The organism is Roseburia sp. AF02-12, from assembly GCF_003461765.1.
Classification (GTDB): domain Bacteria; phylum Bacillota; class Clostridia; order Lachnospirales; family Lachnospiraceae; genus Roseburia_C; species Roseburia_C amylophila.
Genome location: NZ_QTXS01000001.1, coordinates 522,758 through 580,428, shown reverse-complemented (window position 1 = coordinate 580,428; position 57,671 = coordinate 522,758). Strand labels below are relative to the sequence as shown.

Here is a 57,671-nt window from a genome sequence, read left to right as displayed (position 1 = left end):
AAAGTGCATTAAACCGTTTCAAATTCGAAGTTGCAAGTGAGTTAGGTGTACCACTGTCTGAGGGATATAATGGGGATTTAACTTCCCGTCAGAATGGTTCCGTAGGCGGTTATATGGTAAAGAAAATGATTGAGGCGCAGGAAAAGCAGATGGCTGAACGTTAACGCATCTTTTTCATTGCACGCTTAGATGTCAGAAGAGGCTGTCCACCGGAATCGGTGAACAGCCCCTTTCTCAGGTTCCCCCTTTTCTTTCTATATCATTTTTCTATCATGACACATGCAGTAACACTTATTACAATACGAATTTTCCGACAACCTCTTTTAATTCTCCGGCAATCTTTTCCTGCTGGGAAGACATTTCAGACACTTCTCCAACAACTGCAGATACTGAATTTACAGACTTCATAATCTGTCCACTATTATCCACTGTATTCTGGGAAGATTCCGCCACACTGGACACTGCCTGGCTGACCTCGTGAATGATTGTCTCAATATTTGTTGCCATCTGGGCAATATCATTGGAAAATTTTTCAATTGCCTGGGCATCATCTCCATACTGCTGTGCTACATTGACGAAAGTATCGTAGTCCGGTGCGACCGTATCTGTCACGAAGTTTAACATAGACTGTGACTGTTCCACAATTCCGCTAAAGGCATGTTCTACTTCGCCAATTGTTTCTTTAATCTTATTAACTGCAGCTGTAGTCTCACCTGCCAGATTGCCAATTTCTCCGGCAACAACTGCAAATCCCTTTCCCTGTTCTCCTGCCCGGGCGGCCTCAATGGAAGCATTTAAGGACAGTAAGTTAATCTGATCTGCGATTTCGGAAATCACTTCTGCCAATGCGCCAATGGATTTTACAACATCTGCATTCTTAATACTCTCCTCCAGACCAGCTCTGTTCTGCGCTGCAAGCTTATTGGCAAGTTCATAAGCATTGCGGCTGGTATCTTCAATTCCATTTGCACGCTTCTTAATTTCTCCTGCCAGCTCCAGACTCTTTTCTGTCTCAGAAGCCAGCATATTAACAGAGGAATTCACTTCCTCTACCGCAGCATTTACTTCTTCCGTCGCTGCACTGGAGGAAGTCATATCGGAATTAACCTGATTCATCAGTGACTCTATCATCTCATAATCCTTCTTTAATTCCTCTACCGAACGCTTCAGTTCAATGCTGGAATCACTCAGAAGTTTTGCATGACCACTGATTTTTGAAATCATGTCCTTATTATTTCCATACATTTCATTTAAAGACTGTCCCATTGCTCCCAGTTCATCACTGCGTCTGTTCTCAAGCGACTGTACTTTAAAGTTACCCTCTGCCAGCTGTACAGCAAAGTTCTTAACTCTATTAATCTGTCTGGAAACTGATTTTACCTGTGATAAAATCACAAGTATCATAATAATAAGAATCACTGCCGCAATGATTGCCAGCTTAATCCCAAGGCTGATAACCGGTGCATTCAGTTCTGAATTTTCAATCGCAATTCCAAGCTTCCAGTCCAGATCCGGAATTGTCTCATAATATACCGTATATCCGGTAATCCCTTCTGTAAAGCAGGCTTTTCCACTATCAGAATCTAACATTTTTGTTCCTACTTTAGCAAGAGAACTATTTTTAGAATCCGTTATTTTCTCATTCATGATTTTACCGGAATCCTGTGTATAAAGATAGGTTCCATCCGACGAAATCAGAAATGCTTTTCCTGTTTTTCCTACTGACATCTGGCTGACCAGATTCTGAATCTCATCCAGCGTAATATCAACAGTTACGCATCCCATATAAGTTCCATCTGCATTATACATCGGTGCAGAACAGTTTACCATATCACAGTCTAAAACCTCATCATGGTATGCCTTTGTAAACTTTGGTTCTGTTTCACCATTCGAAACAATCTTGTAGAAATCCCTGCTTACATAATCATAAGAGGACTGGCTCCTGTCATAAGTCAGAATCGGCGTATCTCCATCCTTATATACATAAGGTCCTACAAAACGCTGTTTGGAGTCATACTTATTCGGTGCAAAATAAATTCCGGCACCATAAATAAAATCCTCCTCATAAATCATGGTATTTAAGAAATTAACATATGCCAGCAGTTCCTCATTTTCATAAGTAATCCCAACAATTCCAGCCATATGTTTTGCAAGGCTTGCCGCAGACTGTATCTGTGACTCTACCTCTGTCTTCTCGTTTTCCAGACTCAGCGTCATTTCCTTCCCAATCTCATCGTCAATAATCTGCTTACTGGAAAATACACTGACTGCCCCTAATACAGCCATACCAAGAATCAGTACCGGGAGCATTGCACTTAACATTTTCGTGCTAATTTTCTTCCCTTTTTTCTTCTTAGCCATAAAAATATATCCCCCGCCTTCACTAAATTGTAATTTTGTACTTATTGTATCAACATTTAGGCAATTTAGCAATAAAAACGAGGGATTTTGCGTTAATTTTCGTAAACTTTTCACAAATTATTCCTTAATTTTTCGAAACTTTCTAAATATTTGTGCTGTATTCTGTCATTTTGTACGCATTTTTCAGTGTTGTTTCAAGTCTCATGTCTTTTTCGCAATCGTTTAAGTTACACTTTTCGACATATTCTTTTGCTTCTTCGGATGCAATAGAAAGCATATCGGCATCCGAAAAGACATCTGCAATTTTAAATTCCATTAAACCACTCTGACGTACCCCGAAGAAATCTCCTGGTCCACGCATTTTCAAATCTTCACTGGCAATATAGAATCCATCATTAGAGCCCGCCAGAATATTCAATCTCTCTTTGGCATTCTTTCCATTGGAAGAATTCATAAGAATACAATAGGATTGTGCATTTCCTCTTCCGACACGTCCCCGCAGCTGATGGAGCTGTGCCAGCCCGAAACGCTGTGCATCCTCAATCATCATAACAGTGGCATTCGGCACATTCACACCTACTTCCACTACCGTTGTAGAAACCAGAACCTGGATTTCACCAGTGACAAAGGCTTCCATTACTTTATTCTTTTCTGCCGGGCGCATTTTTCCATGAAGTAATCCTACGCTGATTCTGTCTCCATAATATTGTTCTAATTTCTTTACATATGAAGTAACATCCTGCAATTCCAATTCCTCATTGGCTTCTACCAGAGGACAGATGATATATGCCTGATGTCCTTTTTGAACTTCATCTAAAATAAAATTCCAGGATTTCTCCCGCATTTTCGGTCCAACGACACAATTTTTGACCGGAAGACGTTCTGCCGGAAGTTCATCTACTACCGAGATGTCCAGATCTCCGTAAAGAATTATTGCAAGGGTCCGCGGAATCGGAGTCGCACTCATAACCAGTACATGTGGCAGCCGGCTGCTCTTATCTGCCAGCGTCTCCCTCTGTCTTACCCCGAAACGATGCTGTTCATCCGTTACTACCAGCGCCAGCTTCTGATAAAGTGCCTTTTCCTGTATCAATGCATGGGTTCCAATTATCATGGCATTCTGTTCTGTTTCCATTCTCGCATATGCTTCACGTTTTTCCTTCGCGGTCAACGAACCGGTAAGAAGAATAACAGGAAAGTCCAGTTCAAACATGGCAATCCATTTCTGAAAAGTGTCATAATGTTGTCTTGCCAGAACTTCAGTTGGTGCCATAATAGCAGTCTGATAACCTTCATGAGCAAATTTTACCATAATAAGGAATGCAAGAATGGTCTTACCGGAGCCTACATCCCCCTGTATCAACCGCTGCATGGCATAAGGACTGTATATATCCTTTTCCAGATCTTCCAGTGTTTTCTTCTGGGCATTTGTCAGTGGAAACGGAAGCTGTTCTGCCACCACTTCAATAAATTCATCCCTTACTACCGGAAATCCATTCGGCGTCTGCTCATGATGTTCCTTAAACCGCTGTATCTGCAGCAGAAATAAGAAAAATTCGTCAAAAGCAAGACGTTTTCTTGCTCCGGTCAGTTCTTCTAAATCTGCTGGAAAATGCACTTTTTCCAATGCCTCTCTCAATCCCATAAACTGATGGCGGGCTAAGATTTCTTCCGGAATATATTCACCATCTTCTTTTACACTGTCAAGGGCTGTACGTACAAGCTTACCAAACTGCTTGCTGGATATGCCTTTAGTCAGCGGATATACCGGCTGAAGTGATATCTGCATTTTCCTGTATTCATCCGGCTTCCACACTGCCGGCTGTTCCATGACATATTTCTTATTTTTTAAGGTCAACTTTCCATATAATATTACTTCCGGTTCCCGGTTCAGCTGATTACAGATATAGGGCATCCGAAACCAGACCGCCTCTACTTTCCCTGTTCCATCGCTAAACTGTGCAGTAGATATCTGCATGGCTCTGGTACTTCTTGTTACCGGAGAAGAACACAGCCGTACATGAAAAGCATAGACTTTCTCCGGCTCTGCCACACTGATATGCTCCGGCTCCGGCATCTGCTTATAATCCCTTGGAAAAGCAAGGAGTATATCCCCAACGGTATATACTCCAAGTTTTTGCAATATTTTTTCAGTTTTTGGTCCAACTCCATTCAATTCCTGAATGGGTGCATTTCTGTCCATAAACACTCCTGTTACTCTACTGATATTACATAATAGTAAATTGGCTGTCCGCCAAAGTGAATCTCCACTTCTACCTCCGGATACTTCTCTTCTAAAGCAGCACCTAATGCATTGGCATCTTCTTCTGTTACTTCTTCACCATAATAGATACAGATAATCGCAGATTCTTCATCTATCATCTCAGCAACCATATCTTCTGTAGTGCTCTTGATATCCTTACCAACAGCAAGGATGCTCTTGTCGCCAATTCCCATATAATCGCCCTGTTTAATCTCTTTGTCATCGATTACGGTATCACGGACTGCATAAGTTACCTGACCGGTCTTTACATTTTCTAATTCCTCGGTCATACGCTCTGCATTTTCCTCTGCCGACTGATCCGGAATAAAGTTAATCAGTGCTGTAATTCCCTGTGGAATTGTCTTGGTTGGAATAACAATAATCTTCTTATCTTCTACTAAAGATGCTGCCTGATTTGCAGCCAGTACAATATTCTTATTATTCGGAAGAATAAAGATGTTATCTGCATTCACATGGTCGATGGCATTTAACATATCCTCGGTACTTGGGTTCATGGTCTGACCACCTTCGATGATATAATCCACGCCAAGTCCGTTGAAGATTTCATTGACACCGGCACCAATGGATACGGAAATGAAGCCCATTTCTTTTCTTGGTTCCTCTGCCTTTTCTTCTTTGGTTTCTTCCTCTTTCTGCTCTTTTGCGAGTTTCTCAGCATCCTTGATTAATTTTTCCTGATGCTCTTCACGCATATTATCAATCTTGATTTTGCTTAATGAACCATGTTTCAATGCTTCCTGGATGGCAAGACCAGGGTCATTGGTATGTACATGGGTTTTCACAATCTCATCATCTGCCACAACAACGATAGAATCACCAATGGACTCTAAGAAGTTTTTATATTCATGCTCCTGCTTCTCTGTTAATGGCTGATTTAATACAATGATAAATTCGGTACAATAACCAAACTTAATATCAGCTTCTGTCTCAGCAGTAATCTTCATAACACCTGCAGATGCTGCAGAACCTTCAATGCTGTAATCAATTTCTTTGCCAATCAGGGAATCATAACCGCCCTTTAATACCTGAACCAGTCCCTGTCCGCCGGAATCTACTACGCCAGCCTGTTTTAATACAGGAAGCATATCCGGTGTCTTGCTTAACACATGGTCTGCTTCTTTAATAACTTCATCTACAAAGAATACAATATCATCGGTATCATCGCAAAGTTCTAATGCTTTGTTGGCTGCCCCCTTAGCAACAGTAAGAATCGTTCCTTCCTTTGGTTTCATAACTGCCTTATATGCAGTCTCAACAGCCTTCTGCATAGCTTCTGTCAGAATCACTACATCAAGCTCATCATATTCTGCAATCACCTTGGTAAATCCACGGAATAACTGGGAAAGGATAACTCCTGAGTTTCCTCTTGCTCCTCTTAATGAACCCGAGGAAATTGCCTTTGCAAGTTCCTTCATGGTCGGATTTTCAAGCTCGCTTACTGCCTTTGCTGCTGACATAATTGTCATAGACATATTGGTTCCTGTATCTCCATCCGGTACAGGGAAAACATTCAGTTCGTTAATCCACTCTTTCTTTGCTTCGAGATTCTTTGCTCCGGCCAAAAACATTTTAGCAAATACCGCAGCGTTTATTGTACTTACTTCCACTTCAACAGTTCCTCCTTAATCAATCACTCTGACGCCTTCAACTAAAATGTTGACTTTCTTAATCTGCATTCCGGTAAACTCTTCCACTTTATATTTTACCGTATGAATCAGATTGTCTGCTACTGTCTCAATACTTACGCCATAGGCAACAATTACATGGAAATCAATTGTAATTTTATTATTTTCATCCACATCCACATTTATACCATGTGTCAGATAATCTCTCTTTAATAATTTAACCAGGCCATCTTTCATATTAACTGCAGCCATTCCCACAATGCCAAAGCACTCAACTGCAACAGAACCGGCATAGGTTGCAATTACTTCATTATCAATTACGACTTTACCTAATTCGTTTTCCATTTTACCTGTCATTCTATAACCTCCAATTAAAATTAATCTTCTCGCATTTCCGCCAGTATATACATAACATGAACTATATTATAACCTCTTTTTCTGAAAAAAGAAACAGTATTTTTCTTTATTTTCAAAAAATGCAATTTTTTTCTTGCATTCTGTCTGTATTTCTGTTAAGATAGCTTTGTTGTGAGCTTGTGTCATAACAGGCTTAGTGAAGAATTTAAAGGAGGTGCTATCATGGCAAAATGTGCAGTTTGTGGAAAAGGCGCTCATTTCGGTAACAATGTGAGCCATTCTCATAGAAGATCTAATAGAATGTGGAAATCAAACATCAAATCTGTAAAATGTAAAGTAAACGGAACTCCAAAAAGAATGTACGTATGTACTTCCTGTTTAAGATCCGGATCCGTTGAAAGAGCTTAATTAGCATTTTCTATCTGGACTGTCCTTTTGGACAGTCCTTTTTTTACTTTACAGGAAATTGCTTTCCTGTAAAGTAAAAACGCTCCGCGAGGATGCACACTGCGGCGTATAAGGTAGTTGTCGCAAGCGACCGCCGCAGGCGCGAGAATGTGCCAAGGCACATTCTTTGTTCCTTTACAAGAAATTGCTTTCCTATTACTTACAGCAGAAAAGATTATACCCTATCAACAGCAATATCAATATAATAATAATCCCAATCACATCACTTGGAATAATAAACATAAAAAACATGCCAAATCCCACCATGAAAAAGGAATACCCCATCAAGCGTTTCATGTTTTTTCTCCAATCAAAAAGACATATACCATTATAGTATATGCCCTTCTTTTTCACTTAGCACGCTGTACGTTCTTCTATTACTATTCTATACTGTTCTTATTCTTCATCCTTATTTACTGCATCAGATAAAATTTCATTCATCTCAGACTCTGCTGCTTTCTTGGATTCTTCATCTAACTTTGCAGTTGCTGCCTCATCCTTCTTTCCCCTGGATGCAAACTTATTTACGAAATCTGGTACCATATCAAGAATTTTGGTCACACCATCCTGATTCTTAATATTTACAAGCTTGGTGGTGCCATTCTGAATGACAAGAACCGCACTCGGTGTAATCTTTCCACCCATTCCTCCTGCTCCGTTGTTCTTCTTCTCCTGTGAAAATGCACCTGCGCCTACACCAAAGGATACATCCACTAATGGAAGAATGATGGTATCTCCGATATGAATGGCATCTCCTACAACCGTCTTGGTTGTAATGAAGCTGTCCATTCCTTTGAATAAAGATTCTACCGTATTGCGAAATGTGTTATTACTGTCTGACATAATAATTCCTCCTGATTCTACTTCGTATTGATTCTATTAAAATTGCTTTATAAAGTGTTTCACATCCGGATTTCTCCAGATTTGAATTGCAGCCTTTAATAAATGAATCACCTGTATCCGTCCCCTTATATCCCAGCTGCCTTCGATATAAAAACGTTCTGCCTCAAAATCCGGCATAATAGATACCTTATCATAATATAAAAATGGTAATACGCTGAGCACTGCTAAAACCTGTCCTGTGGCTGCCGGATCTTCCATACCATAAGCAACATCTGCCTTCATATGCTTTGGTCCGTATTTTTTTAACAGCCCTATTACATCACCCAGGACAAACCGGACGGCACTTCTATTCTGCTCATCCTGTATCCACTGATTCACTTTTTTTATTTTACTGCCGATATTTTTTAATTTCTGCGGAATTGCTTTTATCTTTTCTACTATCGAGCGTATTGTCTTGCTGATTTTACCAAATGCGAAAACAAACTTTTTCTTATATGTCTTCTTATGGTGTTTCTGTTCATACTGTTTTTCCGTCTGTTCTTCTTGCACTTCAGCCGGTGGATTCTGTTCTTCCAGCCCCGTTACATCTATCTTTTTTTCAATCGCCGGTGCTGTTTGTTCTTCCGGCTTCTGACGTTTCTGCACTAAGTCTTTTTCCGGTTCCTTATGGGATTTTTCCCCGGATTTCTTTTTCTGCTTTTTCTTTACTTTCTTTTTCTCTAATTTCTTTTTGGATTTTTCATCCGATGGATACTTCCATGCTTTTATGCCAAAAATCTTTAAAACTGCAAGCCGCTTTCCCTGCTCCATTAGAAAGGAAAAACGCAAAGCCATAAGACACCATGCTCCATGCACTTTTAACGTAGTCTGTCCCTGCCTTGTCTCTCCACGAATCCGGTAAGATACCGGAGCAAACAGCAAAAGCATGATAAGTAAAACCAGTAAACCTAATATGCATAATAATATTATGCCCAGGATTTTCAAAATAGATAACAGCACTGTCATCCTCATGTCTCCATTTCAGTATTTTTACGAGTCTGCTGTTTCAGTACAAATTTACGCACTTCAAATGTTCCTGTTTTATGATAAATATCATTCACAATTGCTGCTGACATCTCTAATGCTGCGTCATATCCTTTTTCCAGACCGATAATAAAAAGTTCTTTCTTCGGATATGCCTTTTGTAATAAATCTGTTGCCGGTATAATATCCAGAAGATTCTCTTCATTTGACGGAAGGGTCAGAAGATAAAGCGACGGCTGTGGCACATTCCGCTCCACTCTGCTTTTTACCTTTGCTTCCTGATTTTTCAGCCTTTCTCCCAGATATAAATTAGAATACCAATGCATGCTACACCTCATATCTGATTTAAAAAAGCAGTCAGATGGCTGCTCTAATAATATTTGTGGGTTCCCCACAGATTACACTTTTTCAAATCCAGATATTCATTATAAGCTTTTTCCAAAATCTGCTTCTCATTGGCAAATTTTAAAAGATGATAGGCTTCATGATATTTATAATATCCGGAATCTACAAAGAACTCTTCACGTTGTGGCTTACTGTAATAACTGTCTGCCATCATCAGATACCAATGTACCTGTTTCTCCACCGTATCTTCTGGCACAGTAAAGCTATACTGGCTCTTCCCGACATATTTGATTATGGATGCATCTACGCCCGTTTCCTCCAATACCTCTCTTGCTGCGGTATCTTTGAATTCTTCCCCGGGTTCCACTGTTCCCTTTGGAAGCACCCAGCCTTCGTACTTATTCTTATAATTCTTATAAAGAACAAGCACCTTACCCCGAAATATTACCACACCACCACAACTTGTTGCTTCAATCATTGCAATACCTCCTGATGTGGTCACTACCTTTTGTTTAACAAACAGTATACCCCTTTTTTCATAAGGATGCAACAATCCATTTCAGAAGTCCCGGATGATTCCTGACGCAGCATGTCATCCTATCTGTTTTCATTTATCTGTAATATACATCAAAAACCTGTTTTGCTGCTGGAACTGCAACGGTACTGCCTGCACCTGCACCTTCTGCAATTACAACAACTGCAATATCTTCCTTATCCTCCCGGTGTGCATATCCAACAAACCAGGAATGGCTTTCTCCCTTATTGTTATTAAACTCTGCGGAGCCGGTCTTGCCGTATGCAGTATAACTCTGCCCATTTAACTTGGATGCAGTACCATCTGCAACTACACCTGCCATAAATTCCTGCATGGTCTTTGCTTCTTTTTCCGAAAGAAGCTGTTTGCTTGCAGCCGGCTCATATTTCTTTACTTCTATACCATTTTCATTTTCCGTATGGTCTACCACATAAGGTTTCATCAGAATACCATCGTTGGCAATTGCACTGGTAATCAATAACATATGGAGTGGTGTTACCAGCGTCTCTCCCTGTCCGATTGCCGTCTGCATTTTCATACTTTCCGGGGATTCATCTGTTAATTTAAACTGACTTTTACTTGTTTCAAAGTTTCCCGGCAGTGTCTTATCAAACATCAGATTTGAACAAAGGTCCGAAAGAGAATCTGTGTCCAAAGATAATCCGATATTGGCATAAGATGAATTACAGGAATTTGCAAAGGACTGCTTCAAATCCTGCGTTCCATGCACGGCATTATTATAACAGTGTATTGTAAAATCATTCTCTGTAATACTTCCGTTACAGCTATAACTGTAATTCTCATAATCCGGATTTTCCCGGATATATTCTAAAGTTGTAATTATTTTAAAAGTAGAACCAGGCGGATATAATCCCTGGGTCGCCCGGTTTAAAAGAACCGAGTTATTATTATCTTCTGAAATAATGGAATCCCAGTCTGCCGCAATAGTATTCGGGTCAAAATCCGGTTTGGACACCATGGCAAGCACTTTTCCGGTGGAAGGCTCCATCACAACAACTGCACCATCATAATTACCCAATGCCTGATATGCAGTTTCCTGCAAAGTGGAATCCAACGTGGTAACCACATTGTCTCCCATGCTTTTTTCATCTTTAATCTCGTTAAACATACGCTCTAATACAAAAGAATGGGAACGTAAAAGATTAAAGTTCATATTGGATTCAATACCTGACTTTCCATTGGTGGAAAAACCGACCACATGCGCATACATATTACCATAAGGATATTTCCGGGTTTCATTACCGGCAGCATCCACTACGGTCTCGGCCAAAACTTTGCCATCTGCTGACATAATCTTTCCTCTGACCACACGGTCTGCAAAAGTATCCTGTCTGCTATTATATGGACTATTGATAAAATCTTCGCTTTTTACCGTCTGAAAATATACCATATATCCCATCAGGCAGATAAAGATAGCAAGGAAAAGATAAGTAATCACTGCAAATTCTTTATTCTTACTAACTGAGGTCCCTGACTTCTGTTTCGAATCCCGATTTTGCTTTCTTTTTTGCTGATTTATATTCTCCTTTTTCATTATGTGACACTCCTTCGTCTTCCCGCAAAATATATAATCCCTGAATAATGCCAAATATAATCAATGTACTTAACATGGAGCTTCCTCCATAGCTGACTAACGGAAGGGTTACTCCGGTGGATGGAATAAATTTTGTTACTCCGCCAATGGTTAAGAATACCTGAAATCCGTAAATCGTTCCAAGTCCAAGTGCCACCAGCTTATAAAAGGAATCCTTTAACTGCATGGCAATATTTAAAAACATCAGGAAACAGCTTACACAGACCAGAATCAGACACAGAGCAAACATTCCACCCAGTTCTTCTGAAATTGCTGCAAAAATAAAATCCTGCTCTACTACCGGAATTTTATTTGGCATGCCCTGATATAACCCCAGACCGAAAAAGCCTCCGGTCCCGATTGCAAAAAGCGACTGGCAGATCTGATAGCCCTCTTTGTCAATTACTTTTAGTGGTGTTTTCCATGCCACCACACGGACTCTGACATGATTAAATAATTTATAGGCAATTACTGCCGATACACTTCCCGCCAGCAGTCCACCGGCAAAATAGAGTGGTTTTCTCGTTGCCACATAAAGCATTGCCATATAAGCCACAAAGAAAATCAATGCGCCACCTAAATCCCGGGATAATACCAGAATCAATACATGCAGTGCTGCAATCAAAGTGGTAATTACCACCTGACGGAATTCCGTTGATTTATGATACATGGCAGCCACAAAAAACACAAAAAGAATCTTAATAAATTCAGACGGCTGTACCGTAATTCCTGCTATGGTAAAGGAAATCTTTGCTCCATAGCTGGTGCTTCCTGCGATACATACAATACCAAGTCCCACAATACCGATTGCCGCATAAATCCAGGTAAGATTCCGGAAAAATCCCATCCTCCGTATCATCACCGGAATCACAAGGGAAATCACACAGGATACCGCTGCAATCGCAAACTGCTTGATAGCATGTCCAAAATTCAGGCGGGTCAGAATAATAAACCCGATAATCATAAGCATACACATATTATTAACCAAAAGTCTTGAAGCCGTCGGATAACATAATTTGTACACATTCCGTACCACAACAAGAAGAATTATCTGCGCCAGATAAAAAATAAAAGTATATGCATCCTCTGTCACCGCAAATATAACTAAATATGCCGTAAAATGAATCGCATACAAAATTCTTGCCTGCCGCCTGAATTTCTTTTCCTGTTTTCGTTCTGATATATTCCGGAATACCGCAAAACATTCATATGTATACACGGAAAACAGAATAATCAGTGCATATTTTGATAATTCCACAATCAAATGAACCATAAATACCTCTGCTTTATTCTACGCCTCGTTTAAAATGTCCATTGGTGCATTCCATTGGCATCTGCCCCAAAATGCCACCATTTTTATAAATATCGCCATAAATTGTTAAAATCTGTTCTGTCTCTTCTTCAGTTTCTGTCGTAAAGGAAAGCCTTACGGCAGCCGGTGCAATCTTTTTCACGGTTACGTCTTCCTTAAAGAGACAGACCGGAAGCGAATTATAAATTACGTTATAACATTCCGGGCAGAAATTTTTCACCGGAAAATATACAGAATAACGATCTTTTAAGTTCAGCACCTTGGGCTGATGCATACAGCCTAACGTGTTCTTATGAATACACTGTGCCGTTATCATAAGCGGAAGTCTTCCATAGATAATTATTTCAGACCGGCTGTTTTCTCTTCTTAAAATCTCCTTCCGGTTCAATTCTACCGGAATTGTATCCTGTATCATTCCAAGACGATAAAAATATTCTGCCGCTTCATTGGAATAGGTATATAAATTACTGTCGGATACCATCTGCCAATTTTCATTGCCCCATTCCTTTATAAACGCAATTTCATCAAGACTCCGCACCATAATACCATTTAATGGAAGCTTTTTTAGCTCCGGCATGATTTTTTCATAAAAAAGACTGGTCTGCTGCCGGAAAATAAATGGGAATACATAAAATGCTTTCTTACCGGATGCATGTACCCTGTCTATATCCTCACTTAACATGCGAATCAGATTTTCTCTTGTATACAACATACAATCAAGATAAACCGTATCCACGAAATCGGCTTTTAATACTGCCGGAAGCTGTTCTGCGTCTTCAATCAGTACCCGGACTTCTGTGGATGAACCGGCGGATTGTTGTCCAGAAGTCTGTGATAATGACTGTCCGGAAATCTGCTTTTCTTTTATGGCATTTCCTGTTGTCTGCCTATCTGTTTCAGCGGAAGAAGTTTCCACCAATTCTGGAAGCGTTCTTTCATAAGGTTTCAACAACGCTTCTTCTAATGCTTCCAACGCACCTCTTCGCAGCTGGTTCAACTGGTTTACCGGCATAAAAATATCATCATCCATTGTAACTTCAAGATTTTCAAAAACAAATGGTGTATTTCCAGTCTTTGTAAGCTTTTCTGTTACAACTTCTTCCGTCAACGGACGATTCTGTGCTACAAGAACTATATCTCCCTGATAAGAAACTTTTATTTTTCCATATTGCACTTCTATCTTAGCAGGGCATTCTTTATTTAATATTAACTTTCCTTTAATCTTTTCTTTTAATTCGGTGTCTACATATTCTCTACGGATGTTATCCTGAAGAACACCTTCGCTCTTATTATGGGAAGCACTCTCTCCGCTTAACATATCACTGTCATTATGATGATAGTAATATCCGTTGGTAAAGCCACCCCGGTTTCCAAGTTCTAAAAGTGCCCTGATATCCTTCTTCTCCACCGGAATACGGCTTCCATCCAGATAGGAATCCATATATTTTCGGTAAATACTTACTACACCGGCAGCATACTCCGGTGTCTTCATCCGTCCTTCTATCTTAAAGGAATATACCCCATGGTCTGCCAGTTCATACAAAAATGGCAGTGTACACATATCCTTAAGGCTCAGAATCGGTGTTGCATGATGTCCGGTAAGACTTTTTTCTCCCTGCAATACTTCATAGGAAAGGCGGCATGGCTGTGCACATCTGCCACGGTTTCCGCTTCTTCCGCCGATGATACTACTGAAAAGGCACTGTCCGGAATAACAGTAACACAATGCGCCATGAATAAAGCTTTCCAGTTCCACGCCTACTTCATCATGGATTCTTTGAATTTCTTCTAAGGACATTTCTCTCGCTGTCACCACACGCTCTACACCCTGTTCCTTTAAAAGCCTGGCTCCCTCTACATTGGTAATGGTCATCTGGGTACTGGTATGTATCGGAAGATTTGGAAAATGAGTTTTGATAAACTCCATAACGCCCATATCCTGCACGATGACAGCATCTAATCCCGCTTCATAATAAGGGTGCAGATAATCATAGAGCTGTCCTAATTCATATTCTTTTAACAGAGTATTCACCGCAAGAATAATTTTGCGTCCATGAATATGTCCGAAACGGATTGCTTCTAATAATTCTTCTTCGTTAAAATTATTGGCATATGCTCTTGCACCGAACATACTTCCGCCAAGATATACGGCATCTGCTCCGGCATGAATGACTGCCTTTAATGTTTTCAAGGAACCTGCCGGTGCTAAAAGTTCTAACTCTTTCATCTTTCCTCATCTCCTATGGCAACAAAAGGGACAGATAAATGTCTGCCCCCTTTCATAGTTTTTATTCTCTATTACGCTTTCTTTCCGGAAGGCTTTTCCTCTTTCTTTTCTTCCGTATGGTCTGTTTTCTTTTCCTCTGGTTTTTCAGTTTTTTCCGGTTTTTCAAGTTTATCTACTTTACCAAGTAAAGCATCTTCTAAGGTTGCTTCTAATCTGGTCTTATTTAAAAGCAGCTCTTTATTTTCTTTTTCCAGATCCTTTAAAGATTTGGCATCACTTTCCATGCGGATCTGGTTGGAAATCAGTTCATGCTTTAAATCATAGATTTCACGGTCTTTTACCTCTAAATCCTGCTCTAATTTTTCAACCTGATTTTTCGCTTTGAAGTAATCATCTGCAATGTTCAATGCCAGCAATGTGGAACGCATATCACTTGGAATTCTCTTATATTCATCCAGCATTTTAAATTCTGCAATCTTATCATTGATATAAGTTGCTACCTTCTGTAAATACTCCTGACTCTCATATCCGCTTAAAGTATATACTTTTCCATCAATAATCACTTCTGTATTATTTTTTGCTGCCATTTTCATTTCCTCTCTGCGTATCTGCCTAAAAATATTCTCTGACTACTACATATAGCATATTATAGCTATAAATCTGTCGAAAAACAACTATTTTCTTAGCCCTCTATTCCAAAGTGATGATATGCAAATTCTGTTGCGACCCTTCCCTTTGGTGTCCGATTGATAAATCCATTCTTTACAAGATATGGTTCATAAACATCCTCTATGGTTCCGGCATCTTCCCCAATCGCTGCCGCAAGGGTATCCAGCCCTACCGGACCACCCTGGAATTTTTCAATAATCGTAAGCAAAATGTTCCTGTCATTCTGGTCTAATCCCATCTTGTCTACTTCCAGTAAATCCAGTGCAAAGGATGCTACTTCTTTGGTAATTTCACCATTGTACTGCACCTGTGCAAAATCACGCACCCTCTTTAAAAGGCGGTTGGCAAGACGCGGCGTTCCTCTGGAACGGCGTGCCAATTCGATTGCACCTTCCTCATCAATCTTTACCTCTAACTTTTTTGCAGAATGGACAATAATTGTCTTAAGTTCCTCCACATTATAAAATTCCAGATGATGTACCACTCCAAAACGGTCTCTTAAGGGTGCCGATAAAAGTCCGGCTCTGGTAGTGGCACCAACCAGTGTAAAATGCGGTAAATCAAGGCGGATTGAACGGGCAGTTGCGCCTTTTCCCACCATAATGTCAATGACATAATCCTCCATGGCAGGATATAATACTTCCTCTACCTGCCGGTTCAAACGATGAATCTCATCTACAAATAAAATGTCACCTTCTGCAAGATTACTCAAAATAGCTGCCATTTCTCCCGGCTTTCCAATTGCCGGACCGGAAGTGACTTTCATATGTACGCCCATTTCATTGGCAATAATGCCGGCAAGAGTAGTCTTACCAAGTCCCGGAGGACCATAAAACAATACATGGTCTAAGGACTCTCCACGCTGTTTTGCAGCCTCTATATACACTTTAAGATTTGCTTTTGCTTTCTCCTGACCAATATATTCATCCAAGGTCATCGGACGCAGTGTTTTTTCGATTTTGATATCTTCATCCTGCATCTGCGTTGAAATTACACGTTTTTCCATTTTCTGCTCCTCTTATAAGAATGCCATCTGCTTCAAAGCCAGTTTTAAAATATCTTCTACCGAACTGTCTTCCGTAATTTCAATATCACGAAGAACCTTCAAAGCCTCTGTGGAAGAATAACCCAGTGAAACCAGTGCCTCTACCGCTTCATTGCGGATTCCTTTTAAGCCGTTACCAGAAGCAGCTTCCTGTGTATGGCTTAATTTCTGTTCAAAGGCATCCTCTAAACTAAGCTTGTCTTTTAATTCTATAATCAACCGCTGTGCCGTCTTATTTCCAACACCCGGAGCTTTTGCAATTGCTTTTGCATCATCAGATAATACTGCAAAACGCAAATCATCCGTTGACATGACAGAAAGAATTGCCAGTGCACCCTTTGGTCCGATTCCGGATACACCAATCAGCAATTTAAATACATTCAAATCATCTCTGGTAAGAAAACCATATAAAATAAATGCATCCTCTCTGACACAAAGATAAGTATAGATTTTTACTTCTTCGCCAACTCCCGGTAGCAGAGATAATACCTGTCCCGGAATATAAATATTATAGCCGATTCCGCCATTTTCAACGACAATATGATTCTCTGCCACTATTTCGGATAATTCGCCTTTGATATATGAATACATAATCTTCCTCCTACTTCCTTTGCCACAATTCCAATCAGGGCACCCGTCACAAAGCCTGCAATCAATAAAACCGGCATATAGTAAATGACATAGTATGAGCTTACCAGAAATCCTGCTACGATAAGCTGTCCCATATTATGTATGATTCCGCCACAGATACTGACCGTAACTACATGAAAACGGTTTATCCGAATCAGAATAAACATAAGTACAAAGCTTAATAATCCGCCGGCAAGTCCATAACAGATGCTGACCAAATTTCCAAATAAAATTCCGGTAAGCACAATACGAAGCACCGATACACAAAGAGCCTCTCTCCAGCCAATCAGATACAGCATCAGCACCGTAACAAGGTTGGCAAGTCCAAGCTTTACTCCCGGTATTCCAATGGCAAAGGGCAATATTGCTTCCACATAACTTAATATCATGGCCAGTGCCAAAAACACGCCAAGATATGCTACACTTTTCTTCATGCTTTCACCTACCCTGCCACATCATCCAATGTATTTTTCTGCTCACTTTCTACGGTTACTACAACCCGGTTTGGCAGACAGATAATGGATTCTTTATCTTTGGAAATTGCGTTCTGATGCATACACAACTGATCTGGGCAGTTCGCCTCAAGCATATAGGCAGTCCCATTTTCAATCGTTACGATATTGGTAACTTTTCCATCTATTTTAATTGGAATCTCTTTATTTTCTGTCAGGGAATATCTGCCATATTCGCTGCCATTTACCGTAATGATAATCCTGTCACCGCTTTGTAATGCAGAGGTCATTCCTACATAGAAAACTAAAATAACTACTGCAAGCATTCCCAGCAACAGGATATCATTTTTTCCAAAACGACGGTTCATTTACTCTGCAACCTCTCCCATATAATAAAAGCCTTTGCATTCTTTTAAATGTACCGGTACGATAGTTCCAATCATGGATACATCACCCGGCAGATGTACCACTGAGTTATTGGATAATCTTCCGGTTACAAGGCCTTCCTGCTGTTCATCTAATTCTTCGACTAATACATCCTGCACGCTTCCGGTTAATGCTCCGGCTTTCTTTGCGGAAATCTCCTGTACCAGTTTTAACAGCCGGTCAAAACGGTCTTTTATCACATCTTCCGGAATCTGATTTTCCATTTTGGCAGCAGGCGTTCCGGTACGTTTTGAATAAATAAACGTAAACGCGCTGTCATACTCTACCTGTCTTACCACATCCATGGTCTCTAAGAAATCTTCTTCGGTTTCTCCCGGGAATCCTACAATAATGTCGGTTGTAATTGCCAGATCCGGCATTGCTTTTTTGATTTTTTCAACCAGTGCAAGATAATGCTCCTTGTCATAGTGACGGTTCATTTCTTTTAACACTCTGCTGCTGCCGGACTGAAGCGGCAGATGAAGATGTCTGCAGATTTTTTTAGAATTCTTCATTACTTCAATCAGTTCATCGGATAAATCCTTTGGATGGGATGTCATGAACCGGATTCTTTCCAGACCTTCAATCTTTTCTACTTCCTGTAAGAGCTGTGCAAAGGTCACTGGTGTATCTAAGTTCTTTCCATAGGAATTGACATTCTGTCCTAAGAGCATAACTTCTACTACACCATCTGCTACCAATTTTTCAATTTCTCTTATGATATCCTGCGGTTTTCTGCTGCGTTCTCTTCCTCTTACATATGGCACAATACAGTAACTGCAGAAATTATTGCAGCCAAACATAATATTAACACCGGACTTAAAGCTGTATTTCCGCTCTACCGGAAGTTCTTCTACAATTTCTTTCGTATCATCCCAGATGTCAATCACCATTTTCTGCTCTTCAAAGCAGCGTACCAGAAGTTCTGCAAATTTAAAGATATTATGGGTTCCGAAAACCAGGTCTACAAAACGATAGCTCTGTTTTAATTTTTCCACAACCTCCGGTTCCTGCATCATACAGCCGCATAATGCAATCATCATATCTTTATTCTTTTTCTTAAAGCCGCTTAAATATCCCAGACGTCCGTAAACCTTATTGTTGGCATTTTCACGCACTGTACAGGTATTATAAATGACAAAATCTGCTTCCTCGGAATCGGTCTCTTCAAAACCTACGGTCTCTAAAATTCCGCATAACTTTTCGGAATCTCTGGCATTCATCTGGCACCCAAAAGTTGTCACATGAAAGGTAAGCGGTCTGCCTTTCTTCCTGGAAATCTGCGTCACATACTGCTTTGCAAGGTCCATAAAATAAAATTGTCTCTGCGGTTCCATTACCGGAACTTCACCGGTGTGATTTATCTTTTCTATTTCTCTCATTTCTTTTCCTGTTTTCTTAATATTTTTCTTATTATTCTCTGATCTGGCCATCCCCATAAATGATATATTTGGTGGTCGTCAGTGCTTCTAAGCCCATCGGTCCTCTGGCATGCAGCTTCTGGGTACTGATTCCGATTTCTGCCCCAAAGCCAAACTCAAATCCGTCAGTAAAACGTGTGGATGCATTTACATAAACAGCAGCAGCATCAATCTCATTTAAGAACTTCTGTGCATGCTCATAATTATTGGTAATGATTGCTTCCGAATGTCCGGTATTATATTTATTGATATGTGTAATGGCTTCATCAATATCTGAAACTGTCTTTGCAGAAATAATATAATCCAAATATTCGGTGCCCCAGTCTTTTTCTGTTGCAGCCACTGCATCTTTTGTAGCTTTCTGAACTCGCTCATCCCCACGGATTTCTACATGGCTTTCGGATAATTTTGCAGAAAGGCGTGGCATCAGTTCATCTACGATGCTCTCATGCAGCACTAAAGATTCACAGGCATTGCATACACCGATGCGCTGTGTTTTGGCATTATTAATGATATTCACCGCCATATCAAGGTCTGCGGTTTCATCCACATAAATGTGGCAGTTACCGGTACCGGTCTCAATCACCGGAATTGTAGCATTGGCTACCACAGCACGAATCAGTCCGGAGCCACCTCTTGGAATCAGTACATCCACATACTCATTCATTTTCATAAATGCAGTAGCAGTTTCCCGGCTGGTATCTTCGATTAAAGAAAGCACTCCTTCCGGCAGCTGGTTATTACTTAAAGTTTCATTGATGCTCTTTACGATTGCCATATTGGAATGAATGGCATCACTTCCACCTTTTAAAATCACGGTATTTCCAGTTTTAAAGCACAAAGCAAAGGCATCTGCTGTTACATTTGGACGTGATTCATAAATAATTCCAATGACACCTAATGGTACACGCTTCTTTCCAATCATAAGTCCATTCGGGCGCTGTTTCATGGAAAGGACTTCTCCTACCGGATCTTCTAATTCTGCTACCTGGCGGATTCCTTCTGCCATCTGTGCAATACGCTCTTTATTTAACATCAGACGGTCTAAAAGTCCCTGATGCATTCCGGCTTCTCTTCCTGCATCCATATCCTTCTGGTTTGCTGCTAAAATAGCATCGGTATCTTCTACTAAATGTTCTGCAACTTCAAGCAAAATCTTTTCTTTTTCTTTCATGCCCATATTCCGCATGATGACTTCTGCTGCTTTTGCTCTCTTACCTAATTCCTGTAATTCCATAATTCCCTCCTGCTACTTATTTTCGTCTCTGTTATCCGTTACTTTATAAATCTTCTCCGGTGTTACAAGATAATCCATCGGAATATCATAAGCCTCCATAGGTACCTGTTCTGCAAGCTGACAGGATAATGCAATTCCAACCCGGATTACTTTCTTATATTTCTGAAAAAAACGATCATAAAAGCCCTTACCATATCCGCTTCTTCCACCGTTAATATCAAAGACCAGTCCCGGTGTGAATACAATTGTTTTCTCCTGCTCAAGTTCTGCTAAATCCATCGCCGGTATCTCATCCTTTGGCTCCATCACATGAAAATACCCTTCCTGAAAATCATCTGTACGATTGACTTCACAAAAGTCCATTTCTTCTCCACGCACCCGGGGGAAAGCTGCTCTTTTTTGAATACTTTCTTTAAAAAAAGGCAATAAAGAAGCTTCTTTCCCAAGGGGATAATAAAAGAAACAATTTTGTGCTTTCTGAAAGATTTCCCAGGTACTGATATTCTGACAAATCCTTTGGGATTCTTCTCTTACAATATTCTCCGGCATTGCATTTCGCAGTGTCTTATACTTAGTTCTGATGCTTGCCTTTGTTTCCATATTTTTCTCCCAGATTGGTTACCGTTCCATCTGCATTTACCATATCAATATTATCTAACTGTCCCTTCAGATTCCGCTTTACACTTGCTATGTATTCCTTGCGAAGTGCTGCCTGTTCTTCCTTTTCTTCCGGTGTCAGTCCTTCTTTCTGGGATTTATGATATAATTCATTGATTCTTGCTATTGTATTTTCAATCATCTTTTTACCCCATGCTTTCTTCTACATAATCTGCAATATAGAAATCATCATTTTTATTGGCTTTGAAAAAGGTTCCCACCTGTTTTCCTTCGAAAATCTGATGCAGAACTCCCACATCCTTTGCATTGGCAATAATCATATCTGCTCCGGATAAGGTTGCAATCCTTGCTGCCGTTAATTTGGTGGTCATTCCACCGGTACCAACATCACTACCTACTGTATCTCCTGCCATGTTTTCAATCCGGTTATCAATTTTTTCTACTACCGGTATCAATTCTGCTTTTGGATTCTTTCTCGGATCATCCGTATACAACCCGTCAATATCAGATAAAAGAATCAACAAATCTGCTCCTACCAATGAGGCTACAATAGCCGACAGGGAATCGTTATCACCAAACTGCATCTCATAAGTAGATACGGTATCATTTTCATTTACAATTGGTATAATTCCCATTTCAAACAATTCTTCAAAAGTATTCTGGGCATTTTTTCTCGACACGTTATCAACCATAGTTTTTTTTGTCATAAGAACCTGTCCCACATTCTGGTGGTACTCTGAAAAAAGCTTTTGATAAGTCATCATAAGTCTCGCCTGTCCCACTGCCGCACATGCCTGTTTTACAGCTATTTTCTCCGGTCTTTCTTTGAATCCCATGGACTGTCTTCCTACTGCAATAGCCCCGGAGCTGACCAGGCATACATCCATGCCCTGATTCTTAATATCACATAATTCTCTTACCAAACGTTCCAGTTTTAAAAGATTTAATTTTCCAGTCTCTTCGTGTAAAAGAGATGAAGAACCGATTTTTACAATTACACGCTTCTTATTCTTTAATGTTTCACGCAACTGTGTATCCATTTTTCCGCCTCTTAATCATCTACGGCATATTCACTATCTGAATGCCGGTTATAATTTTTTATTAATATGCATACATTTTATACTTTATCATACCTTTCGAAAAAAATCATCTGTAAATTTTATCTTCCTTGTGCTATGCTTGTGCTATATGATTTTAAAAGAACCGGAGTATACATGATGAAAACAAAAAAGACGATATTTTCTTATAAATTAACCTGCAGTTTACTTGCTTTCTTTCTCTTCTTCTGCTCCTTCTCCTTCGTGGGATGCGGACGCAGCAAAGAACCCGTTTCCAAATCTGATTTTTATTTTAATACAGTCATTACCATTACACTATATGGAGAAGAAAATGCTTCTTATATTGATGACTGCTTCAAGCTTGCTTCCCATTATGAGAACCTTTTCAGCAATACCATCGCAGACAGCGATATCAGTAAAATAAACAATGCTGGTGGCACACCGGTTACTGTGGATGATGATACGATTGAATTATTACAAAAAGGTATTTATTATGGTGATTTAAGCCTGGGACAGTTTGATATCACCATTGGTAAATTGTCTTCCCTCTGGGACTTTCCAAATAACAGCGGTACGATTCCATCTGAATCTGATATTGAAGCCACACTTTCCACCATCGACTATCATGCGATTGTTATTAATGGAAACGAAGTTAGTCTTTCCAATCCGGATGCCATGATTGACTTGGGAGGCATCGCCAAAGGTTATATTGCTGATAAAATGAAAGATTATTTAAATGAAAAAGACATTACCTCCGGCATGATTAACCTTGGAGGCAATGTCCTTACGCTGGGTGATAAACCAGATGGAAGCAACTATAATATCGGTATCCAGAAACCATTTTCCGATGACGGCACTGCCATTGCCAGTGTTGAAGTCTCTGATGAAACGGTAGTAAGTTCCGGTGTTTATGAACGTTATTTCTATGTGGGTGATAACTTCTATCACCACATTTTAAATCCGAAAACCGGTTATCCTTATGACAATAACCTGCTGGGTGTCACCATTATCTGTCCGAAATCCGTAGATGGTGACGGACTTTCCACCACCTGTTTTGCTTTAGGATTAGAGGACGGCATGAAGCTGATAGAATCCTTGGATGACACGGAAGCCATTTTTATCACCGACGATTACGAACTTCACACCACTTCCGGCATCGGCAGCAATATTCCATTTCATGAAATGTAAGCCTTTTTCCTGTCAATGCTCCATAACCATATTGTTGACCCAGATTTTCTTCTTTACCATAACATATCCGATGATGCATTTTATAATCTCTATTAACTGACAGGATAAATAAATAGATACAATCGGAAGTCCTGTAAATCTGGTTAACACAAATGCCAGTGGAATATCTACCACCCAGATATAGACACTGTCAAAAAGGAAGGTAATGACTGTCCTGCCACCGGAACGCAGTGTGAAATAGGTTGCATGCATAAATCCATATAACGGCATGCAGGCTGATGCAATCCGGATAAATTGTTTTGCCAGTCCACGCACTTCTTCTGTCGTATTGTATATTCTTGGAAAGAACGGAGCAATTGCAAACATGCAGGCTCCTATAACAAAACAACAAAATACAGAAAATACAATCATCTTGCGGTCCGTATCCACCGCCTCTTCCAATTTACCAGCACCAAGCTGCTGTCCTACAATGATGGATATCGCACTTCCCAACGCAATAAATACAACATTAAAAAGATTGGCTACTGTATTTGATATATTAAATCCAGCTACAACAGCAAGACCTCTTGTGGAATAACACTGCATCAGGACTGCCATTCCTCCAGCCCATAAAGTCTCATTTAAAAGCAATGGTGTTCCTTTTATGATAATCTGTCGTACCAGTGTTCCCGGTATTTTAAAATCACGGTAAGCTCCTACAATAAAATGATTCTTATCTGCTCTCGCATGGGTCCACAAGACAACAATAATGCATTCCACAACTCTTGCCAATACGGTTGCTGCCGCTGCACCTCTTACTCCTAATGCAGGCAGTCCAAATGAACCAAATATTAATACATAGTCAAACATCAGATTTACTGCTACAGAAGCAATTCCGGCTTTCATCGGAAGAACCGTTTCTCCTGTTTCACGTAATGTCTGGGCATATGCCTGAATCAATGCAAAAGGAACCATGGATGGCATTACCGTCTGTAAATACTGTTTTGCATACAATAATGTAGTTTCAATATCTCCCGTGCTTCCTCCTTCATGCAAAAACAGCCGAATTAACGGTTCATTTGCAAAGCCCAATATCAGCATCCATATGACTGCCAAGAAACCACAGGCTACAATTTTAAAACGGAAGGCATCCCGCACTCCTTTATGGTCCCCTTTTCCATAAAACTGTGCCCCAAAAATGCCTGCACCGGATACTGCTCCAAAAATACAGATATTGTAAACCAGCATCAACTGATTGATGATTGCGACACCGGACATCTGCTCCGTTCCAACCAGTCCTACCATGATATTGTCCAAAAGACTCACAAAGTTAGTGATGGCATTCTGTATCATAATTGGAATAGCTACCAGCAGAACCATTTTATAAAAATCTTTATTTCCAATATACTTTTCTCTAAATTTTCTCATATCCAATCCTCATATAACATCAACTACGCAAAACGGGACTGCCAAATCAATGACAATCCCGTTCTTTCTATCACAGAAACGATTATAAAATAATCTTCTTCGGACATTTCTCGGCACAAATGCCACATCCGGTACATTTCTCCTGGTCGATATAAGCCACATTATCTACGACATGAACTGCATCATTTGGACAGTTCTTCTCACAGAGATGACAGCCAATACAACCTACGGAGCAGGCTTTCATAACGTCTTTGCCTTTATCCTTGGAACTGCACTGTACCAGATGCTTTGCTTCATATGGTACCAGCTCAATCAAGTGCTTCGGACAGGCTGCAACACATTTTCCACATGCCTTACATACTTCCTTATCCACCTTTGCAATACCATCTACAACATAGATTGCATCAAACGGACATGCCTTTACACAGTTTCCAAAGCCAAGGCAGCCATAGCTACAGCTCTTTGCTCCGCCGCCCGGAATAAATGCCATAGCAGCACAATCTTCTACTCCGGTATATTCATAATCATGACCGGCTTTTTCACAGGTTCCTGCACATTTTACAAAGGCAACCTGCTTTGCGCCTTCTTCTGCAGCAACTCCCATGATTTCACCGACTTTTGCTGCAACCGGCGCACCACCAACAGGACATCCATTGACCGGGGCATCACCTTTTACAATAGCAGCTGCAAGACCGGAACATCCGGCATAACCACAACCACCACAGTTATTTCCAGGAAGAACACCAACAATTGCTTCTTCCCTTTCATCTACTTCTACTTTGAACTTTTCTCCGGAAACGCCGAGGAAAAATCCAATAAAAAGTCCTACGCCGCCTACAATAACGGCTGCAATAATAATTGCCTGTACACTCATCTTTTCTTTCCTCCTAAATCATTCCTGAGAAGCCCATAAATGCAATGGACATCAGACATGCTGTAATTAATACAATTGCTGTTCCTTTAAATGGCTTAGGGATATCATTATATTCAATTTTTTCACGAATTCCTGCCATAATTGTAATAGCAATAAAGAATCCAAATGCGGTTGCAAAACCGTTTACAACGCCCTCTAAGATACCATACTCTTTGGTTACGTTGGTAAGTGCTACACCTAATACTGCACAGTTGGTTGTAATCAAAGGAAGATACACTCCAAGGCTCTTATAAAGAGCAGGCATGGATTTCTTTAAGAACATTTCTACAAACTGTACCAGCGCTGCGATTACAAGAATAAATACAATAGTCTGTAAATACTGTGTTCCCGTCGGAATCAGTATAAACTTATAAATCAATGAGGTAACAAAGGAGGATATCGTTATGACAAAGATAACGGCTCCACCCATTCCAGCAGCGGTCTCTGTTTTCTTTGATACACCCAAGAAAGGACAGATACCAAGGAACTGGCTTAATACTACGTTATTTACAATGGCTGAACCAATTGCAATCAATAATAATGTCTGCATCTGTCATATTCCTCCTATTCACTTTTTTCCTCTGCATCTGCAGCTTTCTTCTCTTTTTCGCTGCAGGTTGCAGACATGCTGCATCCGGCACAGTCTCCACTGATACAGCCGGCAGGCTCTGCCAGTGGTTTGCCTTTTGCTTCCATCTTCTGACGAACAATACTCATTAAAGCAACTAAGAATGCCAGTACCAAGAATGCACCCGGTGCCATAACAAAGATATTGATTGGTGTATACCATTTCAGTGAAAGAATCTGGAATCCAAACAACTGTCCTGCACCTAAAATCTCACGGACAATACCGATACAGGTTAATCCGAAGGTAAATCCAAGTCCCATACCAACACCGTCTAAGATAGACAATACAGGTGGATTTTTAGATGCATAGCTTTCTGCTCGTCCAAGGATAATACAGTTAACAACAATAAGAGGGATATATACACCAAGCTGTTTAGCCAGTGCCGGTGTATAAGCCTTCATAATAAATTCTACAATGGTTACCAAAGATGCTACGATAACAATGTATGCCGGCATTCTGACACCATTTGGAATTGCTTTACGGAATAAGGAAATCAACAGGTTAGAGAAAATCAATACCACTGTTGTAGATAATCCCATTCCCAGTGCATTCATTGCTGATGTTGTTACTGCCAGTGTCGGACACATACCAAGCATCAGTACAAAGGTAGGATTTTCTTTAATCAATCCGTTATATACGCGTTCTAAATACTTATTCATTATTCAGCGCCTCCTTCCAATTCATTCTGGAAGTATGTAATGCAGGCATTTACACCATTGGTCATTGCTTTTGATGTAATGGTTGCACCGGAAATTGCTTCAATCTCGTTATCAGCAGATGGTGCCTGTTTCACAACGGTAAAGCTGTCTACATTCTTATTCTTATACTGTTTGGAGAAGTCTTCTGTCTTTGCCTTGTCTCCAAGTCCAGGTGTCTCTGACATACTGGTAACGGAATAGCCGTTTACGGTTCCATCATTCTTTATGCCAACAGAAAATGTGATATTACCCTGGCTTCCGTCTTTAGCTGTTACAGTAATCACATAGCCTAATACATTGCCATCTTTATCTAATGCTTCCTGCACACCATTGATTTCATCACTGTAACCATTCTGCTCTAACAGGCTGGCTGCGGCTTCTGCATCAAAATCATAGGTGGAAAAAGAATCTGCATCTTCAAACACTGCTTTGTATGCAGCCTGTGCAGTTGCCTCTTCTGCCTTTGCAATCGGATCCTTGGTAATCTCATATACCAGTCCAAGAATAAATCCGATTACTACGGTAAATACGGTTAAAATCAACGCGTCATGTACAATCTTCTTATTCATGCTGCTTTGCCTCCTTTACCTGTCCAAAGGCCTTTGGAATTGTAATCCTTTCAATCATAGGAACCAGAAGGTTGCTTAAAATAATTGCAAAGGATACACCTTCTGCGTTTGCTCCAAAGATACGGAATAATCCGGTAAGAATACCTAAAAGAATTCCATATAAAATCTGTCCCTTCGGTGTGATTGGTGATGTTACATAGTCGGTTGCCATAAAGAATGCACCAAGCATTAATCCACCACCACAAAGCTCAGCAACGATATAGTCGATGTCAAAGCCATGTCCGCCGAACAAGCTGATAAATATTATAAATGTAATGATATAGGTTCCCGGAATCCGAAGTGTAATGACACCCATCAGGATTAAGAACATTGCTCCAATTAAGATAGCAATAGCGGATGTCTCTCCGATGGTTCCGGTGGTCTTACCAATTAACATATTCATGGTATTAACAGCTCCAACACCCTGTTCTCTGATCAGAGCCAGTGGAGTTGCTCCTGAATATCCATCTACGGTAAAGTTTGTCATGTCTGCGGCAAATGCTATCAGTAAAAAGCATCTTGCACCCAGTGCCGGGTTCATAAAGTTCTGTCCCAGTCCGCCAAACATCATTTTAACAATAACGATTGCAAATACACTGCCGATTACAGCTTCCCACCATGGAAGGGATGCCGGCAGGTTTAATGCAAGTAACAGTCCGGTAACTACCGCACTTAAATCACTGACGGTATTCTTCTTATGTACAATCAGATTGAAAATCCACTCTGATGCAATACAGCTTGCAACAGATACCAAAATCAATACTGCTGCTTTATATCCAAAATTAACAATACCAAATATACTTGTTGGAAGCAGAGCTATAATTACATAAAGCATGATTCTGCTTGTTGTATCTTTGGCTCGTACATGTGGTGATGATGATACATGATATAACTCACTCACAATAGTCCACCTCTTTCTTTGTTATTTATTTTTTTTCTTTTCAGCAAGAACCTGTTTTTTCATTGTCTTAATAAGCTGTGCTAACGGACGTTTTGCCGGGCAGATAAAACTGCAGCTTCCACATTCCACGCACTCAAGACCATGCCATTTTTCAAATCCTGCCATATCTCCATGCTCTGAGAATTTAGATAATCTGGATGGAACAATCTGTTCCGGACATGCTTCTACGCAACGACCACAATTGATGCATGCTGTTGCATCTGCATCTGCTTCTGCCACTTCATCTTTGGTCATACAAAGGAGTGCTGAAGTAGTCTTGGTTGTCGGCACATCTAATCCGAACATGGAAAAGCCCATCATTGGTCCACCGGAAATAATTTTCTCCGGCTGCTCTTTAAATCCACCGGCAGCATCTAAAAGCTCCTGGAAACTGGTTCCGATTAAGAACTCAAAGTTACCCGGCTCTTCTACTGCATCACCAGTAACTGTAAAGATTCTGCTTGTAACAGGTTTTCCTTCTTTTACTGCATGGTATACGGCAACCATGGTTGCAACATTATCTACGATACATCCTGCATCTGCCGGAAGCATCTTGGAATTAATTGCACGTTTGGTTACTGCATAAATAAGCTGACGTTCACCACCCTGTGGATATTTTGTCATAAGAGGTGCGACCTCCATACGAGGCTCATCTTTCGTTAATTCTAATAATTTTGCGATACAATCCGGTTTATTATTCTCGACTGCAAATACACCCTTGGCATGTTCAAACATACTGAGAATGATACGCATGCCTTCTACCAGTTCTTCCGTGTGATCTAACATGATGCGGTAATCAGATGTCAGATATGGTTCACACTCTGCACAGTTGGCAATAATATAGTCGATTTTTTCCGGTTCCTTCGGAGATAATTTTACGTGGGTTGGGAATCCTGCTCCACCCATACCAACAACTCCCGCTTCTTTTATACGGTTAATAATTTCTTCTTTGGAAAGAGCACTGACGTCTTCTACTGCCTGATACTCTACCTCATTAAATTCACCATCGCTTTCAATTACAATGGAGTTCACCATATCACCTGTTGGAACTCTTCTTGGCTCAATTTTCTTAACAGTTCCGGATACGGACGCATGGATTGGTGCAGATACAAAGCCGCCTGCTTCTGCTATCTTCTGCCCCTTCAAAACGGTATCTCCTACCGCTACGATTGGTGTTGCCGGTGCTCCAATATGCTGCGATAATGGATATACCAGTTCACCTTTGGGTAATAATTCACGTATTGGCTTATCTTTTGATAAATCCTTTCCTTCGAAAGGATGGACGCCACCTTTAAATGTCATTAAACCCATCTTATGTGCCCCTCTTTCTATGATAGTATTGTACTGCATATGCAATGCATTTAACATAAAATGTATTATAACACAAATTAGTTTTTTTTGACACACTAAAAAGATTTTTTCTCAATATTTTTGTCGATTTTAAACAAGGAATGATTACTTTTTTCCCATACATCGTGTATAATAAAAAAATAACAGGAGGACAGATATGAAAACAATTGTACATGAAATTCCATATAGTCCGGCTTCGAATTTAGATGAGGAAATATTCACTGCTTCCTCTGTCTTTTTCGATATCGAAACTACCGGATTTTCCCCGGCTCATACCAGTCTTTATCTGATTGGATGTGCCTATCACATAGAACAGATGCTTTATATCAAACAGTTTTTTGCCGAAACACCGGAAGAAGAAAAAGAAGTACTTGAGCAGTTTCTTTTGCTATTAGACGGTTTTGATACAATTATCACTTTCAATGGAATCGGCTTTGATATTCCTTATCTGAAAGCAAAATGCAATACTTATGAATGTAACGAGCACTTTGCTGATTTTACTTATGTGGATATTTTCAAATCCATTTCCCAGATAAAGCATATTCTCCAGCTGCCAAATTACAAGCAGAAGACCATCGAAGCTTTTCTTGGTATTGGCAGGGATGACTTATATTCCGGCGGTGAATTGATTGAGATCTATCATTCGTATACCAAGGAACCACGTCCGGATAAATTGGAAATTCTTCTGCTCCACAACTACGAAGATGTTCTGGATATGCCTGCATTACTTCCCGTCTTATCCTATGTCCATCTGTTTTACGGACAGTATTTATCCTGCAGTGCTTCTGTTTCCGAATATACAGATTATAAGCAGCAGGAAAAGAAAGAACTGATTCTTTCTATTGAGCCGGAATTTCCATTTCCAAAGCATATTTCCTGCCGCATAGGTTCTGTTTATTTCTATGCAAAGGGCAAAAAATGCACCCTCTCCGTCCATTTAGAAGAGGATGCCCTGAAATATTTCTTTCCAAATTATAAGGATTATTATTATCTTCCGGCTGAAGATACTGCAATGCACAAAAGTGTAGCATCATATGTCGATAAAGAACACCGCAGACAGGCTACCGCTGCCACCTGCTATACCCGGCATGAAGGAAGCTTTCTTCCACAGTACGAAGAGCTTATTTCTCCTTCTTTTAAACACGACTATAAGGAAAAAATTTCTTACTTTGAACTTACGGAAAAATTTCTTTCATCGCCGGAGCTTATCAAAAGTTATGTAAATCACTTGTTAGACGCTATAAAAAACAAGAAAATTAAGTGATACCTACATTATACGCCGCAGTGTGCATCCTCGCGGAGCGTTTTTTACTTTACAGGAAAGCAATTTCCTGTAAAAAAAGACCTCTTTCCCAATTTTGAGAACGAGGTCTTTACTATGTCATTATTATTTCTGAAAGAAAAATGACTGATGCCTTTTTAAATTCAACTCACGATAATTCATAATCTGCTCTGTACTTCCGATAAATAACATTCCATCTTTTGCCAAAGAATCATAGAACTTGCGATAAATCTCGTCTTTTGCTTCTTCTGTAAAATAAATTACTACATTTCTGCAGACAATCAAATGACAACCTGATGGATATGGATCCCGCAAAAGATTATGTTCCCGAAATTCTACATGCTTTTTGATTTCATCGGAAATCTTATAGGATTTTCCTACCTGTGTAAAATACTTACGCTTCAAATCATCCGGTACAGATTCAATGCTCTTTTCGTTATAAAGTCCAACTCTTGCTTTCTCAAGTACCTGTTTATCAATATCAGTAGCAATTATATGTATCTGGTTCAGCGGAACATGCTTTGATAAAGCCATTACAAGAGAGTATGGCTCATCTCCGGTAGAACACGCTGCACTCCAGATTTTCAAATTGCTGCCAAACTGTTTTATAAGTGCCGGGAAAACCTCTTCGTCCAAAAACTTCCACTGTTCCGGGTTCCGGTAAAATTCTGAAACATTAATAGTCAGGAAATTAATAAACTGGTCAAACTTCTCTTTATCTGTATGAAGCAGATGTACATACTCATCATAGGACTGAGCCTTATTCTTTACCAAAAGGCTGTCAATCCTACGACGCATCTGTTTCTCTTTGTAAGCATTTAAGTCAATCGTGGTCATTGCATATATATCTTTTTTAAACTTTTCATAGCCTTCAAACATATATGCTACCTCCTACCTTATTATTCTTCTGTAGGAACTTCTTCTGTATTAGCTTCCTCTTCTGGCAGAAGCGCTTTCATGCTTAAGCTGATTTTCTTGTCTTCTTCATTAAAGTCAACTACTTTAGCTTCTACTTCCTGACCTACTTTTAATACATCAGAAGGTTTCTCAACATGCTCTTTAGAAATCTGGGATACATGAAGTAATGCATCTACTCCAGGAGCTAATTCTACGAATGCACCAAAGTCTGTCATTCTTGCAACAACACCTGTTACCACATTACCTACTGCATATTTCTCTGCAGCATTATTCCAAGGATTCTCATCCTCAAATTTCATGCTCAGTGCAATCTTACTCTCATTGATATCTTTGATGAATACTTTTACAGTATCGCCAACTTTGAATACTTTCTTAGGACTTTCAACACGTCCCCAGGACATTTCAGAAATATGTAACAGTCCGTCTGCTCCACCAAGGTCGATGAATGCACCAAAGTCTGTTACGTTCTTTACTGTACCTTCTACAACATCACCAACATGGATTCTCTCCATGAGTTCTTTCTGTTTTTCAGCTTTCTCTGCTACTAAAAGCTGTTTTCTGTCACCAATAATTCTTCTCTTTCTTGGGTTGAACTCAGTGATTACAAATGAAATTTCCTGTCCTTCATACTTAGATAAATCTTTCTCGTAAGTATCTGATACAAGGCTTGCAGGAATAAATACTCTTGCTTCGTCAACTACAACACTTAATCCACCGGATAATACCTGTGTAACCTTTGCGGTAAGCACTTCCTGATTGTTGAATGCTTCCTCTAAACGCTTGCTTCCTTTTTCAGCAGCAAGACGTTTGTAAGTAAGAAGTACCTGTCCTTCTCCATCATTCACCTTTAAAACTTTGGCTTCCATAGTGTCACCTACGGATACAACGGTGGTCAGGTCTACATTTGCTTCGTTCGTATATTCATTACGTGTAATAATTCCGTCTGACTTATATCCAATATTAAGGATGATCTCATCTGGCTTAACACCGATAACGACGCCTTCGACTACCTCTCCATTTCTTATTGTTTTAAAAGATTCTTCCAACATTTGTTCAAAACTCATTTCTGACATTATTTTGAACCTCCTCAATAATTTTATTTGGGGTAGATGCCCCTGCGGTAATACCTACGTTATCAATGGTCCGAAGTACTGCCGGATCCAAATCATCTATGGTTTGTATATAGTAAGTATTTGCACATTCGTTTTTACATATTTCAAATAACTTCTGTGTGTTGGAACTGCTCCTCCCACCAACCACAATCATCGCTTCAACTTCTTTTGCCAAAGCCCTCGACTGGGTCTGCCGCTCTTCCGTTGCATTACAGATTGTATTTAAAACAATTATATCATAACCTTTTTTATTTATAATTTCAACTAATTCTTGAAATTTATTGTAGTTAAATGTCGTTTGTGATACGATACAAACCTTTTTTCCTGCTGAAACCCGGAAATTTTCTGCTGCTTCCCTCGTTCCAATTACCGTAATTTCCTCTTCATTTCCCCATCCACGGATTCCTTCTACCTCCGGATGGCTGGCATTTCCGATAATTACAACATGATAACCGGCATCTCCATATTCCCGTACATGACGATGTATCTTCTTTACAAAAGGACAGGTGGCATCCACGATATGGTAACCGGCATTTTCTAATGTCTGATATATTTTTTCGCCTACACCATGGGAACGGATGACGATGGTTCCTTTTTCTGATTCTTCTATTTCTGAAATATCATGGATTACGGTTACGCCCTTTGCCTCTAAATCCTTTACCACTTCTTCATTATGAATAATCGGTCCGTAAGTATAAATCGGGTCTTTTATTCCATCCTTTGTTTCATCGTTTGTTTCAAGCTGTGCATAAACCATATCTACTGCACGCTTTACGCCAAAGCAGAAACCTGCACTTTTTGCAACTCTGACATTTTTCATATTAACATTTTTCCCTATAAATATTTTTGATGGTTTCTACCACTTCTTCAATTCCCATATCCGAAGAATCTACAAGAATGGCATCTTCTGCCTGCTTTAATGGTGAAATTTCCCGATGCATATCCTGATAATCACGGTCCGCAATATCTTTTTTAATCACTTCCAAGTCACAGGCAGCACCTTTTTCCTGCAATTCCTGATATCTTCTCTCGGCTCTTGTTTCAACACTTGCAGTAAGATAAATCTTTACCTGGGCATTCGGCAGCACACAGGTTCCGATATCTCTTCCATCCATGATAACATCTTTATCTGCTGCAAGCTTCTGCTGTAATTCAACCAGTTTTGTGCGGACTTCCTTATAAACACTGGTGGCAGATGCCATTTTTCCAACTTCTTCTTTCCGGATTTCTTTGCTGACATTCTCACCGTTTAAAAGCACCTGCTGTTCTCCGTTCTCATAGGCAATAGATACTTCCACGGTTTTACAGGCATCTGAAATTGCTGCCTCATCTTCCTTTGCAATGCCATTTCTCATAAAATACAATGCCATACTCCGATACATGGCTCCTGTATCTACATATATAAAAGAAAGTTCCTTTGCAAGCTGTTTTGCTATAGTGCTTTTTCCGGCTCCTGCCGGTCCGTCGATTGCTATATTAAAGCTCATTTCTCATCCTCCGATTTTTCTGCTTTTTTATTCTCTTTATTCATTTCCAATGCTGCTTCCTGCCAGATATCCGGTAGACCAGGCAATCTGCAGATTAAAGCCGCCGGTAAATGCATCCAAATCCAATACCTCTCCGGCAAAATAAAGATGCTTTGTTAATTTTGATTCCATGGTCGATGGATTTACTTCTTTTACAGAAACACCGCCCTTTGTAATAATGGCTTCCGAAAAGCCCCGTAAACCAGTCAGTGTAACCGGGAACTTCTTTGTCAAGTCCACCAGTCGCTGCCGTTCCTCTTTGGTTACTTCATTGACACGCTTTTCTGCTGGAATCTTAGCAAGTCTTAAAATAATCGGCAGGAATTTGGACGGATATAATTTTTCAATTCCATGAATCACCTGCCGGTTCTTTGCCTCTTCAAAGTCCCTTAAAATTCTGTGATCTAACTGTTCTTCCGAGAGTGCCGGTTTCCAGTCAATGTATAATTGCAACGGCTGTTTTCTTACTGCATCATTTACCACACTGCTGGCGCTTAACATCAGAGGTCCACTTACGCCAAAATGGGTAAATAACATTTCTCCAAAAGCTTCATACAAAAGCTTTTTGCCCTGATAAATGCTCGCCTTTACATTTTTCAACGATAGCCCCTGCAATTCTTTGACATATTCCTCTTCTGCGTTAAAAGGCACAAGGGATGGACTGCAGGTTTTTATGGTATGTCCGCAGGCTTCTGCAAAACGATAACCATCCCCGGTAGAACCGGTAGATGCATAAGAACAGCCGCCTGTTGCAATAACTACTGCATCTGCCGGCATTTTCTTTCCCTCTGCAGTAATTACTCCATGTACACAATTCTCCGATACCATAAGCTTTTCTACCGCTGTATGATACATAATCTTTACTTTATGTGCATCCAGGGAGCGTTTTAAGGCTGCAATGACATCCGATGAATGGTCTGATACCGGAAATACACGGTTTCCCCGTTCCACCTTTACCGGTGTTCCATTCTGTTCAAAGAAATCCATGACCCGGAAATTGTCATAAGAATAGATTGCGCTGTATAAGAACTTGGAATTCCTTGGAATGTTTGAAAATAGTTCTTCCGTATCACATGCATTGGTAAGGTTGCATCTTCCTTTTCCGGTAATGAATAATTTTTTCCCGATTTTCTCATTGCGTTCTAACAATACGACCTGATGTCCCTGTTCTGCTGCAGCAATTGCCGCAAAGCAGCCCGCCGGTCCACCGCCGATTACAAGTACCTTACTCATCTGCATCTCCTAATTTGGCATATCTCATTTTGATTTTATCATCAATATAATTAATTTCATCATTTTCATATACCTGGTATTCATTCCAGATATCCTCCAGGGTCTCCAATGTCTTGGCAACCTCACCCTGCTTCTTCATACACAGAGCAACAATCAGTGCGTTGATAACACTAAGCGGTGCCACCAGAGAATCCACAATAGATGCCATATCACTTCTTGCAATCAGATTACAGGAAGAATATAAATTCATTGGGGAATGCACACTATCTGTTAATGTAATTACTTTTGCATTCCGGTTATTGGCAAATTCCATTGCCTTTAAGGTACGCATGGAATATCTTGGAAAACTGATTCCGATAATGACATCATCCTTACTGATTCGCACCATCTGTTCAAATAATTCACTGGAATTATTGGTCTGAAGCAATGTTACATTTTCAAACATCAGATTAAAGTAAAACGCCATAAAAGCTGCCAGTGGAGCGCAGCTTCGTATTCCAACAATATAAATATGTTTTGCTTTGATAATGGTATCTACTGCCAGTTCAAAAGCATGCTCATCAATATGTTCCAAGGTATCCTTAATTTTCTCCTGATCCGACTGCAATACCGTTTCTAATATATGCGACTGGCTGATTCTTCCATAAGTCACTTCCATACGCTGAATGGAGTTGAGCTTATTCCGAACCATCTCCTCTAAAGCCTTCTGAAATTCCGGATAACCCTTATAGCCTAAATGTGTAGCAAATCGTACTACAGTCGATTCGCTCACACCTACTACCTGTCCCATTTTTGCTGCCGTAAGAAATACCGCCTTATCATAATTATCCGTAATATAGGTTGCTAATATTTTCTGTCCTTTGCTTAAACTTCCATAACATTCGTTGATTCGACTGGTCAAATCATTGGTATTCCCATTCATAGTTCCTTCTTCTCGATTCTACAAATATTTTGCATTTTTTATGTCGTTTTAACATCTTTTTGCAGGATTTTCGTCAGTTTCCATGTCGTCTGGCAATTTCCTGCTTCTGCTTGGAGGCGACATAAGTCCCCAAGTCGAGATTTGCCTGCTTTACCGTACATCCTACAATCACTTTCGTTTCATCTACCGGCTCCTGACGAACAGCCATACCGGATAACTGCACTTTAAGCCTGCTTGCTTTATCTTCAAACGTCAAATGAAACGGTCCCATGGAAAGATAATTCATATCCGGCATCCCCACAAATGACACTCCGGTAGCACTGATATCCTTCACAACCACAGAACGATTTGCTCTTGTACTGTCAATGGACAACATTCCATCCAGTCCCAGATACTGGCGATACGCCTGTCTGCGGTTCCATTTTATTCCTTCACGCTTGCATACAATTGCATGATATTTTTCTTTTCCTGCCTGGACGGTCTGCATTCTGCACCCCTCCCATATCAGCGGTTTGATTCCATCTTCCATATAAATTACACTGATATGCACCTTATCTCCGGAAAAATTAATAATTTTTCCATCATAACGTATTGGCTCAATTAATAAAATGCCTTCTTTTCCAAAAGCAACTGTACTATCATATTCTGCTGAAGCATTCTCCACTTTCACCAGCACCTGCACCGGCTCCCCTGTCCCCAATTCATACAGTTTCATTGTCCTTCACCTTTTTCCTCTCCAAATACCGTGAAAGAACTGCCACAATATTTTCAAATGCTTTGCAATTAAAATTGTCTACCCCATGACAAATCATGACTTCATCATAGCAATCTTTTGTCCTCTTGTCCATAGAATTTTTATGTAATTCTGATATTCCATTATACCAATCAAAAGGAAAACAGCTACAGACATATTTGTCTGTAGCCGCTTCTTTACTGCTATAGATAGCAAGGTACCCTATACCGGATATGCTCCGTTCTTTGTATCTGCAATTGTTGTATCAACTTTCGTCTGCTGTGCCTGACGATATTTGAAGAACTCAGTAGCAACCTGTGGGAATAATGCATAAGATAATACATCTTCATCCTGCTGTTTGTACTGTTTCATTTCAGCTTCAATCTTATCTAGTTCAGGCTCAAGTAAGTCTGCCGGACGGCAGGTAATTGCCTTATCTTTATCAGCACCGAGAACCTTATCCACAACTTCCGGATTGAAAGGTTTAACAGTCTGACCATATTTTCCAAGAAGAATATCCTTGGTCTCTTTGGTAGCAACTTTGTAACGTTCTCCCATTAATACGTTAAATACAGCCTGTGTACCAACAATCTGGGAAGAAGGTGTAACAAGTGGTGGCTCACCAAGGTCTTTACGAACACGAGGTACTTCAGCCAGTACTTCTTCGTATTTATCTTCCTGTCCCTGCTCTTTTAACTGGGAAATCAGGTTGGATAACATTCCACCCGGTACCTGATATAATAAAGTCTTGATATTAACACCAAGTACCTTTGGATTCATCAGACCGCTGTCTAATGCTTCCTCACGCATTGGGCGGAAGTAATCAGCGATTTCAGCCAGTTTGTTCTGGTCAAGACCGGTATCATACTGTGTTCCCTTGAATGCTTCTACCATAACTTCGGTTGCAGGCTGGCTGGTTCCAAGTGCAAATGGTGACATTGCGGTATCGATAATGTCACATCCAGCTTCTACTGCTTTCATGTATGTCATGGAAGCAACACCGGAAGTATAATGTGTATGCAGTTCGATTGGAAGGCTGGTTGAAGATTTCAGAGCCTGAATCAGTTCGGTTGCTTTCTGAGGAACTAAAAGTCCTGCCATATCCTTAATACATAAGGAATCAGCACCCATGTCTTCTACTCTCTTTGCCATTTCCATCCAGTAATCCAAGGTGTAAGCATCTCCTAATGTATAGGATAATGCAACCTGAGCATGTCCTTTTTCTTTGTTACATGCTGTTACTGCTGTCTGAAGGTTACGAACATCATTTAAGCAGTCAAAAATACGGATAATATCAATTCCGTTTGCAATAGATTTCTGTACGAAATACTCAACCACATCATCTGCATATGGACGATATCCTAAGATATTCTGTCCACGGAACAGCATCTGAAGTTTAGTTTTCTTAAATCCATCTCTTAATTTACGAAGTCTCTCCCATGGATCTTCCTTTAAGAAACGAAGGCAGGCATCAAATGTTGCTCCACCCCAGCACTCTACTGCATAATATCCAACTTCATCCATTTTCGGGATAATTGGAAGCATCTGTTCTGTTGTCATTCTAGTTGCAATCAGAGACTGATGTGCATCACGAAGAACAGTTTCTGTAATTTTTAAAGGTTTTTTCATTTCTTCTGACATTTCTATCCTCCTATATACCAAAGATTGCCATAAATACACCGGCAGCTACTGCTGTACCGATAACACCGGCAACGTTTGGTCCCATTGCATGCATAAGTAAAAAGTTTGTCGGGTCTTCTTCTGCACCGACCTTCTGCGATACACGCGCAGCCATAGGCACGGCGGAAACTCCGGCAGAACCAATCAACGGATTAATTTTTCCTTTGGTAATCCAGCAAAGCAGTTTTCCAAAGAGGACTCCGGCTGCAGTACCAAACATAAATGCAATCAGTCCAAGAGCAACAATCTTAAGTGTGCTGAAATTTAAGAATGCTTCTGCACTGGTAGATGCACCAACGGAAGTACCCAGAAGAATAACTACGATATACATCAAAGCATTGGATGCTGTATCTGTAAGCTGTCTGACTACACCAGACTCACGGAAGAGGTTACCAAGCATAAGCATACCAACCAACGGAGCAGTTGTCGGAAGAATCAGACATACAATTGTAGTAACTACGATTGGGAACAAAATCTTCTCCAGTTTGGATACCGGACGAAGGTTCTCCATCTTGATTGCACGTTCTTTCTTTGTTGTAAACAGTTTCATAATTGGCGGCTGAATAATCGGAACCAGAGACATATAAGAATATGCTGCCACCGCAATCGGTCCCATCAATGCAGCCTGTCCTAATTTACCGGCAAGGAAGATAGAGGTCGGACCATCTGCTCCACCGATAATAGATACGGCTGCTGCTCCCTTGTCATTGAATCCCATCAGAATTGCAAGCAGGTAAGCTCCGAAAATACCGAACTGTGCTGCTGCTCCTAAAAGGAAGCTGATTGGGTTTGCAATCAAAGGGCCAAAGTCTGTCATCGCACCAACTCCAAGGAAAATCAGAGAAGGTAAGATTGACCACTCATCCAGAGTATAGAAATAATAAAGTAAACCACCGACACCATTGCTGGTCTCTTCCGGACTTGCAATAATGTCCGGATAAATATTAACCAGAAGCATACCAAATGCAATCGGAACCAGAAGAAGAGGTTCATAACCTTTCTTGATTGCCAGATATAAGAATACGCAGGCAATTACAATCATAAGGTAGTTACCCCAGGTCAGGTTAAAGAATGCAGTCTGATGCAGGAGGTTACTCATTGTGTCTCCAACATAACTTAACATAATTTTCCTCCTAGTTGTTCATTGTAGCAAGTAATGCTCCTGCTTCTACGCTGTCACCAACTGCAACTTCGATGCTTGCAACTGTTCCGTCTTCCGGTGCAACAACAGGAGTCTCCATTTTCATAATTTCAAGAATCAGAACTGCATCACCTTTCTTTACTGCTGTTCCAGGCTGAGCCTCAATCTTGAATACTTTTCCGGCTGCTCCGGCTTCAATCTTAATGCTTCCTGCTCCGGCTGCTGCCTTAGGTGCTGCTGCTTTTGCTGCAGGAGCTGCTGCTGCTTTTCTTGGTGCAGCTACAGGTGCAGATGCTCCGTTCTCTTCTACGGTAACATCATAAACATTTCCATTTACTGTAATTGTATAGTTTTTCATCTTTATATCCTCCTAATTATTCTTCAAACTATCTTCTCTTAATGGAACGTACTACAAATCCATCTGTAGAACTTCCTGTTGCTGCCGCAATTGCAGCAGAGATAACTGCAACAAGTTCCAAATCATCCTGAACCAGCTCTTCTTTCTGAGCAATCTGTTCTACTACTTTATCTTCTTTTGCAGCAGTTGCATCAGCCGCATTCTTTTTCTTATTCTGTAAATAAGGAATAATGCGGAATGCATAAATAATAATACTGATTAAAATTAAGATTACAAATACGGTACCCATGCCCATAAGTGTATTCATTCCGGCTTTGCCCATTTTCTCGCCAAGTGAATATACCTTGTCAAATGTCATACTGGTAAGTTCCGGTGTGTCTGTAGTTGTATCAAATACAACAGTAAAACTCAAATCACGGTTGGTATAATTCAATGTCTGTTCCATTACCATTGTCTTATTTGACTCTGTCATGGTAAAGTCACCAAATCCCTGGAAATCTCCTTCGTCAGCAACAGCTTCTTTCCAACTGCTATAGAAGTTGTAGTTTACTGCATCGCTCTTCTCTGAAATGGAAGAAAGAGCATTATCAATATCAGCTTCTGACACAGTAGTTATCTGCTGTACTGTCTGTTGTACTGTATCCTTCCACTGGTCATAGGTGCCTCCATTGAATGTTATTGAAGTCTGATCTGTCTTACCACAGGCCGTAACAGAAAATGCAAGCACGAAAACACATACAAGCATCCACAATTTTTTCTTCATAAGATTCACCTTTCTATTTTGTTCCATGTTTCTTATATGGAGTATCCATACGTTTTGTAAACAGCATTTCAAAAGCTGCTACAAGATATTTTCTGGTATCAGCAGGCTCAATAATCAAGTCTACATATCCTCTCTTAGCTGCAGTTACAACGTTAGACTGTAATGCCTCATATTCTTTTGCTTTCTCAGCAAGCTTGTCCGCATCAGCGTCTGCATACATAATCTCTGCTGCAAGACGTGCATCCATCATACCGGTCTTAACATCCGGCCATGCGTATACAAGGTCAGCACCGATTGCTTTGGAGTTCATCATTACTGCTGCACTTCCGTAAGCATTACCGGTAAGCAGGCTAACCTTAGGAACGGTAGCATTTGCAAATGCATATGTAAGTTTAGCCAGAGCTTTTGCAAGTCTTCTTTCGCTGCATTTTGTTGCTGTAAATCCAGCCACATTGGTAAGAGATAATACAGGAATATCAAATGCATCACAGAACTGGATGAATTCAGAAGCTTTTTCACAGCCTTTTGCACAAAGTGCCACATCATGCTCTGCGACTTTCTTTCCTTCTTCATCATATTCTTCTGTGCAGTTAGCAACAGCACCGACAGTCAGTCCGTTTAACTGGATGAATCCGGTTACCATGCTCTTTGCATAATCCTTCTTTGTCTCTAAGAAATTGTGATTATCAGAAATCTCGCTTAATACGAAACGAGGATCGCCTTTCATGGTATCTACATTTTCGCATGCACGGTTCAAATCATCTTCACAGTCTTCCATATAACCATTCTCTGTGTTATCTGCCGGAAGCATGCAGACCAGTTCACGAATCTGTGCAAAGATTTCTTCTTCAGAACCTGCCATATCAATGACGCCGGTCTCTGTGCTCTGGAAATCTGCAGAAGAAGTATCACATTTTCCAACGTAATTTCCTTCGATTGCGTTTGGTGCATTTACAAACATTTTGGCTTTATCAGCTTCCATATATGCAAAATCACATAATCCAGGTACTACGGTAAGTCCGCCGCCACAGTTGCCAAATACAGCACAAATCTGTGGAATTACTCCGGATGCCATAACCTGTTTTTCATAAATCATTCCTAATGCATTCAAAGCATCTACTGATTCCTGAAGACGAACTCCGGCACAATCCAAAAGTCCGATTACCGGTGCACCCATCTTCATCGCCCTGTCATAAACAGCTGCAATTTTCTTTGCATGCATCTCGCCAATTGTTCCATTTAATACGGAAGAATCCTGACTGTAGACAAATACCAGATTACCATCAATCAGACCATGTCCGGTAATGACACCATCTGATGGCGTAGCTTCATCTGCCAGATTAAAATCCGTATTTCTTGCGGTTACCAGAGAACCGATTTCCATAAAGCTGTTTTCATCCAGCAAACGGCAAATTCTCTGTTCTGCTAAGTTATTACTTCTGTTGCTCATCTCTTAGTCCTCCATCTATTTTAGAAAAAATAAAATTTTTCGCTAGGGTAATTGTAGTACATTGACCAAAACTTTTCAATAGCAAATTGTTAATTTTTTCACAGATTTTACATATCGCATTTTATGGCTGATTTTCTGACTTTATAAAGAAAAAAGGTCAACCATTCTGAGGCAGCTGTAGCGGTAATCCCATGCCGAAACACTGTCTTTTAAGACAAGTTCTTCCTCTCTCACCACCTGCCCATTCAGTATATACTTAAGGGTTCCAACAGTAGTTCCTGCTTCCACCGGAGCCTCAAGTCTCTGCTTTCTCTCCAATTTAAATTCAATGGATTCATCCTTACGAAGCAGTATATTTTCTATCTGTTTTTCCTCTGTCCTGTTCTGAACCTCTGTCATCTTAATTCTGCTATAGTCGTCTGTCTTTGCTCCCTTTATCTCAAGCGGATACTCTGCTTCCTTGGGGATTTCCAACTCCAGAAGATTTACCTTTTCAAAAGAATCAATTCCATACTGCATCAACTGTTTTGTGTCTGACCATTTATAATTCTTATTGTTTGGCCAGCCGCAGCCTAAAAGTGCCACCACATAGGTACGGTCATCCCTCCGCAATGCTCCCACATAACAGTATCCGGCATTGCCCGTAAAACCGGTTTTACCACTGATTGCTCCGTCCATCATCGTAAGGAAACGGTTATGATTATTGCAGCTGTAGTTTCGTGTTCCTTCTATATTAGAAAAGGAATAGGACGGTGTCTGCGTAATTTCAAGAAAAGTCTCTTTCATGGGAGACTCATTGATGCAATAGCTCATAATCCGGGCAAGGTCGGCTGCTGTCGTTCCATGGAATCCGTTTTCATCTTCCTTATCCAGTCCGTTTGGCGTAATGAAATAGGTATCCATGCAGCCAAGCTCCGCCGCCTTCTCATTCATCAAGCCAGCAAATGCCTCCACACTTCCTGCCACATGTTCCGCAATTGCCACTGCCGAATCATTGTGGGATTCTAACATCAGAGAGAAACAAAGGTCTTTTAATAAAAACTGTTCCCCACTTGCTCCATTCAGCTGCACATCCGGCTGGGAGGCTGCATAATCAGAAAATGTAACTACGTCATTTAAATCTGCATGCTCTAAGGTTACAATCAATGTCATAATCTTTGTCGTACTGGCATTTGCCCGGCGCACATCCTCTTCTTTTCCAAACAAAATACGCCCTGAATCCGCATCCATTAAGCATGCAGACAGCGCGTACAAATTCTTTGGTTCTTCGATTTCTATTTCATTTTCTTCCTGCGTTTCATCCGGATTATCCTGTGGCAGCAGTTCTGCCGGAATATGATTGGAACTAAAAAATATAAAAAGCAGAGATAATGCTGTCATTTTCTTCCACCGTCTCTTTTTCATGACCGCTCCGAAATACATTTTCTCTGCATTCTATTCATTTCTTTCTATGATTATACTTTGATTATACTTCCGCTTACTACATTCCCTGTTGCTATACTTCAAGCTTCATTTCCGCTTCCTGTTCAGCCTGATGCTTGAATTCTTCCACCTGGTCTTCATTCAGCACCGGGAGTTCATCGATGGAATGCACACCAAAGCTCCGTAAGAATTCCTCTGTTGTGCCAAATAGCATCGGTCTGCCCGGAGCATCCAATCTTCCCACTTCATTGACCAGATTATATTCCACCAGTTTGCTTACTGCATGGTCGCAGGATACGCCACGGATTTTTTCAATCTCCGCCTTGGTGATTGGCTGCTTATAAGCAATGATGGATAAGGTCTCTAACAGTACGTCTGTAAGGACACGCTTCTTTGGCTGTTTTGCAATCCGAATCAGATATTCATACATTTCATTCTTCGTACACATCTGATAAGCACCGTCCAGTTCGATAATCTGGATACCTCTTTCTTCCTGCTCATATTTCTGCTGGAGTGCTTCTATTTTCTTTTTGGTTTCCTGTTTGTCTAATTCAATTGCATTGGCAATTTTATCCAATTCTACCGATTCCCCCATGGTAAATAAAATTGCTTCTATAATTGCTTCATAATTCTTTTCTTCCATTACTACCCTCATATAATAAGAGCCTAGGCTGCAACCTTGGACTCTATTCTGATATCATCAAATATTTTATCCTGATAAATGGTTATCTTGCCCGTCTTCATCAGCTCAAGCACTGCAAGGAAGGTCACGATAATCTCCATCTTGCCACACTGTGCTTCTAAAAGACTGCGGAAGCTGAAATGTGGATGTGTCATTGCATACTGCTCTAAATATACCATTTTATCGGACAGTGATACTTCTTCTTTCTCAATCTTGCCAAATTTGGAACGAACCGGGTCAATCTTATCTTCCTGCTTACGCATGATGGATTTGAAAATATCATTCAATTTCTTCAATGTGACATCTGCCATCAGTTCCTCTAAATCCACCGGCTCTTCATAGGCAGCTACCTCGTCCGGAATCGTCGGCTCCTTAAACATCACCTTTTCCGCATCCATCTGACGGTCTTTTAATTCATAGGAAATGCATTTATACATCTTATATTCCAAAAGCTGTTCTACCAGTTCTGCTCTCGGGTCTTCTGCTTCCTCTTCTTCTGTCTCTTTTGCCGGAAGAAGCATCTTTGATTTAATATCAATCAGTGTGGCTGCCATAACTAAGAACTCACTCATAACATTTAAATCCTGCCGCTTCATTTCCCGGATATATTCCATATACTGATTGGTAATCTCCACAATTGGGATATCATAGATATTTACTTTATTCTTATCCAGCAGATGAAGGAGCAAATCTAACGGTCCTTCGAACACCTGCAGCTTTACTGTTAATTCCATTTCAAAACCTCTCCATTCTTTCCTAGCACATCTATTTTAACGGTATCTAAGAAAAAACGCAAGTGTTTTCACAAGATTTAGTGTTTTTCACAACTTTATATCACAAATCAAGCAATATCTTGTGGTTTTATAACCATAAACACAAGTTCCGCCCGGTTAAGGATTCTGATATGAAAGGTATGGGTTCCAAGCCCCCGGCTTACGATTACTTTCTTTCCCTCAAAATCAAAGGCTCCTGCATCATATTTCGGGAACCACTGAAACTGCGGAGAAATCAGGCTTCCAACGCCCGGAATCCGTATCAGTCCTCCATGATTATGTCCGCAAAGAGTCAAATCCGCTCCCCAGTCTGCATATTCCTTCGCGTATCTTGGATTGTGTGCTAACAGCACCTGAAATGTATCTTCCGTCTGCTCCGGAAGCATTTTCTCAAGATAATCCTGTGGAAGTGGCACATCCACTCCTTTTTTATAACAGGACAATGGAATTTCAAGCCCGGTAACCGCCAGTTCTCCAAAAGCTTCTGTTTCATTATGCAGTACATGGATGCCAAGCTCTTTTACCTTATTTTCAAAAGCGAAAAATTTCTCCTGATACTCACTTTTTCTTATGTGGGCACGGGATTCATGATTTCCGTAAGAATAATAAACCGGTGCAATCCTGCACAGTTCTTCCAATATCTTTAACGCTGTCTCATAGGTGTCACTTTTCCTGCTAACCACCATATCTCCTGGAATCAGAATCAGATCCGGCTGTCCACTTCTAATTGCATCCAAAAGCCGGATGTTGTCTTTTCCATACTGAAAACCATGCAAATCTGCCAGTACTGCTGCCTTATATTCTCTTTGCACTTTACCACTTTTTATCTCATAATCCGTTCTTGCAAATTTTTTTAATTCCTGCCACTGCCAGATTATGTAAACCAAAATCACACATGCTATTACAATAATGATTTTTAATAACATCTTTCACCTCTTTGCATCAACAAAATAAACCATGCTTTATCTGCATATTTCTTTCTCTTCTCTATTAAAATGTAATAGAACATACCGGAGGTATTCTTATGCATACCATTCTTTCCATTTTCATAAGCCTGTCTCTTCTTGGCCCGGCCTTTTTACCAATGGCATCACAATTTTCTGTTCTTGCAGAAAACGAAACTCCTGCAGAATCCAACAATCCATCCCCTGATGCTTCCATGCCAGATGCTTCCAATCCGGATGCTGCTTCCGATGCATCTGCTCCGGTCGCATTGTCCGCTCCCAGTGCTCTTTTAATGGAAGCATCTACCGGAACTATCATCTATGAAAAAGATGCTCATTCCATCCTGCATCCTGCCAGCATTACGAAAATCATGACACTGATTCTGATTTTCGATGCTCTGGACGCACAAAAAATTTCCCTGGATGATGTTGTCACAGTTTCGGAACATGCTGCAAGCATGGGCGGTTCCCAGGTCTTCTTAGAGCCGGGTGAAACCCAGACCGTTGATACCATGATAAAGTGTATCAGTGTTGCCAGTGCCAATGACGCCTGCGTTGCCATGGCAGAATTCATTGCCGGTTCGGAAGATGCCTTCGTTGCCCAGATGAATGAGCGGGCTGCCGGTCTTGGTATGAAGGATACCAACTTTGTTAACTGCTGCGGTCTTGACGTTGACAATCATATGACCAGTGCCTATGATGTTGCTCTAATGTCCCGGGAATTAATCACAAAATATCCGCAGATACATAATTATTCTACCATCTGGATGGAAAATATTACCCATGTCACGAAAAAAGGGTCTTCCGAATTTGGTTTAACCAACACCAATAAGCTCATCAAACAATACGCCTATGCCACTGGATTAAAAACCGGTTCCACCGGTCTTGCCAAGTACTGTGTCTCAGCCACTGCTGAAAAAGATAACATTAAACTCATCGCAGTCATTATGGCTGCACCGGATTATAAAGTGCGTTTTGCTGATGCGTCCGCCCTTTTAGACTATGGTTTTTCCGTATGCCGGCTCTATCAGGATACCACACCGCCCGCTCTGCCGGAATTATCAGTACGGGGTGGCACTGATAAAAAGGTCAGTCTTTCCTATGAAGGAACCTTTTCATATCTTGATACTGCAGGAAATGACTTAAATCTTATTGAAAAAAAGCTTTCTCTTCCAGAAGAAATAAAAGCTCCGGTAACACAGGGAAAAGAAGCCGGCACACTTTACTATACATTAAATGAAAAAGAAATCGGCTCCATCCGTGTCTTATATGATACTACAATTCCAAAAGCTACCTATCAGGATTATTTTCGTAAGACGCTTACTTATTTCTTCTCCCTGTAAAACCTTTTCTACAAAAGCGGGGCCAGCAGACGCAGACAGGTCTGTATCATCCGTACTCCTACAAATCTGTGTTTGCAGAATTCCAGATCAATCTGCTGTGACTGTCCGATTACCGCAAGTGCATCTTCTTTTAACTGCAGCACTGCCTCGGTCTTATAGCACCAGACTCCGCATTCAAAATGCAGATACATACTGCGGTAATCCAGATTGATACTGCCTACGGTAGCAATTTTATCATCACAGACAAAACTCTTTGCATGAATAAATCCCGGTGTATACTGATAAATCTTTACACCACTTTCAATAAGAACACCATAATCTGCCTGTGTCAGAAGATAAACAAATTTCTTATCCGGAATTCCAGGTGTTACAATCCGCACATCCACACCACGTTTTGCCGCATTCTGAAGGCTTACCAGCATTTCATGGTCAATAATCAGATACGGGGTGAAAATGTAGACATACTTTTGTGCTGAATTAATAATGTTCATGTATACATTCTCGCCGGTATTTTCGTGATCTAACGGTGTATCACTATACGGCTGCACATATCCAACGGATGGAATCTTTGCCACATAGTCTGCATCCGGCCGGAACTTCTCATAATCCTCCGTGGAATTTATTATATAATTCCACATTTCAAGAAACATACAGGTAAAGCTCCATACCGCTGCACCTTTCATACGGATTCCGGTATCCTTCCAGTATCCAAACCGCTCAATTTCATTGATATATTCATCTGCAATATTGATTCCACCAGTAAATGCAACATTTCCATCAATAACGAGGATTTTTCTGTGGTCACGGTTATTCATAATGACAGCAAGTCTCGCCCGCAACGGATTAAACGCCGCACATTTAATTCCGATTTTCTGCAATTCCTTATAGAAATTATTCGGCAGTGTCGTAATGCAGCCAACATCATCATAAATCAGACGTACTTCTACGCCCTCTTCCACTTTTTCCTTCAAAAGCTGAATCAGCTCCCGGAACATCTTTCCATCATCTAAAATAAAATATTCCAGAAAAACAAACTTTTTCGCTTTCCGGATTTCTTCTAACATAACCGGAAACATTTCTTCTCCGGACGGATAATAATTTGTTGCTGTATGTTCATAAACTGGAAAATGCGCCCAGTCACTGATATATGAAGACTGTCCAGCGGCAACCGGATCTTCTTCTGCCAGCCGTTCTCTGCACGCTTTATCTTCTGTAAGAAGCGGTTCTACTTCCTCATTTACGCGGTTCATTTTCTCTCTTGCCTTTCTGGTGAGTTCCGGTCTTCCAAATACCACGTACAGCAACAATCCGAGCAACGGAAACATCAGAATAATAAATACCCATGCCAGCCGGTATGCCGGATTCATTCTTCGATTTACAACGAATAAAGCTACGATAAATGCAAGTATATTGAGAATCAGGTTGATGTAAGTAGACATTTTACCAACTTCCAGCAGCAGATAAAATAAATATCCAAACTGAAGTAAAATAAGTAAAACTGTGATAAAAAGTCTGCTGATTAAAACTTTAAATATTTTCTTCACCTTATTCCCTCCTCTTTCTTTTCTACCCCTTGTTTTATGCGTATTCTTCATTCTACCGCATTTTCTCCCAGAAATCAAATGTCCGGCGTATTCCTTTCCCTCTGTCTCTTTCTCTTTCTCTTTCTTTCTGCTTTTTATCTCTTCCAGGCTATTTTCTTTTATCGAATCAGCCGCATGACATCCAGCCTCCCCCAGCCCTGTGCATGCTTGGATTTTCCAGTATCTACACTCGTCTCATAAAGCCGCAGTTTTACTTCTGCCGGTTTTAGATTTGGATAACGGCTTAAAAGCACCGCGACCGCCCCCACCACCACCGGTGTTGCCATAGAGGTTCCACTTTTCATCTCATAACCATTTCCCATCCGCTTACAGCTGACAATCGCTGTTCCAGGAGCCACTACTTCTGGTTTCATAATGCAGGCTTCCGTCGGACCCCTCCCACTATACCCACGCATCAGACCCAGATTTTTTACTTCTCCTTCCTCATCATCACTGCTGCCCACCGTTATAATCTTCCGGCATAGCCCCGGTATCGTAATACTCTTATCCTTTGGCCCGTTATTTCCTGCAGCAGCAACCACTACGATTCCTGCGTCCCAGACTGCTTCAATTGCTGCTAACAATTCCTCCTGTTCTTCCCTTCTGGCCGAAGCAAGCATTCCTACGGAAATATTTAAGATTCTTATATTCATTTTCCCATAATTTGCAATCAGCCATTTTAATGCAGATACCACCAGTCTGGTATTACCTTTTCCCATGCGGTCTAATACTTTTATCGAAAATATCTGTGCTCCCGGAGCCATTCCCCGGTAACGTCCATGGGAAGCGAAACCAGAACCTGCAATAATTCCGGAAACATGGGTTCCATGACCGTTATCATCATAAAGTATCTTCTTATCACCTACATAATCACGAAATCCTCTGATTCTTTGTCCAAAATCAATATGAGTTCCGATTCCTGTATCCATCACGGCTACCGTGACATTATTTCCAATATATCCTAGTTTATGAGCTTCATTCACCCTTGTAATCTGTCTGACCCGTTCCATACTGCACCATTTTATGTTTTCTTATAATATATGCAGTGCAGCATTTTTGACCACCGGCAGAGCTTTCCGGATACCCGAAAAGGAAGTTTACTCAGCAAACTCGGCTCTTTTTTTCTGCCAGACTTTTTCTTCGCTACTTACGTAAAAAGGCGTATACCCTTGTGGATTTTCATCCGCAAAAGCATACGCCTTATTTTATTTATGTGAGCCTTGAAAAATCACATGCCATAAATCTATAATTAGTTCTGAGCAGGAACATCCTTGATGGAGAAGCTGATTCTTCCCATTCTGTCTTTGCCCATGCAGATACAGGTTACTGTATCACCAAGAGTCAGAACATCTTCTACATGTTCGATTCTCTCTTTCGCAATCTTGGAAATGTGAACCATTCCCTCTTTGCCCGGTGCAAATTCGATGAATGCACCAAATTCTTTGATGCTTACTACTTTACCAGTGAAAATCTGACCTTCTTCAAAATCAGTTGTAATGATACGGATCATGTCAGCAGCTTTCTCAAGCATTGCTTTATCGGTACCACAGATGCTTACTGCACCTTCATCATTGATGTCAATCTTAACACCAGTGCGGTCGATAATCTCGTTGATTGTCTTACCCTTCTGACCTACTACATCACCAATCTTAGCCGGATCAATCTGAACCTGAAGAATCTTTGGAGCATACTGTCCAACTTCTTTTCTTGGCTCAGCAATTGCTTTGGACATAACTTCGTCCATGATATAAAGTCTTGCTTCCCTGGTTCTTCTGATTGCTTCTTCTACGATAGGTCTTGTTAATCCGTGAATCTTAATATCCATCTGGATTGCAGTAATACCGTCATGTGTACCAGTTACCTTGAAGTCCATATCTCCGAAGAAGTCCTCAAGTCCCTGAATATCGGTTAATACGATGTAATCATCATCTGTCTCACCAGTTACCAGACCACAGGAAATACCTGCAACCATTTTCTTAATCGGAACACCTGCAGCCATAAGTGCCATACAGGATGCACAGGTAGATGCCATAGAGGTAGAACCATTAGATTCAAAGGTCTCGGATACGGCACGGATTGCATATGGGAATTCTTCTTCAGAAGGAAGAACCGGAACCAATGCTTTCTCAGCCAGTGCTCCATGTCCGATTTCACGACGTCCCGGTCCTCTGGAAGGTTTTGTTTCTCCAACAGAGTAGGATGGGAAATTGTAATGGTGCATATATCTCTTGGTGGTAATATTCTCATCTAATCCATCGATTTTCTGAACTTCAGATAATGGAGCTAATGTTACAACATCACAAATCTGAGTCTGTCCACGGGTAAACATAGCAGAACCATGTACTCTAGGAATAATATCAACCTCAGATGCCAGCGGACGAATCTGGTTGATTGCTCTTCCATCCGGACGTTTGTGGTCTTTTAAAATCATCTTACGAACGGTCTTCTTCTGATACTGATATACAGCCTCACCAACTAATGGAAGCCACTCTTCGTTATCTGCAAATGCCTCTTCCATTTTCTCTGTTACTTTACGGATATTTTCTTCTCTGGTCTGTTTGTCGTCAGAGAATACTGCTACTTCCATCTCATCCGGTGTAACAATCTCACGCATAGCTGCAAACATTTCCTCTGGAACTGCACAGCTTGTATATTCATGTTTTGGTTTACCAACTTCGTTTACCAGTTTCATAATGAAATCATTAATGGTCTGGTTGATGTCGTGTGCCATGTAAATTGCTTCAATCATTTTATCTTCCGGAATCTCATTTGCTCCGGCTTCAATCATGATTACTTTCTCTCTGGTAGAAGCAACCGTCAACTGTAAATCACCATTGTCCCAAACTTCCTGGGATGGGTTGATTACAAATTCACCATCTTTCATTCCGACCTGTGTCATAGCACATGGTCCGTCAAATGGGATGTCCGAAATGCAGGTTGCAATCGCAGAACCAAGCATTGCTACGATTTCCGGACGGCATTCCGGGTCAACGCTCATAACGAGGTTGTTTAATGTTACATCATTACGATAATCCTTTGGGAATAACGGACGCATAGGTCTGTCAATTACACGGGAAGTAAGAATTGCATTCTCAGATGCTTTTCCTTCTCTCTTATTAAATCCGCCAGGGATTTTTCCTACTGCATAAGATTTTTCTTCGAACTCTACGCTAAGAGGGAAAAAGTCGATTCCGTCTCTTGGCTTTTCAGATGCTGTTGCAGTAGATAATACAGTGGTATCACCGTAGTGCATGAATGCACATCCATTTGCCTGTTTACCCACACGGTTAATATCAACCGTAAGAGTTCTTCCGGCAAGTTCCATTGAATAACTCTGGTACATATCATTTCTCCTTTTTTGTATACAGGATATTCCTGCTTATTATGGCAGAAGTTCCGAAATGGTGCTGTTTGCAGCCATCCGGAGGTGTATCGACCGAAACTACTGATTAACACAATCTGTAATTGCACTAATCAGTGGTCTCGGAATCGTCCTTCTGCCGTTCTTACATTGTCATCCATAAGACTCTGTACTTGCAGTTCCTTACGGATATCCGGCAACCTGTGGAAGCCTAGCAACCGAAAAATAGAGCGGACAACTCCGCTCTATTCTATACGGTTTCCTTTTACAAGAAATTACTTTCTTAAACCTAAACGTTCGATTAAAGAACGATATCTTTCAATATCAACTTTCTTTAAGTAAGCCAGTAAACGACGTCTCTGACCAACCATCTTTAAAAGTCCTCTTCTGGAATGATGATCCTTCTGATTTACTTTTAAGTGCTCATTCAGCTCATTGATTCTGGCTGTTAAAAGTGCAACCTGTACCTCTGGTGAACCTGTGTCTGTAGCAGTTTTACCATATTCTGCGATGATTTCTTCTTTTCTTTCTTTTGATAACATTTACGTTTCCTCCTTATATTTTCTTATCGCCTGATAATCAGCAAAAGGTCGGAGTGTCCATCTACCGAATATCGGCTAAATCATACCTAACAAATATAACATACTACTTATTATTTGTAAACAAAATTCTGTTAGTTTCCTTATCTAGTTTCCTAATACACGGACAACACATACTGGTGAACGATAATATGCATTGGAAATCTTGATTCCGGTAGAAGGTGAACTTGCATGAACAATCTGACCATTTCCGATATAGATTGCCACATGGTTAATGCCCTTACCGCTACCATAGAAGAACAAATCTCCCGGCTGTGCTTCGGATGCACTGATTCTGGTTCCGCATCCTGCCTGTGCTCTGGATGAGTGTGGCAGATATACGCCATAATTTGCATATACGGATAATACGAATCCGGAACAGTCCGCTCCTCTGGTAAGGCTGGTTCCGCCCCATACATATGGATTACCGACAAACTGTGTTGCATAAGCCACCAGTGATACTCTTGTATCTGAAACACCCTGACCATATTTTAATTCTGTCATGGTCTGTGCCTTTGGCAGCTGCTGTGAAATCTCTACATAGTCGGTGCTTGCATATCCTACATCACCATCTAAGTCTACTTCCACCCAGCCATCATACTGATTTAAAACCTCTAATTCTTCTCCTTCCGGCATCAATGCCAGTTTGGTACAATCGGTATTCATCTCAGCACGTACATTTAAAGTCTGTGTTGTAACGGTTGCAATGGTCTTCATTACTTCCTGGGCTTTTGCTACAGCTGCCTCTCCGGTAATGATATATTCTGCTTTTACATATCCGGTTACCTGACCAGATTCAATTTTAAGCCACTCGCCATCGTCCTCTAAAATTTCACATCCGGCATCACTCTGCATCTTTCCTACGATATCAGAATTGGTATCCGGCTGTTCCCTTACATTTAAACTGCTGTCAACCTGTGCAATACCAAGATTGGTATATCCACAGATTGTTGTATCTACAGGTACCGCTGTATCGGTTGCTGCTGTATCTGCAGGTACCGTTGTATCGGTTGCTGCAGCATCCTCAGACTGTCCTTCCATCGTTGTAACAGTATTGGTTGCTGAAACAACAATATCTGTATTATAATAGGAATCCATTGTAGCAAATATTCCTGCATTTAAGCCGGAACCTGCTGATGTCTGTGCAGTTGCGCCACCCTCAAGCGCCACTGTAAGTCCACAGGTAAGAATAAATGCTGTTGTCTTCCACTTTCTATTGTTCTTCATAAAAATATGCCTCCTGACATTGTAACGATGCAAAATGCACCCTGCATTTCCGCATCTGTTCGAATCAATATGCTTCTCCATATTTTAAGATTATAGCAACGTGATTTCATAATGTCAACATAAATATGTAACAATTATGTAACAATTGTTCGAAATTTTACGAAATTCATATATTTAATGCTGCTGTACATAAAATCTGCCATAGGCAATATCCTGTTCGAGCTGTTGCTTTAAAGCCTCTAAGGATTCAAACTTCATCTCGCTGCGCTCTCTGCTCCGGAAGCAGACACGCACTTTCTTTCCATAGAGATTCTCATTAAAATCAAAAATATTGGTTTCCACTGCCACCGGATTAACCCCTTCGATAGTCGGCTTACATCCAACATCTGCGATTCCATGATACGTCTTATCCCCTACTACAACATCACAAACATAGACACCAAACGGCGGAAGCAGTTTGTTTTCCGGCGGTATGATATTTATGGTCGGGATTCCAAGTACCTTCGCGCCCATTTCTCTGCCATGTATTACAACACCTTCCACAAAATAATCATAGCCAAGAAGGTATTTTACTTTTTCCATATTGCCCTTTTCTACTTCTTCCCGGATAAAGGTACTGCTGATATCCCGATTCTCATACTGAACCTTATCTATTACCTTAAGTTCATAATGCAGCTTCTTCGCATATATTTCCAGCAGATGGTAATCTCCGCGGCGGTTATGTCCGAAATGAAAATCTGTTCCAACCACAATGCCACGGATTTTCATGGAAGAAGCCAGCATTTCAATAAATGCTTCCGGTTCCATGGTCATGACTTCTTTGGTAAAAGGATATTCAATCAGATAATCAATGCCCTGCTCTTCACAGATTGCAACCTTCTCTTCATTCGTCGTAAGCACCTTCTGGACTTCATTTATCCTGCCCGGTCTCGGCGGAATGGCAAAGGTAAATAGTACCGTTGCACAGCCTTTATTCTTCTGCTCCATCATATGTTCTAATAAAGTCTCATGTCCTCTGTGCAGACCGTCAAATTTGCCAAGGGAAAGCACGCATTCTTCTTCAATATGAAATTCTGTTGTTCCATGTATATACTTCATTTTTTATACCTGCTTAAATGTCTTTTTCCTTCTCATTGCTGTGTAAAGAAAAGTTTTACCGGCTTAAACAGCCTGTCCGCTGTACGGTATTCATATATTCCAACAAAATGATTTGCATTGTCATACACTCTGACTTTTTTGCAGTCATCTTCTTTATAAAAAGAAGCAAGCGTATGCTCTATCGTCTCTGCCTCTGCTATCACAGGCAACGGCAGCTTATTTCCATTATATAAAAGTGCAGTACTATCTTTGCGGCTGTGAATCTGTGGCAGATTTTTAAATACGGTATCAATGGGATATAAAATCTCTTCTATCTTACCACTTTTCATTATTGTCTCAATTTCCTGCAGTGTTTTTGCATCTTCTATTTGAAAATCTGAAACTCTTGTCCGTACCAGGTACTCCATACAGGCTCCACAACCTAATTTTTCTCCGATGTCATGGCACAATGTCCGGATATAAGTTCCTTTGGAACAGTGCACCCGCATGGTCACTCGCGGCAAGTCGATTGATAAAATTGCAATATCTAATATCTGAACCTTCCTTGCCTTGCGTTCTACTTCCACACCGTTTCTTGCTAAGTCACATAATTTCTTTCCATTGACCTTCAGTGCAGAATACATCGGCGGAATCTGTGCATATTCTCCCACAAAGCTTTCAATACACTGCTTTACTTCTTCTATGGAAAGATTTACCTCGGATTCCTTTAATATGGTTCCTGTCATATCCTGGGTATCCGTTTCTTTTCCCAAAAGCATGACTGCCTCGTATACCTTGTCCTTATCAGTTAAAAGGTCACAGACTCTGGTTGCTTTTCCTATACATACAGGAAGTACGCCCTCCGCATCCGGATCAAGCGTACCTGTATGTCCAATCTTTTTCATTTTTAAAATTCCACGCAGCTTTGCAACTACGTCAAAGGACGTAAATCCTTTTTCTTTTCTCACATTAATAATTCCGTCCATACGTTATCCTGTCTATTTCAAAAGCTGTTTTTCAACGTCCTTTACGATTCCCTCAAGAATCTCTTTGGCATTGCCTTCTATGGTTGCTCCGGCTGCCCGTATATGACCGCCTCCACCATAGGACATCATAATAACTGCCACATCTACCTTACCACTGGAACGCATGCTTGCTTTAAAGCTTCCATCCTCATTTTCGTAAAGAAAGATTGCAGCTTCCACATCTTTGGTAGCACGAAGCTGCTGTACGATTCCTTCTAAATGTTTCGGAAGAACCTGGTATTTTTCCATTTCTTCTTTGGTTACGATAGATGCAATGCATTTTCCATCTAAAAAGAG

The 57,671-nt window shown here is 40.6% G+C and carries 58 protein-coding genes (2 of these 58 running past the window's edge); 5 read left to right on the top strand and 53 right to left on the bottom strand.

Annotation, left to right across the window (positions count from 1 at the left end):
• Positions 1-164 carry the 3' portion of an alpha/beta-type small acid-soluble spore protein gene (locus DV740_RS02740; protein WP_022243767.1) on the top strand. The gene continues 40 nt to the left of window position 1, outside the view, so 164 of the gene's 204 nt are visible here — the last part of the coding sequence; the start codon falls outside the window, past its left edge; it ends in the stop codon at positions 162-164.
• A 130-nt stretch (positions 165-294) separates the two neighbouring features.
• Here the strand turns inward: DV740_RS02740 and DV740_RS02735 are convergent, their stop codons facing one another.
• The 4 genes from DV740_RS02735 to DV740_RS02720 all read right to left on the bottom strand — a co-directional run bounded on the left by DV740_RS02735 (position 295) and on the right by DV740_RS02720 (position 6,627).
• Positions 295-2,361, bottom strand: coding sequence for a methyl-accepting chemotaxis protein (locus tag DV740_RS02735; protein WP_118087437.1), 2,067 nt, complete (start codon positions 2,359-2,361; stop codon positions 295-297).
• Positions 2,362-2,503: 142 nt separating this feature from the next.
• A complete protein-coding gene (gene recG, locus DV740_RS02730; RefSeq protein ID WP_118087436.1) occupies positions 2,504-4,564 on the bottom strand; it encodes an ATP-dependent DNA helicase RecG in 2,061 nt (686 codons plus the stop codon).
• A gap of 11 nt (positions 4,565-4,575) precedes the next feature.
• The gene (locus DV740_RS02725) at positions 4,576-6,252 is read right to left on the bottom strand and encodes a DAK2 domain-containing protein (RefSeq protein WP_117698402.1); all 1,677 of its coding nucleotides are present in this window, start codon (positions 6,250-6,252) and stop codon (positions 4,576-4,578) included.
• A 15-nt stretch (positions 6,253-6,267) separates the two neighbouring features.
• Positions 6,268-6,627, bottom strand: coding sequence for an Asp23/Gls24 family envelope stress response protein (locus DV740_RS02720; RefSeq protein ID WP_022243764.1), 360 nt, complete (start codon positions 6,625-6,627; stop codon positions 6,268-6,270).
• Between the two features lie 222 nt (positions 6,628-6,849).
• Between DV740_RS02720 and rpmB the strand changes: the two genes are divergently transcribed.
• On the top strand, positions 6,850-7,035 hold the full coding sequence (rpmB, locus tag DV740_RS02715) for a 50S ribosomal protein L28 (protein WP_117698403.1): 186 nt from the start codon (positions 6,850-6,852) through the stop codon (positions 7,033-7,035).
• Positions 7,036-7,230: 195 nt separating this feature from the next.
• On the opposite strand, the gene DV740_RS14910 is transcribed toward rpmB, so the two are convergent.
• From DV740_RS14910 to proB, 18 genes are all read right to left on the bottom strand, one after another.
• Positions 7,231-7,371: a hypothetical protein gene (locus tag DV740_RS14910; RefSeq protein ID WP_199534326.1), complete on the bottom strand. Its 141-nt coding sequence runs from the start codon at positions 7,369-7,371 to the stop codon at positions 7,231-7,233.
• Positions 7,372-7,470: 99 nt separating this feature from the next.
• Positions 7,471-7,917, bottom strand: coding sequence for a GerW family sporulation protein (locus DV740_RS02710; protein WP_022243763.1), 447 nt, complete (start codon positions 7,915-7,917; stop codon positions 7,471-7,473).
• Positions 7,918-7,953: 36 nt separating this feature from the next.
• Positions 7,954-8,922, bottom strand: coding sequence for a DUF2953 domain-containing protein (locus DV740_RS02705; RefSeq protein ID WP_117946926.1), 969 nt, complete (start codon positions 8,920-8,922; stop codon positions 7,954-7,956).
• Between the two features lie 2 nt (positions 8,923-8,924).
• A complete protein-coding gene (locus DV740_RS02700; RefSeq protein ID WP_022243761.1) occupies positions 8,925-9,266 on the bottom strand; it encodes a hypothetical protein in 342 nt (113 codons plus the stop codon).
• Positions 9,267-9,310: 44 nt separating this feature from the next.
• The gene (locus DV740_RS02695; protein WP_022243760.1) at positions 9,311-9,763 is read right to left on the bottom strand and encodes an NUDIX hydrolase; all 453 of its coding nucleotides are present in this window, start codon (positions 9,761-9,763) and stop codon (positions 9,311-9,313) included.
• Between the two features lie 133 nt (positions 9,764-9,896).
• Entirely contained in the window at positions 9,897-11,375 is a 1,479-nt protein-coding gene (locus DV740_RS02690) for a peptidoglycan D,D-transpeptidase FtsI family protein (protein WP_118087435.1), read from the bottom strand.
• The gene (locus tag DV740_RS02685) at positions 11,299-12,687 is read right to left on the bottom strand and encodes an FtsW/RodA/SpoVE family cell cycle protein (protein ID WP_118087434.1); all 1,389 of its coding nucleotides are present in this window, start codon (positions 12,685-12,687) and stop codon (positions 11,299-11,301) included. Before DV740_RS02685 ends, DV740_RS02690 begins: the two co-directional genes overlap by 77 nt.
• Positions 12,688-12,700: 13 nt before the next feature.
• Entirely contained in the window at positions 12,701-14,953 is a 2,253-nt protein-coding gene (locus DV740_RS02680) for a peptidase U32 family protein (RefSeq protein ID WP_118087433.1), read from the bottom strand.
• A 71-nt stretch (positions 14,954-15,024) separates the two neighbouring features.
• Positions 15,025-15,540, bottom strand: coding sequence for a cell division protein ZapA (locus tag DV740_RS02675; RefSeq protein WP_117698409.1), 516 nt, complete (start codon positions 15,538-15,540; stop codon positions 15,025-15,027).
• Positions 15,541-15,635: 95 nt separating this feature from the next.
• The gene (ruvB, locus tag DV740_RS02670) at positions 15,636-16,628 is read right to left on the bottom strand and encodes a Holliday junction branch migration DNA helicase RuvB (protein ID WP_022243755.1); all 993 of its coding nucleotides are present in this window, start codon (positions 16,626-16,628) and stop codon (positions 15,636-15,638) included.
• A gap of 12 nt (positions 16,629-16,640) precedes the next feature.
• The gene (gene ruvA / locus DV740_RS02665; RefSeq protein ID WP_118087432.1) at positions 16,641-17,258 is read right to left on the bottom strand and encodes a Holliday junction branch migration protein RuvA; all 618 of its coding nucleotides are present in this window, start codon (positions 17,256-17,258) and stop codon (positions 16,641-16,643) included.
• Positions 17,222-17,731 (bottom strand): Gx transporter family protein, encoded by a 510-nt coding sequence (locus tag DV740_RS02660; protein ID WP_118057426.1) that lies wholly within the window; start codon positions 17,729-17,731, stop codon positions 17,222-17,224. The genes ruvA and DV740_RS02660 overlap by 37 nt, the downstream gene beginning before the upstream one ends.
• Before the next feature lie 8 nt (positions 17,732-17,739).
• Positions 17,740-18,117, bottom strand: a complete 378-nt coding sequence (locus tag DV740_RS02655) for a NusG domain II-containing protein (RefSeq protein ID WP_118087431.1) — start codon at positions 18,115-18,117, stop codon at positions 17,740-17,742.
• Positions 18,118-19,557, bottom strand: coding sequence for a tRNA (N6-isopentenyl adenosine(37)-C2)-methylthiotransferase MiaB (gene miaB, locus DV740_RS02650; protein WP_117841245.1), 1,440 nt, complete (start codon positions 19,555-19,557; stop codon positions 18,118-18,120).
• A gap of 31 nt (positions 19,558-19,588) precedes the next feature.
• A complete protein-coding gene (locus DV740_RS02645) occupies positions 19,589-20,833 on the bottom strand; it encodes a glutamate-5-semialdehyde dehydrogenase (RefSeq protein ID WP_118057425.1) in 1,245 nt (414 codons plus the stop codon).
• 12 nt (positions 20,834-20,845) lie between these two features.
• Positions 20,846-21,433 carry a 5-formyltetrahydrofolate cyclo-ligase gene (locus tag DV740_RS02640; protein ID WP_118087430.1) on the bottom strand — a complete coding sequence of 196 codons (588 nt, stop codon included), beginning with the start codon at positions 21,431-21,433 and terminating at the stop codon, positions 20,846-20,848.
• A complete protein-coding gene (locus DV740_RS02635; RefSeq protein ID WP_117946917.1) occupies positions 21,405-21,632 on the bottom strand; it encodes a DUF896 domain-containing protein in 228 nt (75 codons plus the stop codon). The genes DV740_RS02640 and DV740_RS02635 overlap by 29 nt, the downstream gene beginning before the upstream one ends.
• Before the next feature lie 4 nt (positions 21,633-21,636).
• Positions 21,637-22,491 (bottom strand): glutamate 5-kinase, encoded by an 855-nt coding sequence (proB, locus tag DV740_RS02630; RefSeq protein WP_118087429.1) that lies wholly within the window; start codon positions 22,489-22,491, stop codon positions 21,637-21,639.
• A gap of 174 nt (positions 22,492-22,665) precedes the next feature.
• Between proB and DV740_RS02625 the strand changes: the two genes are divergently transcribed.
• Positions 22,666-23,697 carry an FAD:protein FMN transferase gene (locus DV740_RS02625; protein WP_330415574.1) on the top strand — a complete coding sequence of 344 codons (1,032 nt, stop codon included), beginning with the start codon at positions 22,666-22,668 and terminating at the stop codon, positions 23,695-23,697.
• A 12-nt stretch (positions 23,698-23,709) separates the two neighbouring features.
• Here the strand turns inward: DV740_RS02625 and DV740_RS02620 are convergent, their stop codons facing one another.
• From DV740_RS02620 to rsxC, 7 genes are all read right to left on the bottom strand, one after another.
• On the bottom strand, positions 23,710-25,104 hold the full coding sequence (locus DV740_RS02620; protein WP_118087427.1) for an MATE family efflux transporter: 1,395 nt from the start codon (positions 25,102-25,104) through the stop codon (positions 23,710-23,712).
• A gap of 82 nt (positions 25,105-25,186) precedes the next feature.
• Positions 25,187-25,978 carry an RnfABCDGE type electron transport complex subunit B gene (locus tag DV740_RS02615; protein WP_118087426.1) on the bottom strand — a complete coding sequence of 264 codons (792 nt, stop codon included), beginning with the start codon at positions 25,976-25,978 and terminating at the stop codon, positions 25,187-25,189.
• A gap of 13 nt (positions 25,979-25,991) precedes the next feature.
• Positions 25,992-26,567 carry an electron transport complex subunit RsxA gene (rsxA, locus tag DV740_RS02610; protein ID WP_022243743.1) on the bottom strand — a complete coding sequence of 192 codons (576 nt, stop codon included), beginning with the start codon at positions 26,565-26,567 and terminating at the stop codon, positions 25,992-25,994.
• Between the two features lie 14 nt (positions 26,568-26,581).
• Positions 26,582-27,304 carry an electron transport complex subunit RsxE gene (rsxE, locus tag DV740_RS02605; protein WP_022243742.1) on the bottom strand — a complete coding sequence of 241 codons (723 nt, stop codon included), beginning with the start codon at positions 27,302-27,304 and terminating at the stop codon, positions 26,582-26,584.
• Positions 27,304-27,912 (bottom strand): RnfABCDGE type electron transport complex subunit G, encoded by a 609-nt coding sequence (locus DV740_RS02600; protein ID WP_117841015.1) that lies wholly within the window; start codon positions 27,910-27,912, stop codon positions 27,304-27,306. Before DV740_RS02600 ends, rsxE begins: the two co-directional genes overlap by 1 nt.
• Positions 27,905-28,852 carry an RnfABCDGE type electron transport complex subunit D gene (locus DV740_RS02595; RefSeq protein ID WP_118087425.1) on the bottom strand — a complete coding sequence of 316 codons (948 nt, stop codon included), beginning with the start codon at positions 28,850-28,852 and terminating at the stop codon, positions 27,905-27,907. The genes DV740_RS02600 and DV740_RS02595 overlap by 8 nt, the downstream gene beginning before the upstream one ends.
• 21 nt (positions 28,853-28,873) lie before the next feature.
• Positions 28,874-30,202: an electron transport complex subunit RsxC gene (gene rsxC, locus DV740_RS02590; protein ID WP_118087424.1), complete on the bottom strand. Its 1,329-nt coding sequence runs from the start codon at positions 30,200-30,202 to the stop codon at positions 28,874-28,876.
• Positions 30,203-30,398: 196 nt separating this feature from the next.
• Between rsxC and DV740_RS02585 the strand changes: the two genes are divergently transcribed.
• Entirely contained in the window at positions 30,399-31,505 is a 1,107-nt protein-coding gene (locus DV740_RS02585) for a ribonuclease H-like domain-containing protein (RefSeq protein ID WP_118087423.1), read from the top strand.
• 123 nt (positions 31,506-31,628) lie between these two features.
• Here the strand turns inward: DV740_RS02585 and DV740_RS02580 are convergent, their stop codons facing one another.
• The 16 genes from DV740_RS02580 to DV740_RS02505 form a co-directional block, all read right to left on the bottom strand.
• Entirely contained in the window at positions 31,629-32,402 is a 774-nt protein-coding gene (locus DV740_RS02580; RefSeq protein ID WP_022243737.1) for a CheR family methyltransferase, read from the bottom strand.
• Between the two features lie 20 nt (positions 32,403-32,422).
• Entirely contained in the window at positions 32,423-33,514 is a 1,092-nt protein-coding gene (gene rpsA / locus DV740_RS02575) for a 30S ribosomal protein S1 (RefSeq protein ID WP_118087422.1), read from the bottom strand.
• Positions 33,495-34,373 carry a 4-hydroxy-3-methylbut-2-enyl diphosphate reductase gene (ispH, locus tag DV740_RS02570; protein ID WP_118087421.1) on the bottom strand — a complete coding sequence of 293 codons (879 nt, stop codon included), beginning with the start codon at positions 34,371-34,373 and terminating at the stop codon, positions 33,495-33,497. Before ispH ends, rpsA begins: the two co-directional genes overlap by 20 nt.
• Position 34,374: 1 nt before the next feature.
• Positions 34,375-35,040, bottom strand: coding sequence for a (d)CMP kinase (cmk, locus tag DV740_RS02565; protein WP_118056733.1), 666 nt, complete (start codon positions 35,038-35,040; stop codon positions 34,375-34,377).
• Between the two features lie 36 nt (positions 35,041-35,076).
• Entirely contained in the window at positions 35,077-36,312 is a 1,236-nt protein-coding gene (locus tag DV740_RS02560) for an NAD(P)/FAD-dependent oxidoreductase (RefSeq protein ID WP_117841010.1), read from the bottom strand.
• A complete protein-coding gene (locus DV740_RS02555; RefSeq protein WP_022243732.1) occupies positions 36,305-37,234 on the bottom strand; it encodes a MurR/RpiR family transcriptional regulator in 930 nt (309 codons plus the stop codon). Before DV740_RS02555 ends, DV740_RS02560 begins: the two co-directional genes overlap by 8 nt.
• 73 nt (positions 37,235-37,307) lie before the next feature.
• On the bottom strand, positions 37,308-37,949 hold the full coding sequence (locus DV740_RS02550; protein ID WP_117841009.1) for a hypothetical protein: 642 nt from the start codon (positions 37,947-37,949) through the stop codon (positions 37,308-37,310).
• A gap of 240 nt (positions 37,950-38,189) precedes the next feature.
• A complete protein-coding gene (locus DV740_RS02545; RefSeq protein ID WP_022243730.1) occupies positions 38,190-39,608 on the bottom strand; it encodes an oxaloacetate decarboxylase subunit alpha in 1,419 nt (472 codons plus the stop codon).
• A gap of 10 nt (positions 39,609-39,618) precedes the next feature.
• A complete protein-coding gene (locus DV740_RS02540; protein WP_117697187.1) occupies positions 39,619-40,770 on the bottom strand; it encodes a sodium ion-translocating decarboxylase subunit beta in 1,152 nt (383 codons plus the stop codon).
• 10 nt (positions 40,771-40,780) lie between these two features.
• Complete coding sequence (locus tag DV740_RS02535; protein WP_022243728.1) at positions 40,781-41,146, bottom strand: biotin/lipoyl-containing protein; 366 nt, start codon at positions 41,144-41,146, stop codon at positions 40,781-40,783.
• Between the two features lie 28 nt (positions 41,147-41,174).
• On the bottom strand, positions 41,175-41,909 hold the full coding sequence (locus tag DV740_RS02530; RefSeq protein WP_118087420.1) for an OadG family transporter subunit: 735 nt from the start codon (positions 41,907-41,909) through the stop codon (positions 41,175-41,177).
• A 13-nt stretch (positions 41,910-41,922) separates the two neighbouring features.
• Positions 41,923-43,359 carry an acyl-CoA carboxylase subunit beta gene (locus tag DV740_RS02525; RefSeq protein WP_118087419.1) on the bottom strand — a complete coding sequence of 479 codons (1,437 nt, stop codon included), beginning with the start codon at positions 43,357-43,359 and terminating at the stop codon, positions 41,923-41,925.
• 141 nt (positions 43,360-43,500) lie between these two features.
• Positions 43,501-44,763 carry a D-alanyl-D-alanine carboxypeptidase family protein gene (locus DV740_RS02520; RefSeq protein WP_242994195.1) on the bottom strand — a complete coding sequence of 421 codons (1,263 nt, stop codon included), beginning with the start codon at positions 44,761-44,763 and terminating at the stop codon, positions 43,501-43,503.
• Positions 44,764-44,854: 91 nt separating this feature from the next.
• Entirely contained in the window at positions 44,855-45,424 is a 570-nt protein-coding gene (scpB, locus tag DV740_RS02515) for an SMC-Scp complex subunit ScpB (RefSeq protein WP_117841006.1), read from the bottom strand.
• A 23-nt stretch (positions 45,425-45,447) separates the two neighbouring features.
• Positions 45,448-46,197 (bottom strand): segregation and condensation protein A, encoded by a 750-nt coding sequence (locus tag DV740_RS02510; protein ID WP_118087418.1) that lies wholly within the window; start codon positions 46,195-46,197, stop codon positions 45,448-45,450.
• A gap of 107 nt (positions 46,198-46,304) precedes the next feature.
• Positions 46,305-47,162 carry a metallophosphoesterase gene (locus DV740_RS02505; RefSeq protein WP_118087417.1) on the bottom strand — a complete coding sequence of 286 codons (858 nt, stop codon included), beginning with the start codon at positions 47,160-47,162 and terminating at the stop codon, positions 46,305-46,307.
• Positions 47,163-47,260: 98 nt separating this feature from the next.
• Between DV740_RS02505 and DV740_RS02500 the strand changes: the two genes are divergently transcribed.
• A complete protein-coding gene (locus DV740_RS02500) occupies positions 47,261-48,523 on the top strand; it encodes a D-alanyl-D-alanine carboxypeptidase family protein (RefSeq protein WP_118087416.1) in 1,263 nt (420 codons plus the stop codon).
• An 8-nt stretch (positions 48,524-48,531) separates the two neighbouring features.
• On the opposite strand, the gene cls is transcribed toward DV740_RS02500, so the two are convergent.
• The 8 genes from cls to DV740_RS02460 all read right to left on the bottom strand — a co-directional run.
• A complete protein-coding gene (gene cls / locus DV740_RS02495; RefSeq protein ID WP_118087415.1) occupies positions 48,532-50,067 on the bottom strand; it encodes a cardiolipin synthase in 1,536 nt (511 codons plus the stop codon).
• Positions 50,068-50,225: 158 nt separating this feature from the next.
• On the bottom strand, positions 50,226-51,116 hold the full coding sequence (locus tag DV740_RS02490) for a S8 family peptidase (protein WP_118087414.1): 891 nt from the start codon (positions 51,114-51,116) through the stop codon (positions 50,226-50,228).
• Positions 51,117-51,355: 239 nt separating this feature from the next.
• Positions 51,356-53,449 (bottom strand): polyribonucleotide nucleotidyltransferase, encoded by a 2,094-nt coding sequence (locus DV740_RS02485; RefSeq protein WP_117697175.1) that lies wholly within the window; start codon positions 53,447-53,449, stop codon positions 51,356-51,358.
• 293 nt (positions 53,450-53,742) lie between these two features.
• Positions 53,743-54,009: a 30S ribosomal protein S15 gene (gene rpsO / locus DV740_RS02480; protein WP_118056740.1), complete on the bottom strand. Its 267-nt coding sequence runs from the start codon at positions 54,007-54,009 to the stop codon at positions 53,743-53,745.
• A 144-nt stretch (positions 54,010-54,153) separates the two neighbouring features.
• Entirely contained in the window at positions 54,154-55,272 is a 1,119-nt protein-coding gene (locus DV740_RS02475) for a C40 family peptidase (protein WP_118087413.1), read from the bottom strand.
• 174 nt (positions 55,273-55,446) lie between these two features.
• Positions 55,447-56,370, bottom strand: coding sequence for a bifunctional riboflavin kinase/FAD synthetase (locus tag DV740_RS02470; protein ID WP_022242574.1), 924 nt, complete (start codon positions 56,368-56,370; stop codon positions 55,447-55,449).
• 32 nt (positions 56,371-56,402) lie between these two features.
• A complete protein-coding gene (gene truB, locus DV740_RS02465; protein WP_117841002.1) occupies positions 56,403-57,335 on the bottom strand; it encodes a tRNA pseudouridine(55) synthase TruB in 933 nt (310 codons plus the stop codon).
• A gap of 12 nt (positions 57,336-57,347) precedes the next feature.
• Positions 57,348-57,671, bottom strand: partial view of a DHH family phosphoesterase gene (locus tag DV740_RS02460; protein WP_117697168.1) — the 3' portion only. 627 nt of this gene lie beyond the right edge of the window; the window shows 324 of its 951 coding nt (coding positions 628-951); its start codon lies off the right edge, out of view — the gene reads right to left on this strand; its stop codon occupies positions 57,348-57,350.

Excerpts from the sequence above, each read along its gene's own strand:
- DV740_RS02735 (WP_118087437.1), bottom strand. The coding sequence starts at position 2,361 with ATGGCTAAGAAGAAAAAAGGGAAGAAAATTAGCACGAAAATGTTAAGT.
- recG (WP_118087436.1), bottom strand. The coding sequence starts at position 4,564 with ATGGACAGAAATGCACCCATTCAGGAATTGAATGGAGTTGGACCAAAA.
- DV740_RS02720 (WP_022243764.1), bottom strand. The coding sequence starts at position 6,627 with ATGACAGGTAAAATGGAAAACGAATTAGGTAAAGTCGTAATTGATAAT.
- rpmB (WP_117698403.1), top strand. The coding sequence starts at position 6,850 with ATGGCAAAATGTGCAGTTTGTGGAAAAGGCGCTCATTTCGGTAACAAT.
- DV740_RS14910 (WP_199534326.1), bottom strand. The coding sequence starts at position 7,371 with ATGAAACGCTTGATGGGGTATTCCTTTTTCATGGTGGGATTTGGCATG.
- DV740_RS02710 (WP_022243763.1), bottom strand. The coding sequence starts at position 7,917 with ATGTCAGACAGTAATAACACATTTCGCAATACGGTAGAATCTTTATTC.
- DV740_RS02705 (WP_117946926.1), bottom strand. The coding sequence starts at position 8,922 with ATGACAGTGCTGTTATCTATTTTGAAAATCCTGGGCATAATATTATTA.
- DV740_RS02700 (WP_022243761.1), bottom strand. The coding sequence starts at position 9,266 with ATGCATTGGTATTCTAATTTATATCTGGGAGAAAGGCTGAAAAATCAG.
- DV740_RS02695 (WP_022243760.1), bottom strand. The coding sequence starts at position 9,763 with ATGATTGAAGCAACAAGTTGTGGTGGTGTGGTAATATTTCGGGGTAAG.
- DV740_RS02690 (WP_118087435.1), bottom strand. The coding sequence starts at position 11,375 with ATGAAAAAGGAGAATATAAATCAGCAAAAAAGAAAGCAAAATCGGGAT.
- DV740_RS02685 (WP_118087434.1), bottom strand. The coding sequence starts at position 12,687 with ATGGTTCATTTGATTGTGGAATTATCAAAATATGCACTGATTATTCTG.
- DV740_RS02680 (WP_118087433.1), bottom strand. The coding sequence starts at position 14,953 with ATGAAAGAGTTAGAACTTTTAGCACCGGCAGGTTCCTTGAAAACATTA.
- DV740_RS02675 (WP_117698409.1), bottom strand. The coding sequence starts at position 15,540 with ATGGCAGCAAAAAATAATACAGAAGTGATTATTGATGGAAAAGTATAT.
- ruvB (WP_022243755.1), bottom strand. The coding sequence starts at position 16,628 with ATGGAAAAACGTGTAATTTCAACGCAGATGCAGGATGAAGATATCAAA.
- ruvA (WP_118087432.1), bottom strand. The coding sequence starts at position 17,258 with ATGTATTCATATATCAAAGGCGAATTATCCGAAATAGTGGCAGAGAAT.
- DV740_RS02660 (WP_118057426.1), bottom strand. The coding sequence starts at position 17,731 with ATGAAGAAAAGTGTAGCATATCTTGGCGTGTTTTTGGCACTGGCCATG.
- DV740_RS02655 (WP_118087431.1), bottom strand. The coding sequence starts at position 18,117 with ATGAACCGTCGTTTTGGAAAAAATGATATCCTGTTGCTGGGAATGCTT.
- miaB (WP_117841245.1), bottom strand. The coding sequence starts at position 19,557 with ATGAGAGAAATAGAAAAGATAAATCACACCGGTGAAGTTCCGGTAATG.
- DV740_RS02645 (WP_118057425.1), bottom strand. The coding sequence starts at position 20,833 with ATGGAATTACAGGAATTAGGTAAGAGAGCAAAAGCAGCAGAAGTCATC.
- DV740_RS02640 (WP_118087430.1), bottom strand. The coding sequence starts at position 21,433 with ATGGAAACAAAGGCAAGCATCAGAACTAAGTATAAGACACTGCGAAAT.
- DV740_RS02635 (WP_117946917.1), bottom strand. The coding sequence starts at position 21,632 with ATGATTGAAAATACAATAGCAAGAATCAATGAATTATATCATAAATCC.
- proB (WP_118087429.1), bottom strand. The coding sequence starts at position 22,491 with ATGGATACACAGTTGCGTGAAACATTAAAGAATAAGAAGCGTGTAATT.
- DV740_RS02625 (WP_330415574.1), top strand. The coding sequence starts at position 22,666 with ATGATGAAAACAAAAAAGACGATATTTTCTTATAAATTAACCTGCAGT.
- DV740_RS02620 (WP_118087427.1), bottom strand. The coding sequence starts at position 25,104 with ATGAGAAAATTTAGAGAAAAGTATATTGGAAATAAAGATTTTTATAAA.
- DV740_RS02615 (WP_118087426.1), bottom strand. The coding sequence starts at position 25,978 with ATGAGTGTACAGGCAATTATTATTGCAGCCGTTATTGTAGGCGGCGTA.
- rsxA (WP_022243743.1), bottom strand. The coding sequence starts at position 26,567 with ATGCAGACATTATTATTGATTGCAATTGGTTCAGCCATTGTAAATAAC.
- rsxE (WP_022243742.1), bottom strand. The coding sequence starts at position 27,304 with ATGAATAAGTATTTAGAACGCGTATATAACGGATTGATTAAAGAAAAT.
- DV740_RS02600 (WP_117841015.1), bottom strand. The coding sequence starts at position 27,912 with ATGAATAAGAAGATTGTACATGACGCGTTGATTTTAACCGTATTTACC.
- rsxC (WP_118087424.1), bottom strand. The coding sequence starts at position 30,202 with ATGGGTTTAATGACATTTAAAGGTGGCGTCCATCCTTTCGAAGGAAAG.
- DV740_RS02585 (WP_118087423.1), top strand. The coding sequence starts at position 30,399 with ATGAAAACAATTGTACATGAAATTCCATATAGTCCGGCTTCGAATTTA.
- DV740_RS02580 (WP_022243737.1), bottom strand. The coding sequence starts at position 32,402 with ATGTTTGAAGGCTATGAAAAGTTTAAAAAAGATATATATGCAATGACC.
- rpsA (WP_118087422.1), bottom strand. The coding sequence starts at position 33,514 with ATGTCAGAAATGAGTTTTGAACAAATGTTGGAAGAATCTTTTAAAACA.
- ispH (WP_118087421.1), bottom strand. The coding sequence starts at position 34,373 with ATGAAAAATGTCAGAGTTGCAAAAAGTGCAGGTTTCTGCTTTGGCGTA.
- cmk (WP_118056733.1), bottom strand. The coding sequence starts at position 35,040 with ATGAGCTTTAATATAGCAATCGACGGACCGGCAGGAGCCGGAAAAAGC.
- DV740_RS02560 (WP_117841010.1), bottom strand. The coding sequence starts at position 36,312 with ATGAGTAAGGTACTTGTAATCGGCGGTGGACCGGCGGGCTGCTTTGCG.
- DV740_RS02555 (WP_022243732.1), bottom strand. The coding sequence starts at position 37,234 with ATGAATGGGAATACCAATGATTTGACCAGTCGAATCAACGAATGTTAT.
- DV740_RS02550 (WP_117841009.1), bottom strand. The coding sequence starts at position 37,949 with ATGAAACTGTATGAATTGGGGACAGGGGAGCCGGTGCAGGTGCTGGTG.
- DV740_RS02545 (WP_022243730.1), bottom strand. The coding sequence starts at position 39,608 with ATGTCAGAAGAAATGAAAAAACCTTTAAAAATTACAGAAACTGTTCTT.
- DV740_RS02540 (WP_117697187.1), bottom strand. The coding sequence starts at position 40,770 with ATGTTAAGTTATGTTGGAGACACAATGAGTAACCTCCTGCATCAGACT.
- DV740_RS02535 (WP_022243728.1), bottom strand. The coding sequence starts at position 41,146 with ATGAAAAACTATACAATTACAGTAAATGGAAATGTTTATGATGTTACC.
- DV740_RS02530 (WP_118087420.1), bottom strand. The coding sequence starts at position 41,909 with ATGAAGAAAAAATTGTGGATGCTTGTATGTGTTTTCGTGCTTGCATTT.
- DV740_RS02525 (WP_118087419.1), bottom strand. The coding sequence starts at position 43,359 with ATGAGCAACAGAAGTAATAACTTAGCAGAACAGAGAATTTGCCGTTTG.
- DV740_RS02520 (WP_242994195.1), bottom strand. The coding sequence starts at position 44,763 with ATGAAAAAGAGACGGTGGAAGAAAATGACAGCATTATCTCTGCTTTTT.
- scpB (WP_117841006.1), bottom strand. The coding sequence starts at position 45,424 with ATGGAAGAAAAGAATTATGAAGCAATTATAGAAGCAATTTTATTTACC.
- DV740_RS02510 (WP_118087418.1), bottom strand. The coding sequence starts at position 46,197 with ATGGAATTAACAGTAAAGCTGCAGGTGTTCGAAGGACCGTTAGATTTG.
- DV740_RS02505 (WP_118087417.1), bottom strand. The coding sequence starts at position 47,162 with ATGTTATTAAAAATCATTATTGTAATAGCATGTGTGATTTTGGTTTAC.
- DV740_RS02500 (WP_118087416.1), top strand. The coding sequence starts at position 47,261 with ATGCATACCATTCTTTCCATTTTCATAAGCCTGTCTCTTCTTGGCCCG.
- DV740_RS02490 (WP_118087414.1), bottom strand. The coding sequence starts at position 51,116 with ATGGAACGGGTCAGACAGATTACAAGGGTGAATGAAGCTCATAAACTA.
- DV740_RS02485 (WP_117697175.1), bottom strand. The coding sequence starts at position 53,449 with ATGTACCAGAGTTATTCAATGGAACTTGCCGGAAGAACTCTTACGGTT.
- rpsO (WP_118056740.1), bottom strand. The coding sequence starts at position 54,009 with ATGTTATCAAAAGAAAGAAAAGAAGAAATCATCGCAGAATATGGTAAA.
- DV740_RS02475 (WP_118087413.1), bottom strand. The coding sequence starts at position 55,272 with ATGAAGAACAATAGAAAGTGGAAGACAACAGCATTTATTCTTACCTGT.
- DV740_RS02470 (WP_022242574.1), bottom strand. The coding sequence starts at position 56,370 with ATGAAGTATATACATGGAACAACAGAATTTCATATTGAAGAAGAATGC.
- truB (WP_117841002.1), bottom strand. The coding sequence starts at position 57,335 with ATGGACGGAATTATTAATGTGAGAAAAGAAAAAGGATTTACGTCCTTT.